58 protein-coding genes (2 of these 58 only partly in view) are annotated in these 54427 nt (G+C 72.1%); 34 read left to right on the top strand and 24 right to left on the bottom strand.

The genetic code is table 11. The features are described 5' to 3' along the window. On the top strand, positions 1-258 hold the end of the coding sequence (locus ACIOD1_RS06025) for a hypothetical protein (protein WP_365620681.1). The gene continues 357 nt to the left of window position 1, outside the view; the window shows 258 of its 615 coding nt (coding positions 358-615); the start codon falls outside the window, past its left edge; it ends in the stop codon at positions 256-258. A gap of 736 nt (positions 259-994) precedes the next feature. Here the strand turns inward: ACIOD1_RS06025 and ACIOD1_RS06020 are convergent. Both ACIOD1_RS06020 and ACIOD1_RS06015 read right to left on the bottom strand, forming a co-directional pair. Continuing rightward, positions 995-1834 (bottom strand): pentapeptide repeat-containing protein, encoded by an 840-nt coding sequence (locus ACIOD1_RS06020; protein ID WP_401900382.1) that lies wholly within the window; start codon positions 1832-1834, stop codon positions 995-997. Positions 1835-1838: 4 nt separating this feature from the next. Next, positions 1839-2372, bottom strand: coding sequence for a GNAT family N-acetyltransferase (locus ACIOD1_RS06015; protein WP_401900379.1), 534 nt, complete (start codon positions 2370-2372; stop codon positions 1839-1841). 64 nt (positions 2373-2436) lie between these two features. Between ACIOD1_RS06015 and ACIOD1_RS06010 the strand changes: the two genes are divergently transcribed. The 4 genes from ACIOD1_RS06010 to ACIOD1_RS05995 all read left to right on the top strand — a co-directional run bounded on the left by ACIOD1_RS06010 (position 2437) and on the right by ACIOD1_RS05995 (position 5989). Further along, positions 2437-3045 carry a LysE family transporter gene (locus tag ACIOD1_RS06010; RefSeq protein ID WP_401900377.1) on the top strand — a complete coding sequence of 203 codons (609 nt, stop codon included), beginning with the start codon at positions 2437-2439 and terminating at the stop codon, positions 3043-3045. Between the two features lie 49 nt (positions 3046-3094). Next, positions 3095-3889, top strand: coding sequence for a thioesterase family protein (locus tag ACIOD1_RS06005; protein ID WP_401900375.1), 795 nt, complete (start codon positions 3095-3097; stop codon positions 3887-3889). A gap of 202 nt (positions 3890-4091) precedes the next feature. Further along, the gene (locus ACIOD1_RS06000) at positions 4092-5096 is read left to right on the top strand and encodes an NlpC/P60 family protein (protein WP_401900499.1); all 1005 of its coding nucleotides are present in this window, start codon (positions 4092-4094) and stop codon (positions 5094-5096) included. 200 nt (positions 5097-5296) lie between these two features. After that, positions 5297-5989: a phosphatase PAP2 family protein gene (locus ACIOD1_RS05995; protein WP_401900374.1), complete on the top strand. Its 693-nt coding sequence runs from the start codon at positions 5297-5299 to the stop codon at positions 5987-5989. A 159-nt stretch (positions 5990-6148) separates the two neighbouring features. On the opposite strand, the gene ACIOD1_RS05990 is transcribed toward ACIOD1_RS05995, so the two are convergent. Together ACIOD1_RS05990 and ACIOD1_RS05985 are read right to left on the bottom strand one after the other, a co-directional pair. Further along, the gene (locus ACIOD1_RS05990) at positions 6149-6430 is read right to left on the bottom strand and encodes a hypothetical protein (protein WP_365620662.1); all 282 of its coding nucleotides are present in this window, start codon (positions 6428-6430) and stop codon (positions 6149-6151) included. A 90-nt stretch (positions 6431-6520) separates the two neighbouring features. Then, positions 6521-6694 (bottom strand): hypothetical protein, encoded by a 174-nt coding sequence (locus ACIOD1_RS05985; RefSeq protein ID WP_365620659.1) that lies wholly within the window; start codon positions 6692-6694, stop codon positions 6521-6523. A 187-nt stretch (positions 6695-6881) separates the two neighbouring features. On the opposite strand from ACIOD1_RS05985, the gene ACIOD1_RS05980 reads away from it, so the two are divergent. Then, positions 6882-7739 (top strand): hypothetical protein, encoded by an 858-nt coding sequence (locus ACIOD1_RS05980; protein WP_401900372.1) that lies wholly within the window; start codon positions 6882-6884, stop codon positions 7737-7739. A gap of 148 nt (positions 7740-7887) precedes the next feature. Next, positions 7888-8046, top strand: coding sequence for a hypothetical protein (locus tag ACIOD1_RS05975; RefSeq protein ID WP_365620734.1), 159 nt, complete (start codon positions 7888-7890; stop codon positions 8044-8046). A 106-nt stretch (positions 8047-8152) separates the two neighbouring features. Here ACIOD1_RS05975 and ACIOD1_RS05970 read toward each other — a convergent pair whose 3' ends face one another. Next, entirely contained in the window at positions 8153-8497 is a 345-nt protein-coding gene (locus ACIOD1_RS05970; protein WP_365620653.1) for a metal-sensitive transcriptional regulator, read from the bottom strand. 194 nt (positions 8498-8691) lie between these two features. Between ACIOD1_RS05970 and ACIOD1_RS05965 the strand changes: the two genes are divergently transcribed. Together ACIOD1_RS05965 and ACIOD1_RS05960 are read left to right on the top strand one after the other, a co-directional pair. Next, positions 8692-9312, top strand: a complete 621-nt coding sequence (locus ACIOD1_RS05965) for a DUF47 family protein (RefSeq protein WP_365620650.1) — start codon at positions 8692-8694, stop codon at positions 9310-9312. A 5-nt stretch (positions 9313-9317) separates the two neighbouring features. Beyond that, entirely contained in the window at positions 9318-10316 is a 999-nt protein-coding gene (locus ACIOD1_RS05960; protein ID WP_365620647.1) for an inorganic phosphate transporter, read from the top strand. A 158-nt stretch (positions 10317-10474) separates the two neighbouring features. On the opposite strand, the gene pstB is transcribed toward ACIOD1_RS05960, so the two are convergent. The 7 genes from pstB to mshD form a co-directional block, all read right to left on the bottom strand. Beyond that, complete coding sequence (gene pstB / locus ACIOD1_RS05955) at positions 10475-11251, bottom strand: phosphate ABC transporter ATP-binding protein PstB (RefSeq protein ID WP_365620644.1); 777 nt, start codon at positions 11249-11251, stop codon at positions 10475-10477. Between the two features lie 29 nt (positions 11252-11280). Next, on the bottom strand, positions 11281-12363 hold the full coding sequence (pstA, locus tag ACIOD1_RS05950) for a phosphate ABC transporter permease PstA (protein WP_365620641.1): 1083 nt from the start codon (positions 12361-12363) through the stop codon (positions 11281-11283). Beyond that, on the bottom strand, positions 12363-13352 hold the full coding sequence (gene pstC / locus ACIOD1_RS05945) for a phosphate ABC transporter permease subunit PstC (protein ID WP_365620638.1): 990 nt from the start codon (positions 13350-13352) through the stop codon (positions 12363-12365). Before pstC ends, pstA begins: the two co-directional genes overlap by 1 nt. Positions 13353-13506: 154 nt before the next feature. Continuing rightward, positions 13507-14652, bottom strand: coding sequence for a phosphate ABC transporter substrate-binding protein PstS (pstS, locus tag ACIOD1_RS05940; protein ID WP_365620635.1), 1146 nt, complete (start codon positions 14650-14652; stop codon positions 13507-13509). 412 nt (positions 14653-15064) lie between these two features. Continuing rightward, positions 15065-16021: a CHAD domain-containing protein gene (locus ACIOD1_RS05935; protein ID WP_401900367.1), complete on the bottom strand. Its 957-nt coding sequence runs from the start codon at positions 16019-16021 to the stop codon at positions 15065-15067. Next, entirely contained in the window at positions 16002-18335 is a 2334-nt protein-coding gene (locus tag ACIOD1_RS05930) for an RNA degradosome polyphosphate kinase (protein ID WP_365620630.1), read from the bottom strand. The genes ACIOD1_RS05935 and ACIOD1_RS05930 overlap by 20 nt, the downstream gene beginning before the upstream one ends. A gap of 1217 nt (positions 18336-19552) precedes the next feature. Further along, positions 19553-20482 (bottom strand): mycothiol synthase, encoded by a 930-nt coding sequence (gene mshD / locus ACIOD1_RS05925; RefSeq protein WP_365620628.1) that lies wholly within the window; start codon positions 20480-20482, stop codon positions 19553-19555. 137 nt (positions 20483-20619) lie between these two features. Here mshD and ACIOD1_RS05920 point away from each other — a divergent pair, with 137 nt between their 5' ends. After that, complete coding sequence (locus ACIOD1_RS05920) at positions 20620-22434, top strand: bifunctional metallophosphatase/5'-nucleotidase (protein WP_401900364.1); 1815 nt, start codon at positions 20620-20622, stop codon at positions 22432-22434. Between the two features lie 97 nt (positions 22435-22531). On the opposite strand, the gene ACIOD1_RS05915 is transcribed toward ACIOD1_RS05920, so the two are convergent. Next, a complete protein-coding gene (locus ACIOD1_RS05915; protein WP_365620622.1) occupies positions 22532-23317 on the bottom strand; it encodes an alpha/beta hydrolase in 786 nt (261 codons plus the stop codon). 132 nt (positions 23318-23449) lie between these two features. Here ACIOD1_RS05915 and ACIOD1_RS05910 point away from each other — a divergent pair, with 132 nt between their 5' ends. Together ACIOD1_RS05910 and ACIOD1_RS05905 are read left to right on the top strand one after the other, a co-directional pair. Further along, positions 23450-24037, top strand: coding sequence for a helix-turn-helix domain-containing protein (locus ACIOD1_RS05910; protein WP_365620619.1), 588 nt, complete (start codon positions 23450-23452; stop codon positions 24035-24037). A gap of 165 nt (positions 24038-24202) precedes the next feature. After that, positions 24203-25075: a phosphatidylinositol-specific phospholipase C gene (locus ACIOD1_RS05905; RefSeq protein WP_401900497.1), complete on the top strand. Its 873-nt coding sequence runs from the start codon at positions 24203-24205 to the stop codon at positions 25073-25075. On the opposite strand, the gene ACIOD1_RS05900 is transcribed toward ACIOD1_RS05905, so the two are convergent. The 5 genes from ACIOD1_RS05900 to ACIOD1_RS05880 form a co-directional block, all read right to left on the bottom strand. After that, entirely contained in the window at positions 25055-26494 is a 1440-nt protein-coding gene (locus ACIOD1_RS05900; protein ID WP_365620614.1) for a HAMP domain-containing sensor histidine kinase, read from the bottom strand. The genes ACIOD1_RS05905 and ACIOD1_RS05900 overlap by 21 nt on opposite strands. Further along, positions 26491-27225 (bottom strand): response regulator transcription factor, encoded by a 735-nt coding sequence (locus ACIOD1_RS05895; RefSeq protein WP_365620611.1) that lies wholly within the window; start codon positions 27223-27225, stop codon positions 26491-26493. Before ACIOD1_RS05895 ends, ACIOD1_RS05900 begins: the two co-directional genes overlap by 4 nt. Positions 27226-27274: 49 nt before the next feature. Further along, positions 27275-28546: a S1C family serine protease gene (locus ACIOD1_RS05890; protein ID WP_401900359.1), complete on the bottom strand. Its 1272-nt coding sequence runs from the start codon at positions 28544-28546 to the stop codon at positions 27275-27277. 136 nt (positions 28547-28682) lie between these two features. Next, positions 28683-29705 carry a LacI family DNA-binding transcriptional regulator gene (locus ACIOD1_RS05885; RefSeq protein ID WP_365620605.1) on the bottom strand — a complete coding sequence of 341 codons (1023 nt, stop codon included), beginning with the start codon at positions 29703-29705 and terminating at the stop codon, positions 28683-28685. Positions 29706-29729: 24 nt separating this feature from the next. After that, positions 29730-30521 carry a response regulator transcription factor gene (locus tag ACIOD1_RS05880; protein ID WP_365620602.1) on the bottom strand — a complete coding sequence of 264 codons (792 nt, stop codon included), beginning with the start codon at positions 30519-30521 and terminating at the stop codon, positions 29730-29732. 473 nt (positions 30522-30994) lie between these two features. Between ACIOD1_RS05880 and ACIOD1_RS05875 the strand changes: the two genes are divergently transcribed. The 13 genes from ACIOD1_RS05875 to ACIOD1_RS05815 all read left to right on the top strand — a co-directional run bounded on the left by ACIOD1_RS05875 (position 30995) and on the right by ACIOD1_RS05815 (position 40862). Further along, the gene (locus tag ACIOD1_RS05875) at positions 30995-31249 is read left to right on the top strand and encodes a MoaD/ThiS family protein (protein ID WP_365620599.1); all 255 of its coding nucleotides are present in this window, start codon (positions 30995-30997) and stop codon (positions 31247-31249) included. Positions 31250-31259: 10 nt separating this feature from the next. Beyond that, positions 31260-32948, top strand: coding sequence for a hypothetical protein (locus ACIOD1_RS05870; RefSeq protein WP_401900356.1), 1689 nt, complete (start codon positions 31260-31262; stop codon positions 32946-32948). 110 nt (positions 32949-33058) lie between these two features. Continuing rightward, complete coding sequence (locus ACIOD1_RS05865; RefSeq protein WP_365620593.1) at positions 33059-33778, top strand: DUF2993 domain-containing protein; 720 nt, start codon at positions 33059-33061, stop codon at positions 33776-33778. Between the two features lie 155 nt (positions 33779-33933). Further along, a complete protein-coding gene (locus ACIOD1_RS05860; RefSeq protein WP_365620591.1) occupies positions 33934-34023 on the top strand; it encodes an Ms5788A family Cys-rich leader peptide in 90 nt (29 codons plus the stop codon). 194 nt (positions 34024-34217) lie between these two features. Beyond that, positions 34218-35063 carry a sulfurtransferase gene (locus ACIOD1_RS05855; RefSeq protein ID WP_365620589.1) on the top strand — a complete coding sequence of 282 codons (846 nt, stop codon included), beginning with the start codon at positions 34218-34220 and terminating at the stop codon, positions 35061-35063. Positions 35064-35141: 78 nt separating this feature from the next. After that, a complete protein-coding gene (locus tag ACIOD1_RS05850) occupies positions 35142-35432 on the top strand; it encodes a DUF1416 domain-containing protein (RefSeq protein WP_365620586.1) in 291 nt (96 codons plus the stop codon). A gap of 131 nt (positions 35433-35563) precedes the next feature. Continuing rightward, positions 35564-35854: a DUF3099 domain-containing protein gene (locus ACIOD1_RS05845; RefSeq protein WP_365620583.1), complete on the top strand. Its 291-nt coding sequence runs from the start codon at positions 35564-35566 to the stop codon at positions 35852-35854. A 101-nt stretch (positions 35855-35955) separates the two neighbouring features. Next, complete coding sequence (locus ACIOD1_RS05840; protein WP_401900353.1) at positions 35956-36801, top strand: hypothetical protein; 846 nt, start codon at positions 35956-35958, stop codon at positions 36799-36801. Further along, positions 36798-37604, top strand: a complete 807-nt coding sequence (locus ACIOD1_RS05835) for a hypothetical protein (RefSeq protein WP_401900350.1) — start codon at positions 36798-36800, stop codon at positions 37602-37604. Before ACIOD1_RS05840 ends, ACIOD1_RS05835 begins: the two co-directional genes overlap by 4 nt. Beyond that, complete coding sequence (locus tag ACIOD1_RS05830) at positions 37601-38464, top strand: hypothetical protein (RefSeq protein WP_401900348.1); 864 nt, start codon at positions 37601-37603, stop codon at positions 38462-38464. The genes ACIOD1_RS05835 and ACIOD1_RS05830 overlap by 4 nt, the downstream gene beginning before the upstream one ends. 275 nt (positions 38465-38739) lie before the next feature. Beyond that, on the top strand, positions 38740-39312 hold the full coding sequence (locus ACIOD1_RS05825) for an FABP family protein (protein ID WP_365620571.1): 573 nt from the start codon (positions 38740-38742) through the stop codon (positions 39310-39312). Positions 39313-39415: 103 nt separating this feature from the next. Beyond that, positions 39416-39841: a Fur family transcriptional regulator gene (locus ACIOD1_RS05820; protein ID WP_365620568.1), complete on the top strand. Its 426-nt coding sequence runs from the start codon at positions 39416-39418 to the stop codon at positions 39839-39841. Between the two features lie 52 nt (positions 39842-39893). Further along, positions 39894-40862, top strand: a complete 969-nt coding sequence (locus tag ACIOD1_RS05815; RefSeq protein ID WP_401900344.1) for a YgfZ/GcvT domain-containing protein — start codon at positions 39894-39896, stop codon at positions 40860-40862. 72 nt (positions 40863-40934) lie between these two features. On the opposite strand, the gene dtd is transcribed toward ACIOD1_RS05815, so the two are convergent. After that, positions 40935-41360, bottom strand: a complete 426-nt coding sequence (gene dtd, locus ACIOD1_RS05810; protein ID WP_136213713.1) for a D-aminoacyl-tRNA deacylase — start codon at positions 41358-41360, stop codon at positions 40935-40937. 132 nt (positions 41361-41492) lie between these two features. Here dtd and ACIOD1_RS05805 point away from each other — a divergent pair, with 132 nt between their 5' ends. The 4 genes from ACIOD1_RS05805 to ACIOD1_RS05790 all read left to right on the top strand — a co-directional run bounded on the left by ACIOD1_RS05805 (position 41493) and on the right by ACIOD1_RS05790 (position 45210). Further along, on the top strand, positions 41493-42089 hold the full coding sequence (locus tag ACIOD1_RS05805; protein WP_401900342.1) for an AmfC protein: 597 nt from the start codon (positions 41493-41495) through the stop codon (positions 42087-42089). A 73-nt stretch (positions 42090-42162) separates the two neighbouring features. Beyond that, entirely contained in the window at positions 42163-43410 is a 1248-nt protein-coding gene (locus ACIOD1_RS05800; RefSeq protein WP_365620559.1) for a GNAT family N-acetyltransferase, read from the top strand. Between the two features lie 54 nt (positions 43411-43464). Further along, positions 43465-44235: a putative protein N(5)-glutamine methyltransferase gene (locus ACIOD1_RS05795; RefSeq protein WP_401900339.1), complete on the top strand. Its 771-nt coding sequence runs from the start codon at positions 43465-43467 to the stop codon at positions 44233-44235. A 54-nt stretch (positions 44236-44289) separates the two neighbouring features. Continuing rightward, entirely contained in the window at positions 44290-45210 is a 921-nt protein-coding gene (locus tag ACIOD1_RS05790) for a sigma-70 family RNA polymerase sigma factor (protein WP_365620553.1), read from the top strand. Positions 45211-45281: 71 nt separating this feature from the next. Here the strand turns inward: ACIOD1_RS05790 and ACIOD1_RS05785 are convergent, their stop codons facing one another. Continuing rightward, positions 45282-45620, bottom strand: a complete 339-nt coding sequence (locus ACIOD1_RS05785) for a DoxX family protein (RefSeq protein ID WP_401900337.1) — start codon at positions 45618-45620, stop codon at positions 45282-45284. A gap of 149 nt (positions 45621-45769) precedes the next feature. On the opposite strand from ACIOD1_RS05785, the gene ACIOD1_RS05780 reads away from it, so the two are divergent. The 3 genes from ACIOD1_RS05780 (at position 45770) to ACIOD1_RS05770 (ending at position 47291) form a co-directional block, all read left to right on the top strand. Next, positions 45770-46168: a helix-turn-helix transcriptional regulator gene (locus ACIOD1_RS05780; RefSeq protein WP_365620548.1), complete on the top strand. Its 399-nt coding sequence runs from the start codon at positions 45770-45772 to the stop codon at positions 46166-46168. A 26-nt stretch (positions 46169-46194) separates the two neighbouring features. After that, a complete protein-coding gene (locus tag ACIOD1_RS05775) occupies positions 46195-46785 on the top strand; it encodes a hypothetical protein (RefSeq protein WP_365620545.1) in 591 nt (196 codons plus the stop codon). 164 nt (positions 46786-46949) lie between these two features. Then, complete coding sequence (locus ACIOD1_RS05770) at positions 46950-47291, top strand: DUF2516 family protein (RefSeq protein WP_365620543.1); 342 nt, start codon at positions 46950-46952, stop codon at positions 47289-47291. Between the two features lie 34 nt (positions 47292-47325). Here ACIOD1_RS05770 and ACIOD1_RS05765 read toward each other — a convergent pair whose 3' ends face one another. The 3 genes from ACIOD1_RS05765 to ACIOD1_RS05755 form a co-directional block, all read right to left on the bottom strand. Continuing rightward, positions 47326-48630 carry a PP2C family protein-serine/threonine phosphatase gene (locus ACIOD1_RS05765; protein WP_401900332.1) on the bottom strand — a complete coding sequence of 435 codons (1305 nt, stop codon included), beginning with the start codon at positions 48628-48630 and terminating at the stop codon, positions 47326-47328. Positions 48631-48840: 210 nt separating this feature from the next. Beyond that, complete coding sequence (locus ACIOD1_RS05760) at positions 48841-49950, bottom strand: NlpC/P60 family protein (RefSeq protein WP_401900330.1); 1110 nt, start codon at positions 49948-49950, stop codon at positions 48841-48843. A gap of 255 nt (positions 49951-50205) precedes the next feature. After that, positions 50206-51018 (bottom strand): class I SAM-dependent methyltransferase, encoded by an 813-nt coding sequence (locus tag ACIOD1_RS05755; RefSeq protein ID WP_365620537.1) that lies wholly within the window; start codon positions 51016-51018, stop codon positions 50206-50208. Between the two features lie 195 nt (positions 51019-51213). Here ACIOD1_RS05755 and mshA point away from each other — a divergent pair, with 195 nt between their 5' ends. Both mshA and ACIOD1_RS05745 read left to right on the top strand, forming a co-directional pair. After that, a complete protein-coding gene (gene mshA / locus ACIOD1_RS05750; protein ID WP_401900327.1) occupies positions 51214-52596 on the top strand; it encodes a D-inositol-3-phosphate glycosyltransferase in 1383 nt (460 codons plus the stop codon). Next, on the top strand, positions 52589-53074 hold the full coding sequence (locus ACIOD1_RS05745) for a YbjN domain-containing protein (RefSeq protein ID WP_365620535.1): 486 nt from the start codon (positions 52589-52591) through the stop codon (positions 53072-53074). Before mshA ends, ACIOD1_RS05745 begins: the two co-directional genes overlap by 8 nt. A 52-nt stretch (positions 53075-53126) precedes the next feature. On the opposite strand, the gene ACIOD1_RS05740 is transcribed toward ACIOD1_RS05745, so the two are convergent. Next, on the bottom strand, positions 53127-54427 hold the 3' portion of the coding sequence (locus ACIOD1_RS05740) for an MDR family MFS transporter (protein WP_401900324.1). It continues 46 nt past the right edge of the window; 1301 of the gene's 1347 nt are visible here — the last part of the coding sequence; its start codon lies beyond the right edge, outside the window; its stop codon occupies positions 53127-53129.

Below are 54427 nucleotides of genomic sequence, written 5' to 3'. Positions count from 1 at the left end.
GAGTTCAGCGGGGCGCTGAGCAAGGGGCGGACGTACGTGGGGGCGCGGGCCACCCCTGCGAGCGCCTACTACTGGGTCGACCTGACCCGGGCCAGGACGCCGGGCTATCCGCGCAACGCCTGCGGGGTGTCGGTCCGCCTGGCGGGCGAGCGGGTGTACGTGAAGGTGCTCACCACGCAGGGTGACATCTACGAGAACTCGTGCACGGTCACGCTGGTCTGCACCCAGGGCTGGACGGCGGTGGTCAAGCCCGGGTGACGGGTTGACCTCGGGTGGGGGTGCGGGTGCGGTTCTGCGTGTGTGGTGGTGTGGTGCGGCCCTGTGACCGGAGAGGGATCTGGTCGCGGGGCCGTGTCGTGGGGGGTGGGGGCGGGGTGGGTCACCGCGCGTGACGGGGTTGGGGGCGTATGGGTGTGTGGAGGGCGTACGGGGGCATGGCTGGGGCGGGGCCCGGTGTCGGGTGCGGGTGGGGTGGCGCTGCGCGGTGCTGGTCCCCGACCCGCCCTTCCTCCGTTCCCCGGGCTGTGCCCGGACCCCGTTGGGTGCGGCGTCGTTGCGGGGGCTCCGCCCCCGGGCCCCCGCGCCTCAAACGCCGGCGGGGCTGGAAGTGGCCGAACGTTGGTGGGGCTGGGAGTGCCCGGACGTTGGCGGGACTGGGAGGGCCCGGACCCGGCGGGGCTGGGAGAGCCAGGGCTGGGAGGGCCCGGACCCGGCGGGGCTGGAAGGTTGCCTCAAGCCCCGGCGGGGCTGGAGGGCCCGGACGTTGGTGGGGCGTGAGGTGCTCAAGCGCCGGTGGGGCTGGAGGGCCCGGACGTTGGTGGGGCGTGAGGTGCTCAAGCGCCGGTGGGGCTGGAGGGCCTGGACGTTGGTGGGGCGTGAGGTGCTCAAGCGCCGGTGGGGCTGGAGGGCCCGGACGTTGGTGGGGCTGGGAGGTCGCCCCGAGCGCCGGTGGGGTTGGGAGGGTGCCTTGTGTGCTGGTGGGTGGGAGGGTGGCTCACGTGGTGGGGGTGGGGGGCCAGTGGGTGGGGTGGGTTCGGGGTGGGGAGAGGCGAGTGGTGGGGGTGCCTTGGGCGGCGTTGAGTTGGGGTTGGGTCAGGAAGAGGGTGTCGCGGAGGTCGGCCCCGCTGAGGTTCGTGTCGCGGAGGTCCGCGCCGATGAGGTCGGCTCCGCGCAGGTCGGCGCCGCTGAGGTCGGCGGCGATCAGGTAGGCGCCGCGGAGGTTGGCGCCGCGCAGGTCGGCTCCCGGGAGGCGGGCGCCCATGAGGTCGGCGCCGCGGTGGTTCTTCTTGCGGCCCGGCAACTTCGCCCGTACCAGCTCGCTCGTCTTGAGGAGCAGCGCGTTGATCTCCTGGCGCAGGGGGCCGACGTCGAGGTCGGCGAGGGTGCGTGCGTCCGCGCGGGTCAGGGCCTCGGTGCGCTCCAGGGCGGTGCGGAGCCGCGGGTGGAGCGGGGCGGCCGGCGGGAGGGTGAGGGCCTCGGAGACGTAGGCGAGCAGCTCGTGCAGGTGCCGCATGACCGGGAAGACCTCGAACATCTCGCCCCGGGTGCCGGGGTGGGTGCGCCAGTCGCGGCCGCCGAAGGTGACCTGGGAGACCTGCTGGCCGGCGCCGAAGCAGTCGAAGACGGTGCAGCCCTGGAAGCCCCGGTCGCGCAAGCCGGTGTGGATGCCGCAGCGGAAGTCCTGTTGGAGGTTCCCGCACGGGGTCCCGGCGGCCTTGTCCACCGCGAAGTCCCGCGACTTCGCGAAGGGGAGCGCGACGCAGCACAGCGCGAAGCAGTTCGCGCAGTCGGCCTGGAGGAGGGGGAGCGGGGCGGGGGCGGGAGGTGTGGGCACGTCCTCATTGTCCCCCGGGGCGGGCGACCGGGGCGGACAGGCGCATCTCCACGGCGGTCCAGGGGGCGCCGGCGACCTCGATGGCGTTCGGGACGGTGCGTTCGACGCGGAAGCCGAGGCGCTCGTAGAGGCGCAGGGCGGCGGTGTTGTGGGCCCAGACGCCGAGGCCGACGGAGGGCAGGCCGAGGGTGTCGAAGGCGTGGTCGAGGGCGAGGGAGACGAGCCGGCCGCCGAGGCCCCGCCCCCGGGCGGCGGGGGAGATCAGGACCCGGCCGAGTCGGCCCGCGTACAGGGAGACGTGGCCGAGGGGATGGCCGTGGGGGCCTTGGGGCCCGTCCGGGGTGAGGGCGGTCCAGGTGGCGCGGTCGGGCTCGGCGGCGTACGCGGTGAGCTGGGTGTCGTCCAGGGGCCAGGTGAAGGCGGTGCCGGCCCAGTTGACGAGTTCGGTCTCGGACGTGATCCAGGAGCGCAGCGGCGCGTGGTCGCGGGGGAGGAAGGGGCGCAGGGCGAGCGCGGGGGCGGGGGTGGGCGTGGGCATGGGGAAAGTATCGGTGGGGCGGAATTCCTTGATCCGGTGGGTGGGGGGAGGCGAGCATCCCTACATGACCGAAGTGATCGCAGTCGCCGTCATCACCGTCCTCGCCGTGATCAGTCCCGGAGCGGACTTCGCGATGGTGGTCAGGAACAGCTACCTCTACGGTCGGCCCACCGGGCTGTTCGCGGCGGCGGGGGTGGCCGGCGGGGTGCTGGTGCACGTCTCCTACACGATGCTCGGGGTCGGTCTCCTTATCGCCTCCTCCACGGCGCTGTTCACGGCGATCAAGCTGGCCGGCGCCGCCTACCTGGTGTGGATCGGGATCCGTACCTTCCGGGCGCGGGCGGACCTGACGGTGGACCTGGAGGCGGGGAAGGGGCTGGGGCCGTGGGGGGCGTTGCGGTCGGGTTTCCTGACCAATGTGCTGAACCCGAAGACGACGCTGTTCGTGGTGTCGACGTTCACGCAGGTGGTGGGGCCCGGTACGGGCGTGTGGCGGCAGGTCGGCTACGGGCTGTTCATGTCGGTGGCGCACCTGGCGTGGTTCGGGGCGGTGGCGCTGTTCTTCTCGAACGCGCGGCTGCGCGACCGGATGTTGAAGGCGCAGAAGGCGCTGAACCGGGCCATCGGCTCGGTGCTGGTGGGGTTGGGCGTGGGGCTCGGCTTCGCCCGCTGAGGCCGGCGGTACTGGTGCCGGAGGTTACCTCTCGGTAGCGTGCGGCGGCATGGACGCTGAGGACGGGTTCTACGAACGGCTCGACGCGGGCCGGTTCCGTGCCACGGAGGCGACGCGGGGGCCGTGGGACCCGGGCGCGCAGCACGCCGGGCCGCCGGCCGCGCTGCTGGGCCGTGCGGTCGAGGAGCGGCCGGGCGGGCGCGGGGACATGCGGATCGCCCGGATCACGTACGAGATCCTGCGGCCGGTGCCGATCGGCGGGCTGGAGCTGACCACGAGCGTGCTCCGGTCCGGCCGCGGTACGGAGCTGGTCGAGGCGGCGTTGACCCCCGAGGGCGGTGACGGGCCGGTGATGCTGGCGCGGGCGCTGCGGATCCGGGTGGCGGCGGAGGCGGTCGCGGCGGTGGTGCCGGCGGTCGAGGTGGAGCCGCCGGGGGAGGCGCGGGTGACGCCGTTCTTCCCCGTGCCGTGGGAGGCGGGGTACCACTCCTCGGTCGAGGCCCGCTTCACGCGGGGGGCGTTCACCGAGCCGGGGCCGGGGACCTGCTGGATGCGGATGAAGGTGCCGCTCGTTGCGGGGGAGGAGGTCCGGCCGCTGGACCGGGTGTTGGTGGCGGCGGACTCGGCCAACGGGATCGGGGCGGTGCTGGACATCCGCCGGTTCGTCTTCGTCAACGGGGACCTGACGGTGCACCTGCACCGGCACCCGGTGGGCGAGTGGGTGTGCGTGCAGGCCCGTACGAGCGTGGACCCGGCCGGCATCGGGCTCGCCGACGCGCGGCTGCACGACGAGAAGGGGCCGATCGGACGGGCCGCGCAGAGCCTGTTCGTGGCCCCTCGCTGATCCGGGGTGTGCCCCGCCGTGCCCCCGTCCGACGGCCGGGGGGACTGGACGCTGGACTTCCGTCACGTCGAGGATGACCCGGAGAAGTGCGCGGGCGTCGACCGCTCGGGCTTCCGACTGGGGTAGTCCGGGCGACAACACGGGCGGTTCGCACGTGAAAGCGACTGGCATGGGGGAGTGTTGACGGATGCGCAGATTCTGGATGGCAGGCGGAATCGGAATCGGGCTCTGTCTGAGCTTCCTCGTGCTCATCGTCGTGGGCACGTACTCGGCTGCGGCGGGGCTCGCGGGAGGTGCGGGCGGCAGGGCCCTGGGGCTCGCGCAGGGGGCCGTACCGGGGAAGTACCAGGCCCTGGTGGAGAAGTGGGGCAACCTGTGTCCCGCCCTCACCCCCGCGCTGCTCGCCGCCCAGTTGTACTCCGAGAGCGGCTGGGACCCCAAGGCCGTCAGCCCGGCCGACGCGCGCGGGATCGCGCAGTTCATCCCGGGCACCTGGGTGGGCCACGGCATAGACGGGGACGGCGACGGGGACCGGGACATCTGGGACCCCAACGACGCGATCCCGTCGGCGGCCTCGTACGACTGCCAGTTGGCCAAGGACGTGGCGGGCGTGCCCGGTGACGCCACGGCCAACATGTTCGCGGCGTACAACGCGGGCGCGTACGCGGTCATCAGGTACGGCGGTGTGCCTCCGTACAAGGAGACGCAGGGGTACGTGAAGTCGATCACCGGCCTGGCGAAGGGCTTCGCCCGGCCCGTCGGGCGGGTGGCGCCGTCGCAGCAGGCCGCCGGGGCCATCTACTTCGCGCAGAAGCAGCTCGGGACACCGTACCTGTGGGGTGGCAACGGGACCGCCGACCAGGACGGGCGCTTCGACTGTTCCGGGTTGACCAAGGCGGCGTACGAGACGGTCGGGATCGAGCTGCCGCGCGTGGCCAACGACCAGTACAACGCCGGTTCGCACCCCGCGCGGGCCGAACTGCTTCCCGGCGACCTGGTGTTCTTCTCCGATGATCTGACGAACTCTCGGGAGATTCGGCACGTCGGCATGTACGTGGGCGGCGGCTACATGATCAACGCCCCCTTCACCGGCGCGGTCATCCGTTTCGACAAGATCGACACGCCCGACTACTTCGGCGCGACCCGGGTCACCAAGGACGGCGCCGAGGCGCTTCCGGAGCGGGCGGCGGCTACTCCGGGGGTGTAGTCGCTCTCCGTGAAGCAGAGGCCTTGAGCTGCGACGACGAGTCACTCTTGGATAACGTTGGAGTGATCATTCGGTGGAGAGTGGAACGTACCTGCCAGAACGGGCGTTCCATGAACACGGGGGTCGATCCACGGGGGTTGAAGGGGCGCACACCGCTGTGCGTCCGCAGGGGACCTAGGCAAGGCAAGGGGCCGTTTCGGATGGCTGGACTCACGACCGGTGGGCCGAATGTCGATGTCAGCCTGCTGTACGGGATCAACGGTCTGGCCCGCCAGACCCCGGACTGGTTCGACCGCGGCGTGAGCCTCCTCGGCGCGTACGGACTGCCCCTCGCCTGCGTGCTGCTCGTGCTGTGGTGCTGGCGCGGGGCCCGGCGGCAGGACGAGACGACCGCCGCGGAATCCTTCGCCGCGCTGGTCTGGGCCCCGCTCGGGGCCGCGGTGGCGCTGCTCGTGAACGTGCCGCTGCGCGAGTTCGTCGCGCGGCCCAGGCCCGCCCTCCAGCACGACGGCCTCCAGGTGCTCCCGGGCGCCGGTGGCGCCGACGGCCTCTCCTTCGTCAGCGGCCACGCCACCTTGACGATGGCGCTCGCCGTCGGGGTGTTCCTGGCCAACCGCCGGCTCGGCCTCGTCGGCATCGGGCTGGCCCTCACCGAGGGGCTGTGCCGGGTCTTCCTCGGGGAGCACTACCCGACCGACGTGATCGGCGGCTTCGCCCTCGGCACCGCCGTCGTGCTGCTCCTCGCCCCCCTGGCGATGGCAGCGCTGGCCCCGCTGGTGCGGGTCGTGGCGCGCTCGCCGCGTGCCGGGCGGCTGGTACGGGCCCGCGGGCGCGTGCTGGCCCGGCCGGTGGAGCTGGAGCGGCGGCCGGCCGAGAGCGACCTCGCGGCCTGAGGCGCGGCGGGCTCGGGCTCGGGCTCGGGCTCGTGTGAGCGCGGCCCGGTCAGCCCGCGTACGAGTTCCACGCGGAGAGCAGGACCGCCGCCAGCAGGCACAGTCCCGCCGCGCCGAAGCACAGCCGGACCGCCGTCGGGCGCCGCCGCGGTCGGGGCCTCACAACTCGCCGTCGCCCTCGCCGCCGTCGCCACCACCTCCGGGGTCCTCGGTTCCGTCGCGGCGGTAGCGGGAGCGCAGCCACAGCCCCGTGGCCACGGCCGCCGCGGTGGTGAGCCCGATGGCCAGGGCCACGTCCCCGGGTCCGTCGGCGGAGCCCACCGGGCGGGCCCAGGCGGCCGCCGCCGGGGAGGAGACGAGCAGCAGGGCCCAGAGGAGGGTCGCGAGCCGGGGTGCGCGCCGGGGCGCGGGACGGCGGGACGTGGTCGCGGGTGCTGGCATGACTCCAGGGGAACCGGGGCGACGCCGCTCGGCCGGCCCGGGCGTCCGAACGGCCGAAGGAACGGCCTCCCCGGCGATCCGGGGCGGTTCCTACCCCGCCGTGTGGCGGGTGGCGTCCCTACGGGCCAGGTCACGGGAGCGGCGGGCGGGACCGGTCCAGCCGCAGGTGCAGACGGCCAGGCAGAACGAGCCGCGCTCCGCGGTGCTCGTCAGGTGGCCGGACGGTGCCCGGGCCGGTTCCACGAGGTGACGGGGAACGGGCACGGCGGTAAACGGAGGGACGAGGGTCGCCTTGCTGTGCGGATCCACGCTTCCACGGTACCCGGCACCGGCCCGGCCGGGTACGCCCCCCGGAACTCGCGGGCCCGTGACGGGAATCCCCGGACCTCGTTAAGCGGAGCGGGTGGGGACCTCGGGCAAACAGCGGGCACGCGTTGGGGGTTGGCAGGCGATGGTGGTGCACCAGTACAGGCGGCGGCGCGGACGTGCGGGTCGAGGCGGGCGGGCCCTGCTCGCTGTGGGGTCGGCCCTGGCCGTGGCCGTGCTGACCGGCTGCGGGGCCGCCAGCGGCGCCGCGACGGCTCCCGGCGACGACCGTCCGCCGGGGGATCCGGGCGCCCTGGTCCGGGGGGCCGCCGACGCGCTGGCCGCCACCGGGAGCGCGCGGGCCCGTACGGCCATGGAGATGGCGACCGGAGGGACCCGGGTCACCATTCGGGGCGAGGGCGGGGTCGACTTCAGGAAGCGGATGGGGCAGCTGCTGGTCATGCTGCCCGCCGACGCCACGGGCAAGGCCGAGCACCGGCCGATCACCGAGCTGCTGGTGCCCGGCGCCCTCTACATGAAGAACCGGGGAGCGGGCGTCCCGGACGACAAGTGGGTCCGGCTGGACACCACCGCCCTCGCCGACGGGAACCTGGTCACGGGAGGGGCCACCGATCCGCTGGCCGCCGCCGAGCTGCTGCGGGGCGCGCAGGACGTCACGTACGTGGGCGAGACCGAGGTGGCGGGGACCAAGGTGCGGCACTACCGGGGGACGACGGACATCGGTCGGGCCGCGCGGAGCGCCTCGCCGGGGATCAGGGGTTCCCTTGAGGCGGCGGCGAAAGGGTTCAGCAAGGACAGCGTGCCGTTCGACGCCTACCTGGACGAGGAGGGAAGGCTGCGGCAGGTCCGTCACCGCTTCACCTACGTCAAGAATGGCGTGATCGATGTCTCCTCGACCACGCTGCTGTACGGGTTCGGGACTCCGGTCAGCGTCGTATTGCCCCCGAGCGGGGACATTTACGCCGGGAAGATCGCCGAGTAGCCGCCCGGGCGGGCCCGGACGGCACGTCCGGGCCATGGCCCCGGTATCCGGAAATGGTCCATCCGTGTCATGCGCGGTACGGCGTGCGCTCCCTACGCTGGGGAGCCGAGCGCCGACGGGCGAGTGGCGGCAGAGAGAGGTGACCCGCGTGACTCCCGCAGGCGGTACGACGGTGCAGGACCACGTGGCGCTCGCCGAGATCGAGCTGTGCGGCGAACTGATCATCGCGGCGTCCGCCGCCGTGGAGGAACGGCTCAGCCAGGACCGGATCGACGAGGTCCTGAGGGGCGTCGGCTTCTGCTTCTAGCCGGACTCCCGGGCGGACCGGGGCCTTGAGATATCGGGCCTCCGGGGTATCGGGCCTCGGGGTATCGGGCCTCGGATGTCGGCTCTCGGGCGTCGGCTCTCGGGTGTCAGGTGCGCAGCAGGCGGGCGATGGCCTTGGTGGCCTCTTCGACCTTGGCGTCGATCTCGTTGCCGCCCTTGACGGCCGCGTCCGCGACGCAGTGGCGCAGGTGCTCCTCCAGGAGCTGGAGCGCGAAGGACTGCAGGGCCTTGGTGCTCGCCGAGACCTGCGTGAGTATGTCGATGCAGTAGACGTCCTCGTCGACGAGCCGCTGGAGCCCCCGGATCTGCCCCTCGATGCGGCGCAGCCGCTTGAGGTGCTCGTCCTTCTGGTGGTGGTAGCCGTGCACGGGGGCGGGGCCGGTTTCGGCCGCGGTTTCGGCTCCGGAGTCTTCCGCCTCGATGGTCGTCATGCCGTCCTCCCGTGGTCCGCGACGGGGGTTGATACCCCGCATGGGTATAGGGTACTTGGCCCCGGACGCCAGGACAGGGGTCCCTGCCGCCCACTGTGCCCGATGGAGGACACTGGGGAACTGCCGGTTAGCCGTGGCCGGGGGATGCGCCTAGCATCAGCCTGACCGAATCCAATGCACCCCGAGGACCTCACGTGCGATTTCGCCTGACCCCCAGGGAGACGAGCTTCTACGACATGTTCGCCGCATCCGCGGACAACATCGTCACGGGCTCCAAGCTCCTGATGGAACTGCTCGGAGCGGACCCCTCCGCCCGGGTCGAGATCGCGGAACGGATGCGGGCGGCGGAACACGCGGGAGACGACGCCACCCACGCGATCTTCCACCAGCTGAATTCGTCCTTCATCACGCCGTTCGACCGCGAGGACATCTACAACCTGGCGTCTTGCCTCGACGACATCATGGACTTCATGGAAGAGGCGGTCGACCTGGTCGTCCTCTACAACGTGGAGGAGCTCCCCAAGGGCGTCGAGCAGCAGATCGAGGTCTTGGCGCGGGCGGCCGAGCTGACCGCCGAGGCCATGCCGCACCTGCGGACCATGGAGAACCTCACCGAGTACTGGATCGAGGTCAACCGTCTGGAGAACCAGGCGGACCAGATCCACCGCAAGCTGCTCGCGCAGCTCTTCAACGGCAAGTACGACGCCATGGAGGTGCTGAAGCTCAAGCAGATCGTCGACGTCCTCGAAGAGGCCGCCGACGCGTTCGAGCACGTCGCGAACACGGTGGAGACCATCGCGGTCAAGGAGTCCTGAACCACGTGGACACCTTTGCGCTGATCGTCACCATCGGTGTCGCGCTCGGCTTTACGTATACGAACGGCTTCCACGACTCGGCGAACGCGATCGCGACCTCGGTCTCGACGCGGGCGCTGACCCCGCGCGCCGCGCTCGCGATGGCCGCGGTGATGAACCTCGCCGGTGCCTTCCTGGGCAGCGGCGTGGCCAAGACGGTCAGCGAGGGCCTGATCGAGACCCCGCACGGCAACCGCGGGATGTGGATCCTCTTCGCGGCTCTGGTCGGCGCGATCGTCTGGAACCTCGTCACCTGGTACTTCGGCCTGCCGTCTTCCTCCTCGCACGCGTTGTTCGGCGGCATGGTCGGCGCCGCGCTGGCGGGTGGCACCGAGGTCATCTGGTCCGGTGTGATCGAGAAGGTCGTCATCCCGATGTTCGTCTCACCGGTGGTGGGTCTGGTCGTCGGTTATCTGGTGATGGTCGCCATCCTGTGGATGTTCCGCCGCTCCAACCCGCACAAGGCCAAGCGCGGATTCCGCATCGCGCAGACCGTCTCGGCGGCCGGCATGGCGCTCGGCCACGGCCTCCAGGACGCGCAGAAGACGATGGGCATCGTGATGATGGCCCTGGTCATCGCCGATGTGCAGGGAGCCGGTGACGCGATCCCGATCTGGGTCAAGATCGTCTGCGCCGTGATGCTGTCGCTGGGCACCTACGCGGGCGGCTGGCGCATCATGCGCACGCTCGGCCGCAAGATCATCGAGCTGGACCCGCCGCAGGGTTTCGCGGCGGAGACCACGGGCGCCTCGATCATGTTCGGCTCGGCGTTCCTCTTCCACGCGCCGATCTCCACCACCCACGTGATCACCTCGGCGATCATGGGCGTGGGGGCGACCAAGCGGATCAACGCGGTCCGCTGGGGTGTCGCCAAGAACATCGTCCTGGGCTGGTTCATCACCATGCCGGCCGCCGCCCTGGTGGCCGCGGTCAGCTTCTGGATCGTGGACCTCGCCTTCGTATAAGGCTCCGCAGGCACCCGCGTACGCACGAAAGAGGGCCGGCTCCCCCCACCCAGGGGGAGCCGGCCCTTTTTCCTTCCGTCGTGCGGTGGCACCGCCATGCAGCACCGCAGGACGTTTCTGGAGCCGCCCGCGGGCGGCTCGGTCCGGGGGGTCCGGGTCTAGCCGAAGCGGCCCGAGATGTAGTCCTCGGTCGCCTGGACGGACGGGTTGGAGAAGATACGGTCGGTGTCGTCGATCTCGACGAGCTTGCCGGGCTGGCCGACGGCCGACAGGTTGAAGAAGGCGGTGCGGTCCGAGACGCGGGCCGCCTGCTGCATGTTGTGCGTCACGATGACGATCGTGAAGCGCTCCTTCAGCTCTCCGATCAGGTCCTCGATGGCGAGGGTGGAGATCGGGTCCAGGGCCGAGCAGGGCTCGTCCATCAGCAGGACCTGGGGCTCGACCGCGATGGCGCGGGCGATGCACAGGCGCTGCTGCTGGCCGCCGGAGAGGCCGGAGCCGGGCTTGTTCAGGCGGTCCTTGACCTCGTTCCAGAGGTTGGCGCCCTGGAGGGACTTCTCCACGATCTCGGCCAGTTCGGCCTTCTTGTAGCTGCCGTTCAGGCGCAGGCCCGCCGCCACGTTGTCGAAGATCGACATGGTGGGGAAGGGGTTCGGACGCTGGAAGACCATGCCGACGGTGCGGCGGACCGCGACCGGGTCCACGCCGGTGCCGTACAGGTTCTCGTCGTCCAGCAGCACCTTGCCCTCGACGCGACCGCCGGGGGTGACCTCGTGCATGCGGTTCAGGGTGCGCAGGAAGGTGGACTTGCCGCAGCCGGAGGGGCCGATGAAGGCCGTCACCGAGCGCGGTTCGACGGTCATCGAGATGTCGTCGATGGCCTTGTGGGTGCCGTAGAAGGCGGACAGGCCGCTGACGTCGATTCGCTTGGCCATGAGGGGTCACTTCGCTTTCATGAGTCGCGTCAGCGACCGGTCTTCGGGGCCTTCCAGCGGGCGATGCCGCGGGCCACCAGATTGAGGATCATGACGAAGGCGATCAGGACGAGCGCTGCGGCCCATGCCCGGTCGTAGGAGGCTTCACTGCCGACCTTGTACTGCTCCCAGATGTAGAGGGGGAGCGAGGACTGGGCGCCTTCGAAGGGGTTCGTGTTGATCAGCTGCGACCCGAAGACCAGCAGCATGATCGGCGCGGTCTCGCCGGCGATGCGGGCGACCGCCAGCATGACGCCGGTGGAGATGCCGCCGATGGCCGTGGGGAGCACGACCTTGAGGATCACGCGCCACTTCGGTACGCCGAGGGCGAGGGCGGCCTCGCGCAGCTCGTTCGGGACGAGCTTGAGCATCTCCTCGGTGGAGCGGACCACGACCGGCATCATCAGGATCGACAGGGCCATCGCGCCGGCGAAGCCGGAGGGGCCGAAGCCGAGCATCAGGTTCCAGGTCGTCAGGATGAACAGGCCCGCGACGATGGAGGGGATGCCCGTCATCACGTCGACGAAGAAGGTCACGGCCTTGGCGAGCCCGCCCCGGCCGTACTCGACCAGGTAGACGGCGGTCAGCAGACCGACGGGGGCCGCGATCAGGGTGGCCAGGGCGACCTGCTCCAGGGTGCCGAGCAGGGCGTGGTAGACACCGCCGCCCTCCTCGAAGCTGGTCACGCCGTTCATCGAGTGGCTCAGGAAGGCTCCGTCGAGGGCCTTCAGGCCGCGGCTGATCGTGGTCCACATCAGCGAGAGCAGCGGGAGCACGGCGAGGACGAAGCAGACCCAGACGACGGAGGTCGCGACGCGGTCCTTGGCCTGGCGGCGGTTCTCGATCACCGCGCTGGCGGTGTACGTGATCGCGACGAAGAGGAGGGCCGCGATCAGGCCCCACTGGACCTTGCTGCTCAGGTCGAAGGCGAGGCCGGCGCCGACCCCGAGGAGGATCGAGAGCGCGGCGATGCCGGCGGGGGCCCAGCGGGGCAGGCCGCCGCGGGTGAGGCCGGCGGGCGCCGCGGACTTGTGCGCGCGGGTCGGACGCTGGTCCTGGATTGCGTGGCTCATCAGGCGTTCGCCCCCGAGAAGTCCTTGCGACGGGCGATGATCAGCCGGGCCGCACCGTTGACGAGCAGGGTGAGCAGGAAGAGCACCAGGCCGGAGGCGATGAGCGCGTCACGGCCGAACTCGTTGGCCTCGTCGAACTTCGCGGCGATGTTCTGCGCGAAGGTGCCGCCGCCCGGGTTCAGGATGTGCCCCGAGATCAGGAAGCTCGGGGAGAGGACCGTGGCCACGGCCATGGTCTCGCCCAGCGCGCGGCCGAGGCCGAGCATCGAGGCGGAGATGACTCCGGACCGACCGAAGGGCAGCACCGAGATCCGGATGACCTCCCAGCGGGTCGCGCCGAGGGCCAGGGCGGCCTCCTCGTTCATGCGCGGGACCTGGAGGAAGACCTCGCGGCTGACGCTGGTCACGATCGGCAGGATCATGATCGCGAGGAGGATGCCGACGGTGAAGAGCGAGCGGGCGACTCCGGCCTGGGTCTGCTCGAAGACGTAGGTCCAGCCGAAGAAGTCGTCCAGCCAACTGTTCAGCCCGTTGAGCTGCGGCACCAGGAAGAGGGCGCCCCAGATGCCGTAGACGATCGACGGCACGGCGGCCAGCAGGTCGACCACGTAGGCGAGGGGCGCGGCCAGCTTGCGCGGCGCGTAGTGCGAGATGAACAGGGCGATGCCGACGGCGATCGGAACCGCGATGGCCATCGCGATGATCGAGCTGACGACGGTGCCGAAGAGGAGGACGGCGATGCCGAAGACGGGGGGAGTGGCCGAGGCGTTCCAGTCGAAGGTGGTGAGGAAGTTCCCCTCGTTCTTCGACAGGGCCATCGCGGCACGGTAGGTGAGGAAGACGGCGATCGACGCCATGATCACCAGGAGCAGGATGCCGGATCCCTTGGAGAGCCCGGCGAAGATCTTGTCACCGGCGCGACCGGTGGACCTTCCGCTCTTGGAGACAGGCGGAGCCGTGTCGATCTGGGTGGGTGTGGTGGAAGCCATGGTCTTTCCGGTCTGTGTGGGGGGCAGGCCCCCTGGCGGCGGTGCACCGGATTCCCCCGGGTGGAGGGGGAGGGTCCCCGGCGCCGGGCCGATCGGACGGGATCGGCCCGGCGGCGCGGGGGTCAGGCGGTGGAGCGGGTGAAGACGTGAGCGGTCAGCTCAGGGACTTGATGACTTCGCGGACCTTGGTGTTGATCTCGGCCGGGATCGGGGCGTAGCCGTTCTCGGTGAGGATCTTCTGGCCGGAGTCGGAGGCGGCGTAGTCCAGGAAGGACTTCACGGTGCCGAGCGTCTCGGGCTTGTTGCCCTTGTCGCAGACGACCTCGTACGTCACCAGGACGATCGGGTAGGCACCCTCGGCCTTGGTGGTGTAGTCGAGCTTCAGCGCCAGGTCGGAGCCGGTGCCGGTGACCTTGGCGGCGGCGATGGCCTTGGAGGCGTTCTCGCCGGTGGCCTTGACCGGGGCGCCGGCGCCGGTGTTCACGTCGACGGTCTTGATGTTCTGGGCCGAGGCGTAGGAGAGCTCGAAGTAGCCGATGGCCCCGTCGACCTGCTTGACCTGGGCGGCGATGCCGGCCGAGCCGGACGCGCCGAGACCGCCGGCCGCGGGCCACTTCTTCGCGGCCTCGTAGTTCCACGCCTCGGGCGCGGCGGCCTTGAGGTACTTGCTGAGGTTCTCGGTGGTGCCCGAGTCCTCGGAGCGGTGGAAGTGCTGGATGGCGGTGCCGGGAAGCGTGACGCCGGGGTTCAGCTTCTTGATCGCCTCGTCGTCCCACTTCTTGATCTTGTCGTTGAAGATGTTGGCGATCGTGGTGGCGTCGAGGTTGAGCTTGTCGACACCCGCGACGTTGAAGCCGAGCGCGATCGGGCCGCCGACCATCGGCAGGTCGATGCCCTGGCCGCCGGTGCAGATCTTCTTCGACTCCTCGACGGCCTCGGGCTTCAGCGCGGAGTCCGAGCCGGCGAAGCCGACGGTGCCCTGGTTGAAGGCCACGATGCCCTCACCGGAGGAGGAGGACTTGTAGTTCACCTCGACGCCGGAACACGCGGCCATGTAGTTCTTCACCCACAGGTCGACCGCGTTCTTCTGGGCGGAGGAGCCGGAGGCGAGCAGCTTGCCCTTGGCGCCGTCGCACTTGATGTCGCCGGGGGCCGGGGCGGAGACCTTCGGCGCGGCGGAGCCGTCGGCCGTGGTCTTCGTGTTGTCGTCGGAGCCGCACGCCGTGAGGACCAGGGCGCCGGACACGACAAGCGCGCCGAGGGCGGAGGCACGAAGCATGTTCTTGCGCTGAAGCTTCACTGTTCGGGTGTTCCTTCCGAGGAGCCGCCGGCCGCTTTCTGTATCGGGGCGGCGTGCGAAGAGGACTACGGGTTCGCGTGGGGCGGCGTCGGGGTTTGGCCGGCGGCTCGCTCCGTGCACTACCGAAATTAGGCAGAACAGGTGAAGCGGTCGACCGTCGTCGGTGAACGGACGGTGAACCGTGGCGGGCGGGCCGGTGCGGATGGGGGGGTTTGTACCCGGACGTAATCGGGCGTTATCCGCCCGTTATCCCGCCGTGACCTTCTGTCGATGCCGGGGGTGGGCCGGCCGAAAATCGACGTCGCCCGGCGCCGACCTGCGGGGCGCCCCGCAACCCCACGGATGCCCGAAGCCCCACGGGCGGGCCGAGGGCCGGGGCCTGTGGGGCTTGTGGGGCTGCGGGGTGGGCGCTTCAGGACGGGGTGGTGGCCGGGACCGGGTGCCAGAGGGTGTGGAAGGTCTGGCGGGCGGCCAGGGCCGCGTGGCGCTGGTCCGCGTGCAGGACGCCGAGGGCGTAGGCCGTCGCCGGGGCGATCCGCGGGGTGCGGGCGGCCGTCGCCGAGGCGGTGGCCGCCTCGGAGGCGTCCCGGTGGCGGTCCAGGGTCAGACCGGCGGCCGTCAGACGGGACACGTCGTCGCCGAGGGCCTCCCGGGCGTAGCGGTGGACCCGCAGGAGCCGGCGCACCTCGTACCAGGCGCTGTCCTCGTGCGCCGAGTACGCGGTGGTGGCGTCCGCGTCGGGCAGCGCCGACACGGCGGTGTCCAGCCGGGTCTCCGTGACCGAGGCGAGCGGGACCAGGACCTCCTCGATCCGGCCCCGGGCCGCGACCCGGTCCAGCGGCACCTCGGAGGCCAGCACCGCGACGGCGTCCGCGACCGCGTGGAAGCGGGACGAGCCGAGGGCCTGCAGGGTCGCGGAGTGCGCCCGGGTGCGCGCCAGCGTGAGCTGGCGCTCCAGCAGGGCGCCGGCCCGCGCCGAGCCCACCGTGAGCGCCCCGGAAGGCTGCGCCGGCCGGGGCGAGGGCACGTCGGGGCTCCCGGAGAGCCGCTGGAGGGCCTCCATCAGGCGCGAGAGGCGGGCCGCGTACACGTGCTCGTCGGCCAGGGTGGACGACAGCCAGACGAGTTCCGTGCGCAACGAGTCGGCCCAGGCCGAGTCCGTCACCACCCGGAACGTGCTCAGCGAGCCGGCGATGCGGCGCGCCGCCCCCCGCAGGCCGCGCGCCGCCTCATTGCTTTCCGTCGCGTCCGACCCGTTCGCGGTGCCGCCCTCGTGCACGCGCAGGGCGCGCAGGAACGCGGTGGCCTGGCCGCGCAGGTAGACGCCGAGGACGTCTCCCGCGGTCGGGTCATGGTTTGGCTGAGCCACGCCGGCGCCTCCGGGCGTCAATGAGCATCTCCTGAACGTGCCGCAGCGGTTGGCCCTCGGCGTCGGTGCTGTGCCGGGTCCATTCGCCGTCCGGTCCCAGGTGCCAGGAGGAGGTGTCGTCGGACATGCCGGTCTCCAGCATCCGGTCCAGGGCCGCGCGGTGGGCGGGGTCGATGACCCTGACCAGTGCCTCGATGCGGCGGTCGAGGTTGCGGTGCATCATGTCGGCGCTGCCGATCCACACCTCGGGTTCGCCGCCGTTGCCGAAGGCGAAGACCCGGGAGTGCTCCAGGAAGCGGCCGAGGATCGAACGGACCCGGATGTTCTCCGACAGTCCCGGGACCCCGGGGCGCACGGCGCAGATGCCGCGCACCCAGATGTCCACGGGGACGCCGGCACGGGCCGCCCGGTAGAGGGAGTCGATGAGGGCCTCGTCGACGATCGAGTTCATCTTGAGGCGGACGTACGCGGGACGGCCGGCCCGGTGGTGGTCGGCTTCCTTGTCTATGCGCGCGATGAGCCCGTCACGCAGTGACTTCGGCGCCGTCAGCAGCCGGCGGTAGGTCTCGCGGCGGGAGTAGCCGGAGAGCCGGTTGAAGAGGTCGGAGAGGTCCGCGCCGACCTGCGAGTCGGCGGTGAGCAGCCCGAGGTCCTCGTAGAGGCGCGCCGTCTTGGGGTGGTAGTTGCCGGTGCCCACGTGGCTGTAGCGGCGCAGCTGGTCGCCCTCCTGGCGGACGACGAGGGACAGCTTGCAGTGGGTCTTGAGGCCGACGAGGCCGTACACCACGTGGCAGCCGGACTCCTCCAGCTTGCGCGCCCACTTGATGTTGGCCTGTTCGTCGAACCGGGCCTTGATCTCGACGAGGACGAGGACCTGCTTGCCGGACTCGGCGGCGTCGATCAGGGCGTCCACGATCGGGGAGTCGCCCGAGGTGCGGTACAGCGTCTGCTTGATCGCGAGGACGTCCGGGTCGGCGGCGGCCTGCTCCAGGAAGGCCTGCACCGAGGTGGAGAAGGAGTCGTACGGGTGGTGCAGCAGGACGTCGCGTTCGCGCAGCGCGGCGAAGATGTCGGGCGCGGAGGCGGACTCGACCTCGGCGAGGTCGCGGTGCGTGCCGGCGACGAACTTCGTGTACTTCAGCTCGGGCCGGTCCAGGGAGGAGATCCCGAACAGGGCCGTCAGGTCGAGGGGGCCGGGCAGCGGGTACACCTCGGCGGCGGAGACCTTCAGCTCCTGCACGAGGAGGTCCAGGACGCCGGGGTCGATGGACTCCTCGACCTCCAGGCGCACCGGCGGACCGAAGCGGCGCCGCATGAGTTCCTTCTCCAGGGCCTGGAGAAGGTTCTCGGCGTCGTCCTCCTCGACTTCCAGGTCCTCGTTGCGGGTCACGCGGAACATGTGGTGCGCGAGCACCTCCATGCCGGGGAACAGCTCCTCCAGGTGCGCGGCGATGACGTCCTCCAGCGGGACGTAGCGCTGCGGGGAGGCCTCCAGGAACCGCGAGAGGAGCGGCGGCACCTTGACCCGGGCGAAGTGGCGGTGGCCGCTGACCGGGTTGCGCACGACGACGGCCAGGTTCAGGGAGAGGCCGGAGATGTACGGGAAGGGGTGCGCGGGGTCCACGGCCAGCGGGGTGAGCACCGGGAAGATCTGGTTGCGGAACAGGGTGAAGAGGCGCGCCTGCTCCTTCTCGGTGAGGTCGGGCCACCGGATGAGGTGGATGCCCTCCTCGGCGAGCTGCGGGGAGATGTCCTGCTGGTAGCAGGCGGCGTGGCGGGCCATGAGCTCGCGCGAACGGGTCCAGATCGAGTCCAGCACCTCACGGGGCTGGAGGCCTGAGGCCGAACGGGTGGCGACGCCCGTCGCGATGCGGCGCTTGAGGCCGGCGACGCGGACCATGAAGAACTCGTCGAGGTTGCTCGCGAAGATCGCGAGGAAGTTCGCGCGCTCCAAGAGCGGCGTCGCCGGGTCCTCGGCGAGCTCCAGCACGCGCTCGTTGAAGGCCAGCCAGCTGCGCTCCCGGTCGAGGAAGCGGTTCGCGGGCAGCTCGCCGGTGTCGTCCTTGTCCTCGTAGACGTCCAGATCCGCGTCGAGGTCCGGATCCAGGTCCACGTGAGGGCGATGGGCGGCTATGGAGCCCAGCCGGGCCCTCGTCCGCGCCCGCTGCGCGGTCGCCTCTGCCTGGACCTGCGCCGGGGTCTGGTCCTGGGGGCGGGTGAGGGCGGAGGCGGGGACGGCGCCCGAGTCGTGGGACGGATGCTGGGCGGGGACCTCGGTGGGGCCCGCGGGGCTCGCGCTCGGCTGGTGGCTCATGACTCCATTCTTCCGCGCACGCGGCAGGACCGGCGCGTCGGAAGTGTTTGCCGTCAGGCGGAGTCGGGGCTGCATGTCCGGAGACTGGCAAGCGCGTCTGAATGCCCGGTTAATGGCGTATGGCTTCCAGGGTCAGGCTGGCGCACGGTTTCTTCGGGGGCGGGGCGGGGCGGGGCGGGGCGGGGTCGGGGGGAACCTCGGCGGGGCCCCTGTGGGGCGGTCTCTCGGATGGTGTGGGGGTTTCCCGCCAGTCCACTGTCCTTCCGTGCCGGTCCGATCCCTCAAGGGCGCTCACTGCGTTCGCGTCGCTACGCGATTTCGCTGCGCTCAACCCTTGACCGACCGGCCCGTCCCGGAATGCCAAAGACTGTCGGGAAGCCCCCAAAAGAACGGGCTGGTCTGAACGAGGGAGGAGCGGGTCCCTCAGGGGCCGTGGGACGGCCGCTTCGGCGACCAGACCGGGCATCCGGGTCCCTCACAGCCCCTTTCAGGACGGTAGAGACGGCCCACGCATCAGATCGTGCCCCCTCCTACTCGGCTTAGCGTCTGCGACCCGCCTGTGGCCGGACATAAGCCGCATGAGGTCTCTCCTGTCCCACTCGTCTCAGCGTCTGCGACCCGGATGGACTCCACGGCCCACTGACCGCACGGAATGACGAAGTCATCAACGGTGAATGTGGAGAAGCGGTCATGGAGTCGGAGAAGGGGCTCATCAGACCTCGCGCCTGCCTCTGACCGTCCGTTTTCGGGTGCGGGCGTGGACCCCAGACGGGCTGCAGACGCTAAGCCGAGTGGGAGATGAGGGGCCTGGTGCGGCTTATGTCCAGCCATAGACGGATGGCAGACGCTAAGCCGAGTAGGAGGGGGCACGACCTGGTGCGTGGGCCGTCTCCACGGCCCTGAAAGGTTCTGCGAGGGACCCGAATGCCCGGCCTGCCGGGCGGAGCGCCCGCCCGATGTCCTATGACGGGGCCGCTCCTCCTCACTTCAGACCAGCCCGTTCTTTTGGGGGCTTCCCGACAGTCTTTGGCATTCCGTGACGGGCCGGTCGGTCAAGGGTGGCCGAAGGCCATCGCGTAGCGACGCGAACGCAGTGAGCGCCCTTGAGGGACCGGACCGGCACGGAAGGACAGTGGACTGGCGGGAAACCCCCACACCATCCGAGAGCCCGCCCGACCGCATACCGCCGAGGTTTCCCCCGCAGCCCCCGCCCCCCCTCAGCTCTCCGTCCGGTACATCAGGTCGACCTCGTGGGTGCTGAACCCGAGGCCCTCGTAGACCGCCAGGGCCGCCGGGTTGTCGGCGTCCACGTAGAGCATCGCCGTCGGGAGGCCGGCCTGTGCCAGGTGGCGCAGGCCGATCGCGGTGAGGGCCTTGCCGAGGCCGCCGCCCTGGGCGCCCGGGCGGACGCCGACCACGTAGACCTCGCCGAGGCGCTCGGTCGCGTGGACCTTCGTCCAGTGGAAGCCGATCAGTTGGCCGTCGCGCTCCGCGAGGAAGAAGCCGTTCGCGTCGAACCACGGCTGCGCGATCCGGTCATCGAGGTCACGCTGCGTCAGCGAGCCCTGCTCCGGGTGGTGGGCGAACGCGGCGGCGTTGGCGGCGAGCCAGGCGGTATCGTCCTTGCCCGGTACGAAGGTGCGTACGCTCACGCCGGCCGGGAGGGTCGCCTCCGGCAGGGCGGGGGCCTCGGGGCCCAGCGGGCGGCGCAGCTGGCGCAGCTCGCGGAAGAGGGTCAGGCCGAGCACCTGGGCGAGGTGGCGCGCGGCGGACTTGCCGCCGTGGGCCCAGACCCGGATCCGCTTGCCGGAGGCGGCCAGCAGGGCGGTTCCCAGGGCCCGGCCGTGGCCGCGTCCGCGCAGTGCGGGGTGGACGACCAGCTCGGCGGCGGGGGCTTCGACCGGGTCGGTGTCCTCCAGTTGCCCGTACGCGGTCAGGCGTCCGTCGGCGGTGACGAGGAAGTGCCGGATGCCCTCGCGCGGGCCGCCGCGCAGCTGGAGGCGGCCCTGTTCGGAGACGGCGGTGGTGCCGTCGGAGCGGGCCGCTTCCGCGATCAGGGCGAGTACGGCGTCGGCCTGTTCCTCCGTCAGTTCGTCGAGGGTCTCAATCTGCCGTCCCGGCTCCACGGCCGCTGCTGCGTCAGTCATGGTCCGAGCCTACGGCGCCGCCGGTGACGCCCGTGCGTAACCAGCTCGCAACCCGTTACCCCCTGTCGTGCTACGCGCGTTGACCTTAGGCTTCGGCGGACCTCCCAAGTTGTCTCGCTGTCCACAAAGGGGAATAAATGTCAGCGAAGCCACAACGGCGCCGCACGGCCCGCCGGTTGACCCTCACCGCCCTCGCCCTCACGGCGGGAGCCGGGGCGATGGTCGCCGCCGCTCTGCCGGCCGGCGCCGCGAGTGGCGGCGGCGCGGCCAAGAGCCGCACCGTCGACGTGCAGCTCCTGTCGTTCAACGACCTCCACGGCACGCTGGAGCCCCCGCAGGGCTCTTCCGGCACGGTGAGCGAACGCCAGGCCGACGGCACCACCAAGGCCATACCCGCGGGCGGGGTCGAGTACCTCGCCAACGGGCTGCGCGACGCCCGCAAGGGCCACGAGTACTCGGTCACCGCCGCGGCGGGCGACATGATCGGCGCCAGCCCGATGCTGTCGGGACTCTTCCACGACGAGCCCACCATCGAGGCGCTGAACAAGCTGAAGCTCGACGTGTCGAGCGTCGGCAACCACGAGTTCGACGAGGGCAAGACCGAGCTGCGCCGCATCGCGTACGGCGGCTGCCACCCGGTCGACGGCTGCTCGGAGTACGGCAAGACGTACAACGGGGCCGAATTCCAGTACCTCGCCGCGAACGTGACGGACGAGAAGACCAAGCGTCCGCTGATGTCGCCCACCTTCATCTGGAAGAAGGGGGACGTGAAGATCGGCTTCATCGGCGTCACCCTGGAGGGCACTCCGGACGTCGTGACCGCCGACGGGGTCAAGGGCCTCAAGTTCGGCGACGAGGTCGAGACGATCAACAAGTACGCCGACGAGCTGAACAAGCAGGGCGTGAAGTCGATCGTCGCGCTGATCCACGAGGGCGGCCTGCCCGCGAGCGGCGCGTACAACTACGACTGCGACGCGCCCGGCGCCGGCGCCGGGATCTCGGGCGCCATCGTCGACATCGCGAAGAACGTGGACGCGAAGGTCGACGCGCTGGTGACGGGTCACACGCACCAGGCGTACGCGTGCAACATCCCCGACCCGGCGGGCAACCCGCGTACGGTCACCTCGGCCGCCTCCTACGGCCGGCTGTTCACCGACACCGCGCTGACCTACGACCGGCAGACGAAGGACATCGTCCGCACGCCGGTCGCCGCGCCGAAGCCGGTGCAGAAGGTCGTGAACCGGGACCAGCCCAAGGCCCCGGACATGACCGAGCTGATCACCCGTTGGAAGACGCTGGCGGACCCGATCGCCAACCGTCCGATGGGCTACATCGCGGCGGACATCCCGGGCCGCGGCTCGGAGGCGTACGAGAAGCCGCTCGGCGACGTGATCGCCGACGCGCAGCTGGAGGCGCTCGCCCCGGCCGACAAGGGCGGCGCGCAGCTGGCCATCATGAACCCGGGCGGCATCCGCGCCGACCTCGCCTACAAGGCGGCGGGCGACGAGGGCGACGGTGTGGTGACGTACGGCGAGTCGTACACGGTGCAGCCGTTCACGAACATGATGAACGTGGTGGACCTGACCGGTGCGCAGTTGATCACCGCGCTCCAGCAGCAGGTCAGCGGTACGGTCAACGGCCCGAGCCCGAAGATCCTCCAGGTCTCGAAGGGCTTCACCTACACCCTGGATACGACCAAGGCGGGCGCGGACCGCATCGTCGTGGACTCGGTGAGGCTGAACGGGGCGGCGATCGACCCGGCGAAGACCTACCGGGTCGCGATGAACGAGTTCCTCGCGGGCGGCGGTGACGGCTTCACCGTCCTGAAGGAGCACAAGAACAAGCTCGTGGGCGCGTCCGACCTGGACGCCTTCAACGCCTACCTGGCGAAGACCTCGGCCCAGGCCCCGCTGGCCGCGCCGGCGGCCGACCGGATCACGGTCGTGAAGTAGCACCCGAGCGGCACCTTCGGATCCGAGGGGGCGGTGGGCCTGGTGGCCCGCCGCCCCTTCGGCGTTCCCGGGGGCGTCGGGCGGTTCCGGGACGGGGTCAGAGCGCGGCGAGGAAGCTCGCGACGGCCCCGTGGAAGCCCTGGGGGTCCTGGAACGGTACGAAGTGGTCGCCGTCGAGGGGGGCGTACGAGGTCCCGGGCCGCCGGACGACCATCGCGTCGGCCGTGTCCTGGGGGAGCGACTGGCTGCGGGTGCCGTGGATCAGTACGGCCGGGCAGGTGCTCGCGCGCCAGGCGTCCCAGTGGTCGCCGCGGCAGGCTTCGGCGGAGTCGATCATGTCCTGCGGGTGGAACGGCAGCCGCCAGCCGCGGCCGGCGGGCAGCGGGCGCAGCCCCCGCTCGACGAACTGGGCGCCCACCGGCCCGGCCGCGGCGAGGAGTTCCTCGCGGGTGGCGGCGGTGTAGCGCATGCCCGAGAGGAAGCCGAAGAGCCCGGCCGCGGTGTCGGGGTCGACCTCCACGGTGGCGTCCGTGTTGAGGAGGGCGGCGATCCGGTCGGGGTGGGCGGCGGCCAGGTGGTAGGCGTTGAACCCGCCGAGGGAGTAGCCGAGGACGGGGAGGGGATCGCGGAGACCGAGGTGGTCGAGGAGGGCGACGGCGTCGCCCACGTACCCGGCGCGGTCGTAGACGGGGGCCCGGTCGGAGTCGCCGTGGCCGCGCTGGTCGGGGGCGATGACCCGCCAGCGGTCGCCGAGGGTCTCGGCGAGGCCGGTGAAGGCGGCCCCTTCGGACATGCCGCCGTGCAGGGCGAGCAGCGGGCGGCCGGGGCCGCCGAAGTCGAGGTAGGACAGGGTGCGGTCGTCGATCTTCAGCTCGTGGCGCATGGCCGTTGCCTCTCCCGTGGGCCCTGGGGGCCGGTGGACCGTTCGTGGTCGAAGCCTGTCAGTTCTTGGGCAAGCGCGCAATACGTTCGTGTAGCGCGCTTGCCCAAATCGGGGCGCGGCTACGATCCCGCCATGGGAAATCGCGAGGACCTGCTGGCCGGAGCGCGGCGCTGCCTGGAGGAGAAGGGCTACGCGCGCACCACCGTGCGCGACATCGCCTCGGCGGCGGGCGTGAGCATGGCCGCGATCGGCTACCACTACGGCTCCCGCGAGGCCCTGCTGAACCAGGCGCTCTTCGTCGCCATGGAGGAGTGGGCCGCAGGCTCGGGCCGGCTCGCGGGAGCGGGTGACACGGCCGAGGAGCGGTACGCCGACACCTGGGACCGCAAGATCCGGGACTTCGCCGACATGCGCTGGCTCTGGATCGCCAACGTCGAGGCCTTCGTCCACGCCCAGAGCTCCCCCGACCTGCTCGCGGCCCTCGCGCGGGGTCAGCGGGCCTCCCGCCGGATGGTGGCCGCGCAGCTGGCCGGGGTGTCCGAGGAGGCGGTCGCGGAGGAGGACGTACGGGGCCTGGGGTCAGTGCACCTCGCGCTGCTGAGCGGGGTGATGGTGCAGGCGCTCACCGACCCGGAACAGGCTCCCGACGGGCGCGCGCTCGCCCAAGGGCTGCGCAGGATGGCCGAGTTGCTCGATGAGCCGGTATCTACCGACGGGTAGTAAAGGCGCGCCCCGCACGCCATAATCCCGTCCCATCACTGGGTCGGCAAAGGGGCGGACATGGGCGTGGGCGCAGCAGGCGTGGGCACGGACGCGGGAACGGACGCGCACACGGGCGGGGGCACGGGCGGGGGCACGGGCGCGGGCCCGCGCGGGCGCGGCGGACTGGACCGGAGGGCGTTCCTGACCGGCGCGGGAGCACTGGCGGCAGCGGCCGTCGTGGGGCTCGGATCGGCGGCGCCCGCCTCGGCGAAGGCCCTCGGCACCCAGGACTGGATGGCCGGCCTGGCCGACTCCACCCCCCTCCAGCGCATGACGATCCCGGGCACCCACGACTCCGGGGCCACCAAGGGCGGCCTCTACGTCGCCTGCCAGAACACCTCGATCGCCGGGCAACTCGATTCCGGCATCCGCTTCCTCGACGTCCGCTGCCGGGTCACGGGCGGCTCCTTCGCCATCCACCACGCCGCCTTCTTCCAGGACCTGATGTTCGGCGACGTCCTGGTGGCCTGCGCGAACTTCCTCGCCGCGCACCCCGCGGAGACGGTGCTGATGCGGGTCAAGCAGGAGTACTCGGAGGAGAGCGACGCCACCTTCCGGGCCGTCTTCGACGACTACCTCGACCACCGGGGCTGGCGCCCGCTGTTCCGCGTCGCCGACGCCCTGCCCGCCTCGCTCGGCCAGGCCCGCGGCAAGGTGGTCCTCCTCGCCGACAACGCGGGCCTGCCCGGCCTGCGCTACGGCGACGGCAACGTCTTCGACATCCAGGACGACTACAACACCGAGCCCTTCGCCAAGCGGGGCCGGATCGAGAACCACTTCCGCAAGGCCGTGCAGCAGCCCGGGAAGCTGTTCGTGAACTACGTCAGCACCGCCGCCTACATGCCCCCGCGCTGGAACTCGGACCGGCTCAACCCGCAGGTCCACTCCTTCGTCGACGGCGGCGAACTGGCCGGCCGCAGCGGCCTCGGCATCGTCCCGTTGGACTTCCCGAACACCCGCTCCGGCCTGGTCGAGTCACTGATCCGGCACAACTGACGCCTCCGAGGGCGGCGGCGTCGGCGCGCCCGGGATGCGGAGCACCGCCTCCGTGCCCGGGCCGCCGTCCCGGGCGGCCCGCAGTTCCGCGGTGCCGCCCGCGCGTTGGACCGTACGGGCCACGATCGACAGGCCCAGCCCGCTGCCGGGCAGGGCGCGCGCCGAGGGGGAGCGCCAGAACCGCTCGAAGACGTACGGGAGGTCCTCGGCCGGGATGCCCGGCCCGTGGTCGCGCACCGTCAGCTCGCCCGCGCGCAGCGAGACCTCGACCGCGCCGCCCGGCGGGCTGAACTTCACCGCGTTGTCCAGGACGTTGACCACCGCCCGCTCCAGCGCGGCCGGCTCGCCCCGTACGTACCAGGGCTCCAGGGCCGAGCCGAAGCGCAGCTCGGGGCCGCGCAGCCGGGCCCGGGACAGCGCGGTCCCGGCGATCTCGTGCAGCGCCACGACCTGGAGCGGGCCGGGTGAGGCGGCGTCCGGGCGGGAGAGTTCCTGGAGGTCCCCGATCAGCGAGGCCAGCTCCGTCATCTGCGCCTTGACCGAGGCCAGCAGCTCCCTGCGGTCCTCCGGCGGGATGGCCCGGCCGGTCTCCTCGCTGCGGGCGAGCAGCTCGATGTTGGTGCGCAGCGAGGTGAGCGGGGTGCGCAGCTCGTGTCCGGCGTCCGCGATCAGCTGCGCCTGGCGCTCCTGGGAGGAGGCGAGGGCGGCCGTCATGGAGTTGAAGGACCGCGACAGGCGGGCGATCTCGTCGTGGCCCTCGTCGGGGATCCGGACGGTGAGGTCCTCGGTGCGGGCGATGTGCTCGACGGCGCCGGTCAGTTCGTCGACGGGCCGCAGACCGGTCCGGGCCACCCACAGCCCGGCCGCGCCCGCGCCGACGATCCCGATGCCGCCGACCAGGACCAGGACCCAGGCCAGGGTGGACAGGGGCTTGTCGATGTCGTCGAGCGGCTTCGCGACCGAGACCCCGAAGACGGGCGCGCCGTCCTGGACCCAGGCGGAGAAGGTGTAGACGCGCATGTCGACGCCGTCGGCGGTGGTCGCGTCGTGGAGCGTGCTTTCGGGCCGGCCGGTCGCCACGTCCTTGTCGGCCTGGGTGACGGGCAGGTCGGTGCGCCCGCTCACCCAGCAGTGGCTGCCGTCGGCGGTGACGACCTGGACGGTCGCGCCCAGGTTCTCGGCGATCTTCTGGCTGCCCGGCGGCGGCCGGGGCACGCAGCCCTCGCGCAGGGTGCGGAGCACCTGGGCGTTGGGGTTGGTGGCCATCAGCGAACGGTTCAGCTGGTCGTTGAGCTGCGTGCGCACCATCACCCAGGACACGGCGGCCACCGCCGCCACGGCGACCGCCACCGCGAACGCGACCAGCAGGGCGAGCCGGGAGCGCAGCGGCAGGCCGCGGAATCTGGCGGCCGGGCTCACTCGGGCCCGCTCTCGCCCGCGCGCAGGACGTAGCCCACCCCGCGGACGGTGTGGACCAGGCGGGGCTCGCCGCCGGCCTCGGTCTTGCGGCGCAGGTACATCACGTACACGTCCAGGGAGTTGGAGCTGGGCTCGAAGTCGAAGCCCCAGACCGTCTTGAGGATCTGCTCGCGGGTCAGGACCTGGCGCGGGTGCGCGAGGAACATCTCCAGCAGGGTGAACTCGGTACGGGTCAGCTCCACCGGGCGTCCGCCCCGGGTGACCTCGCGGGTGGCGAGGTCCATGCGCAGGTCGCCGAAGGTGAGGACGTCGTCCTCCTCGGGCGCCCCGGTGGAGGGGGCCGTGTAGGAGCTGCGGCGGAGCAGGGCGCGGACCCGGGCGAACAGCTCGTCCAGTTCGAAGGGCTTGACCAGGTAGTCGTCGGCCCCGGCGTCGAGGCCGGTGACGCGGTCCCCGACGGTGTCGCGGGCGGTCAGCATGAGGATCGGGGTGACGCTGCCGGCCGCGCGCAGCCGGCGAGCCGCCGTCAGACCGTCCATCCGGGGCATCTGGATGTCCAGGACGATCAGGTCCGGGGCGTACGAGGCCGCCTGGTCGAGCGCGTCGAGCCCGTCCACCGCGGTCTGCGCCGCGTACCCCTCGAAGGCCAGGCTGCGGCGCAGGGCCTCGCGCACGGCCGGTTCGTCGTCGACGACGAGGATGCGCTGCTGGTCGCCTTCGGCGGGATTCATGCGGGGTCCCCCAGGGTGGTGGTCGGTGCGCGCGGCACCCACCAGGATCTCAGAACGAGGTGCCGAAGCCGTTGGTGCCGGTCCCGCCGCCGCTGCCGTTGTCGCCGCTGTCGGTACCGGAGCCGGAGCCCGAGCCGCCGGCGCGCAGGGCGTCGAGGTCGGCCTTGATCGTGTTCACCGGGATGGCGAAGCCGAGGCCGACGCTGCCGGCTCCGGAGCTGTCGCTGGAAGGGGAGTAGATCGCCGAGGGCATCCCGACGATCTCGCCGTTCATGTTGACGAGCGCGCCGCCGGAATTGCCCGGGTTGAGGGAGGCGTCCGTCTGGATGGCCTTGTACGTGGCCTTGTCCTGGCCGGTGTTCCCGTTGAACTGCTGCCCGTCGTACGAGAACGGCCAGCCGCCCTCGCCGCGCTGCGGGGACTGCTGCTGGGGCTCGGACTTGGCCACGCTCACGTCGCGGTTCAGCGCCGAGACGATGCCGCTGGTGACGGTGCCGGTGAGGCGGTCGGGGGAGCCGATGGCCACGACCTCGTCGCCGACGCGGACCTGGTCGGAGTTGCCGAGCTTGGCGGGCTTGAGGCCGGTCGCGCCCTGGAGCTTGATCAGGGCCAGGTCCTTGTCGGGGTCGGTGCCGACGGTCTTGGCCTTGTACTTCTTGCCGTCGCTCATCGTCACCTGGATCTCGGTGGCGCCGCTGACGACGTGGTTGTTGGTGACGATCTCGCCGTCGGCGGTGACCACGATGCCGGAGCCGGTGCCCTGCCCGGAGCCGGTCACGGTGTCGATGCGGACCACGGACGGGCTCACCTGCTCGGCGACCCCGGAGACGGTGCCGTTGCTGGACTGGGAGACGGTCGTGCCGTTGATCCCGCCGGAGCCGGCGGCGCCGTGGTGGGAGAGGAACTGCTGGACGCCCGCGGCCGTCCCGCCGCCGATCACGGCCGCCGCGAGGGCGACCGCCGCGAGCAGCGCCACCGGCCGCTTGGCGCGGGCCCGGTGGCCCTGCGGGGCGGCCTCGGCGGCGGAGCCCCAGGTGTCCCAGCCGCCACCCCCGCCACCGGAGCCGCCGGCGTGGACCGCCGTGACGGTCTCGCCCTGGATCACCGGGGGCCTGTGCGCCTCGTGCCAACCGGGTGCCGGAGCCGCCGGGGGGTAGGCGGGCGGCGGGGGATAGGCCGCCGCCGGTGCGCCGGTGGCCGGCGCCCCGGCGTCCTCGGCCAGCCGGTCACGACCCCGCTGCCAGTCGTCCCCGAAGGGCGCGTCCTGGGCCGGGCGGTGTTCCTGGGGGTACTCGCCTTCGCGGCGGAAGCTCTCGGTCATGTCTACGACTGTGGCCGCGGATCATGAGAGCTTCCTGAGTCCCCGCTGAGAAGCCCGACAGAACCTCGTATGCCCGATATAAGCCCGCGCCCCGGCGTACCCCGCGGGGGTGGCCCCGGCAGCGTGCGCCGGGGTGTCAGCGGCAGCCGCAGGAGCGGCGGATGACCAGGGCCGACGGGAACTGCTTCAGGCGCTCGCGGCGGGAGCCCGCCACGCGCAGGGAGTCGTCCAGGACGAGGTCCACCGCGGCGCGGGCCATCGCGGGGCGGTCCGAGGCGACCGTGGTCAGCGGCGGGTCCGTGAGGGCCGCCTCCTTCACGTCGTCGAAGCCGGCCACCGCGAGCTCCCCGGGCACGTCGATGCGCAGCTCGCGGGCGGCCCGCAGCACACCGATGGCCTGGTCGTCCGTGGCGCAGAAGATCGCCGGGGGGCGGTCGGGGCCCGCCAGGACCTCCAGGGCGACCTTGTACGCGTCGTAGCGGTTGTAGGGGGCCTCGAACAGCCGGCCCTCGACGGAGCGCCCGGCCTCCTGCATCGCCCGGCGCCAGCCCCGGACGTGGTCCGCGACGGGGTCGCCGACCGACGGGGTGTTCTCGACGCCGCCGATGCAGGCCACGTACGCGTGGCCGTGCTCCAGCAGGTGGCGGGTGGCGAGCTGGGCGCCGCCGATGTCGTCGGTGATCACCGCGACGTCGTCGATGGCCTCGGGGCGCTCGTGCAGCAGCACGATCCGCGCGTCCCACGCCTCGATCTCGGAGGCGGCCCGCTCGCTCATGCCCTGGCTGACGAGGATCAACCCGGAGACCCGCATGCCGAGGAAGGCCCGCAGGTAGTGGACCTCGCGCTCGTCGCGGTAGTCGGAGTTCCCGACGAGCACCATCTTCCCGCGCTCGGCCGCGGCCTGTTCGACCGCGTGGGCCATCTCCGCGAAGAACGGCTGCCGGGCGTCCGGGACGATCATGCCTATGAGATCGGTGCGCCGCGAGGCCATGGCCTGCGCGACCCGGTCCGGGCGGTAGCCCAGGTCCTTGATCGCGGCGAGGACACGCTCGCGCGTGGCCGGGGCAACCGGCCTGGGTCCGTTGTTGATGACGTAGCTCACGACGGCGGTAGACGTACCCGCAAGTCGTGCCACGTCATCCCGCGTCACCTTGGCCACGCGCGGAAGTCTACGCGGGGTGACCTACCTCTGGGCAGGCCGTCCGGCCGAGTGGATGCTCACACCCGTTTCCTCCGTCCGGGGGGCCGAGGCGGCCTGCTTGGCGGCGGCCTGTGCGGCCGCCTCGGCGGCGGCCCGCTCGACCTTCTCCGGGGTGACGAAGCGGTAGCCGACATTGCGGACGGTGCCGATCAGCGACTCGTGCTCGGGGCCGAGCTTGGCGCGCAGCCTCCGTACGTGGACGTCGACCGTGCGGGTGCCGCCGAAGTAGTCGTAGCCCCAGACCTCCTGGAGGAGCTGGGCCCGGGTGAAGACCCGGCCCGGGTGCTGCGCGAGGTACTTGATCAGCTCGAACTCCTTGAAGGTCAGGTCCAGGACCCGGCCCTTGAGCTTCGCGCTGTAGGTGGCCTCGTCGACCGACAGGTCGCCGTTGCGGATCTCCATCGGGGAGTCGTCCGAGCCCAGCTGCCGGCGGCCGGTGGCCAGTCGCAGCCGCGCCTCGACCTCCGCCGGGCCGGCCGTGTCGAGGAGGACGTCGTCGATGCCCCAGTCGGCGGTGACGGCCGCGAGGCCGCCCTCGGTGACGACGAGGATCAGCGGACAGCCCGGTCCGGTGGACCGGAGCAGCTGGCACAGCGACCGCACTTGCGGCAGGTCGCGGCGGCCGTCGATCAGGATCACGTCCGCGCCGGGGGTGTCCACCAGGGCGGGGCCCTCGGCGGGTGCGACGCGCACGTTGTGCAGCAGCAGGCCGAGTGCGGGCAGCACCTCGGTCGACGGCTGGAGGGCGTTGGTCAGCAGCAGGAGAGAGCTCATGCCCGACCACCTGCCCGGGTCGGGTGGCCGTGCACCTGTGAGGTGCGGGCGGTTCGCTGGTCCATCACGTCGGTTCCTCCTCGGTCCCGTCGAGGACGTGCGTGGTACTGCTTCGTACGACTGGCCTGGCGTCCGGCCCGGCCCCGCGCCCTGGGGTCGGATGGATACCACTGTTCTCGGTCCGTTCAACGTGCTGAAAGCACAAAAGGACCCGGGGGCTACGTTGCCCGGATCCTCTCGCCGTCAGAATAGCCCACCGCCCCTGGGCGGGCCGAGGCCCGGACGCAGGGCATTCTGTGGTTCACGCCACGCCTTCCTCCTGCGTATGCCCCAGTTTCACCTGTTCGGGGGTACGTCGCGCGCCGCCGTCGGGCCACCCCGGCGCATTCGGGGCGCGCGGAGGCACGCCGGGGCGGACGGCCGGAGGGGCCATCATGGAGGCCGACGGTAGAGAGCCGACGATAGGAGCTGCAGTGGCAACCGGAACCATCCGCTACTGGGCGGCGGCCAAGGCCGCCGCCAAGACGGCGGAGGAGCCGTACGCGGCGCGCACTCTGGCCGAGGCGCTCGACGCCGTGCGGGAGCGCCATCCGGGGGAGCTGACCCGGGTCCTCCTGCGCTGCTCCTTCCTCGTGAACGAAGAGCCCGTGGGCAAGCGCCCGCACGAGAGCGTCCTGCTGACCGAGGGGGGCACCGTCGAGGTGCTCCCGCCGTTCGCGGGCGGGTGAGCGGGTACCGATGAGCACTCCCGAAGAGCAGCAGAGTCAGCGGGCCCGGCAGCAGGCCGAGGAACGCGCCCGGTACGAGCGGCAGCAGCGCGAGCAACAGCAGCCCGAGCGGCCGGACGCCTACGGGGCGCAGACTTGGCAGGGCGAGACCTGGGACACCAGCTACCAGCCGGTGCAGCCGCCGCTGGGCTCGGTGCCCGGCCAGTCGGCCCCGGTGGCTCCGGCCGCTCCGGTCGCGCCCGAGGGCTGGTTCCGCGAAGAGCCGGCGGCGCAGCCGCAGCCGCCGCAGCAGGAACACCAGTACCAGCAGTTTCAGCAGCCCCAGCCGTGGCCGGACGGGTCCGCTGCCGCCGAGCAGACCGCGTACCTGCCGCCGGTGCAGGCGGAGGCGGAGCAGCAACAGCCGCAGCAGCAGGTGTACGGGCAGCAGCAGCCCGCTCCGGTCGCCCCGGAGGGCTGGTTCCGCGAGGAGCCCGCGCAGCCGTACGAGCAGCTCCAGCCCCAGCAGCTCCAGCCCCAGCAGCCCCCGTACGAACAGTCCCCGTACGAGCAGCCGTATGGGCAGGCTCAGGAGCAGCAGCCCCAGGAGCCGTGGGCCGCGCCCGCCGCGCCCTGGCCCGAGGCCGCGCCGGCCGCCGAGCAGACGGCGTACCTCCCCCCGGTGCCGAGCGGGCAGCAGCCCGTGACGCCGGACGGGTGGTTCCGCGAGGAGGCCCCGGCCGCCCCGGCCGCCCCGCAGGAGTGGGCCGTGGAGCGGACGGCGTACCTGCCGCCCCAGGCTCCGGCCGAGGAACCGGCCGTGGAGCGGACGGCGTACATGCCGCCCTACCCCGGGCCGCAGGAGGCCCCGGAGGCGCCCGCCGGCGGTCCCGGGCCGCTCGCGGCGCCCGCCGGGCCCGCGGCCGAGTACTCCCCGCCGACCCTGGGCGGGAACACCCTGCGCGCCGTGGACCCGGCGCAGGCCCGCGCCGAGGGCCGGTCGCCGATCATCGACCCCGGTCCGCAGCCGGCCATACTGACCGCCGCCCTCGGGCTCCTGCTGGCCGCTGCCGCCGCCTTGGGGGACCTGGCGCTCCTGGTGCCCCTGGTGCTGCTGCAGGGCCTCACCGCGGCCGGCTGGTTCCGTCTCAACGGCATGTGGCCCGCCCGCCAGGGCATCGCCCTCGCCTTCGCCGGAGCGGTCGTCGCGGACGCGGCGGTGCTCGCGGTGGACGAGTCGTACGGGCCCGGCGCCATCATCGGCACGCTGGGGGCCTGGGTGCTGCTCACCCTGGTGCTCCAGCTGCGCAGCCACGCGGACCCGGACGAGCGCATGTACGGGTTGATGGCCTCGGTGACCTCCGCGGCCCTCGCCATCATCTGCGCCGGGTACCTGGCGGCGGACGCCGACGCGGTGAGCGTCGGAGCGGCGGCCGTGGCCGTCGCCGTGTTCGCGCGGGCCCTGCCGCTGCCGACCGTCCCCTCCGTGGCCGTCTCACTGGCCGCCGCGGCCGGCGCCGGCATCGCGGTGGGCACCGTCACGGGCATCGGGGCGGGCGGGGCCCTGCTCGGCCTGGCCGCCGGGGTCTGCGCCCTGGTCGGCCTGCGCGTGGCCGCGTACGACTACCCGTCCAAGTTCGTCCACATGACGGCCGGCGTCGCGCTGCCGCTGGCCGCCGCCGCACCTGCCGTCTACCTGATCGGCCGGGTGGTCGGCTGACCTCCGGCCGACCCCGGGCCGGGCGCCGGCCGCGGGGGCCGCTCACGGCGGCCTCACGGCCGGGCATGGTCCACTAGAACGCACGTACCGACAAGTAAGGGGGAGGGCGCGTGCGTTTTCTGCGCTTCGTGGTGATCTTGGGTGTGATTCTGGGGGCCCTGTTCGTGGGCGCCGACCGGTGGGCGGTGAGCTACGCCGAGAACCGGCTGGCCGAGCGGATACAGGCCCGTCAGGGCCTCGCGGGCAGCGCCGAGGTGGACATCAAGGGGTTCCCGTTCCTGACCCAGGCCCTCAGCCACGACCTCCAGCGGGTCGACCTCAAGCTGACCGGCGTCGACGCCACCGCCGACGGCCGCAAGACGCGGCTCTCGCAGCTCGACGCGAGCTTCCACGAGGTGAAGCTGAACGGGGACTACACCGGCGGCACCGCCCGCCGCGCCGAGGGCACGGCGTTGATCAACTACGAGGACCTCACCAAGGCCTCGCAGAACGGAGTGACCCTCACCTACGGCGGGGCGCCGAACAAGGTGAAGGTCACCGCCACGCTGGACTTCCTCGGCCAGAGCCTGACCCGCAGCGTGGTGTCCACCATCACGCTCGCCGACGCCAAGGACGGCGGGGGCGGCGCCAAGACGGTGCGGGTGCGTGCGGACTCCGTACCGGGTGAGGGCATCCCCGGGATCGAGAGCGCGGTCCGCAAGAGGACCGACTTCGACCGTCGCATCGACGGCGGTCTCCCGGACGGCCTCCAGCTGACCGCGCTGACCTCGGACGCGGCCGGCGTCCACCTCTCGCTGAGCGGCGCGAACGTGGTGCTGGCCGGATCGTGAGACGGTGCGGTCCGCTCCGTAGGAGGATGGGCCGCGCGAAGAGCCCCGGAGGCCGTCATATGGCCTGCCGGGGCTTTCTCGTCCCGCCATACGGACGATCCTGTCTCGACATATGACACGGCGGTGACAGAGCGGTCGATTCGTCCCTACGATCCATGGCTATGAAGCATCAGCAGGCGGACCTCACGAAGCGGCGGGCAGTAGACCTGTGTCGCGTCGCCGCCATGCTCTGTCGCTGCATGTGAGGTGTGAGCCTTCCGCTCCACCGGCCGCAGCGACGGCCCTTCGTCCCGTGTGACCGCCCCCGCGAACACCTCCCGACGCCTCCCCGCGCGGGGACCGTGAGCGAGATCCGCGGCGGTTCGCACGCACCGGCACCACTCAGTCCCGCAGCAGGACCAGTACAGCCCCGCCGCACACTGCCCCGGAGGAGAACACCATGAGCCGCAGCGACGTCCTTGTAGACGCCGACTGGGTCGAGGCCCACCTGAACGACGACAACGTCGTGATCGTCGAGGTGGACGAGGACACGTCCGCGTACGACAAGAACCACATCACCAACGCGGTCCGGATCGACTGGAAGCAGGACCTCCAGGACCCGGTCCGCCGCGACTTCGTGGACCAGGAGGGCTTCGAGAAGCTCCTCTCCGCCAAGGGCATCGCCAACGGCGACACCGTGGTCCTCTACGGCGGCAACAACAACTGGTTCGCGTCCTACGCCTACTGGTACTTCAAGCTCTACGGCCACCAGGACGTGAAGCTCCTCGACGGCGGCCGCAAGAAGTGGGAGCTCGACTCCCGCGACCTGGTCGACGGCAAGGACGTCCCGAACCGCCCGGCCACCGCGTACAAGGCCCAGCCGCAGGACAAGTCGATCCGCGCCTTCCGTGACGACGTCACGGCCGCGATCGGCGTCCAGAACCTGGTCGACGTCCGCTCGCCCGACGAGTTCTCCGGCAAGCTGCTCGCCCCGGCCCACCTCCCGCAGGAGCAGTCGCAGCGCCCCGGCCACGTGCCGAGCGCCCGCAACATCCCGTGGTCGAAGAACGCCAACGACGACGGCACCTTCAAGTCGGACGACGAGCTGACCGCCCTCTACCAGGCCGAGCAGGTCGACCTGGCGAAGGACACCATCGCCTACTGCCGCATCGGTGAGCGCTCCGCGCTCACCTGGTTCGTGCTGCACGAGCTGCTGGGCCAGGAGAACGTCAAGAACTACGACGGCTCCTGGACCGAGTACGGCTCGCTGGTCGGCGTGCCGATCGAGCTCGGCGCCAACAAGTAGTCCCGCCGGGGGGTCGGGCACGCGACGCCCGCCCCCCGCCCCGTACCAGCAGTACCTCTCTAGGACAGGACAGAGAACATGTGTGGAGCTCAGATCGGCGGGCCCGACCTCTCGACGCTCAAGCCCGGTGAGACCGCGATCCAGGGTCAGGTGACCAAGGACGGCGAGCCCGTCAGCGGTTACGTGCGCCTGCTGGACTCGACCGGCGAGTTCACCGCCGAGGTCCCGACGTCGGCCACCGGCCAGTTCCGCTTCTACGCGGCGACCGGCTCCTGGACCCTGCGCGCGCTCGTCCCCGGTGCCACCGGCGACCGTGCCGTGGTGGTCGCCGAGGCCGGCGGCGTGACGGACGTGGCCATCGCGGTCTGACCGCTCGCTCGAACGGCCGGAGGGCCGCACCCCAGGGGGTTGGACGCCACTGGACGGGGTGCGGCCCTTCGCGCCGTCCGGAGCCGCGTCGTCCGCCTTGTCTTCGGGGCGCGCGGACCTACGCTGGAGACATGTACGCGCGGCGCCGACGTGCCTATTTCCTGCTCATGGGCGGATGCCTGTTCCTCTTCGTCTCCGCCTGGTCCTTCGTGCGGCTGTTCTCGGTCGAGGCGGCCGTGGCCCTGTGCGTGGTCGCCATGGTCATCCCGCCGATCGCGGCGATGGTCGCGAACCGGCGCGGTCCCGACGACCGCTGGTGGGACGACCCGTCCGGGGACCGGAAATCGGATGAATGGTGGGACGAACTGGACGGAAAGCGGCGCCGTGACGAAGATGATAACGGGCCAAAACCACCGCTATAAAAATGTAATAAGAATCTATACAACTGCCCTTCCCCGGGACTGGTCTTCGGTGTGCGCGGGTAAACGCACCGGCGCCTCCAGCCCTGTGGGGGGAACTTTCCTTGCAAGCAGACCAGAGCATTCCCGAGCCGCGTAGCGGGGCCGAGAATGCGCCGGAATCGGACACTCCGGAGTTTCCGGCGACACCTCCCGAGACTCCGGACGCCACCGGTTCCGAAGCCGTCCCGGCGCGCCCGCGCCGCCGTGGCCGGACCACGCTCCTGATCGCCGCGGCCCTCGTCCTCGGCGCGATCGCCGGCACGGCCACGGGCTACGCGATCCAGTACCACCGCGAGCCCACCCCGCTGGCCCCGCTGGCACAGCAGAGGCTCGTCACCCCCAAGGCCCTCGCGCCGGACGACGCCACGACCAACAAGACGATCAACGCGAACCGTTGGCACAAGACGGACGACGACCTCGCGAAGCTGCTGATCGAGGCGCCGCCGGGAGCGAAGGACGTAGGCGTGGGCTACGACGCCCTCGACGACTTCTCGGCCCCGTACGAGAAGCCCGGCAAGGCCCTCGAAAGCTTCGCCGAGGCCGACTTCCGGCGTTCCGTCACGCGCACCTGGACCGAGGGCGACATCGTGGTCGAGGCCCAGCTGGTGCAGTTCAAGGACCACCACGGCGCCGACAAGGTCCAGCGGGGCCAATCCGACTTCATGTCCGAGAAGAAGTACGCCGGTAACCCCGGCGTGGCCATCCCGGGTTTCCCGGCCGAGCTCGGCCACGTCTGGGTGTACTCGGACACGTTCGAGGAACCGGGGTACTACCCGATCCGCGAGGCCAGGGCCATCGCCCGCCGGGGCGACATCGTCCTGCAGATCTTCTATGTGGACCGGAGCGCCGGGAACATCCCCGAGGCCGACGTCATCGACCTGGCCAAGCGACAGCTGGAGCGACTGTGACCGAGCCGCAGAACCAACCGACGGCCGGCCCCCAGGACGCGCCGCCGCAGGACGCGGCCGTGCGCGCGGGCAGCCGCCGCAAGCCCTTCGCGTACGCCGCGGGGGCCGTGGCCCTCGCGCTGCTCGTCGGGGGCGGCGTCTGGGCCTCCGCCGCGATCGCCGACGCCGACCGGGTGGCGCCCACCGCCTACTGGGCCGCCGCCGGCAAGGAACTCCCGAAGGCCGAGTCGCCCTCTCCGGTGCCCGGCAACGCCCTCTCCTCCAAGCTGCTCCCGGTGCCGAGCGATTTCACGCTCGGTCCGGACCTGGACGACGACGGGAACGACTTCGTCATCAGCGGGGAGAAGGCCGCGGAGGGGATCAAGGAATCCCGCAAGGGACTGTCCTCCTCGGACCGCAAGAAGCGCGACGAGATGCTCGCCGACCTCAAGCTCAAGGGCCTCGCCGGGCGCGGCTACCAGAACGAGGGCCCCGGCATGTTCGCCGTCGAGATCCGACTCATGCAGGCGGACCCGAAGGCGCTGGGGAGCTTCTCGGAGATCGCCAAGAAGTTCCTCGACGCGGTCGGCGACGATCGGGACGCGCCCAAGGTGGACGGTTTCCCGGACGCCAAGTGCTCGCTCATCGAGGTATTCGTCGACAAGGAGAAGGAGATCGACTCCCTCTCCTGCGTGGCCGTCGAGGGTGACGTGCTGGTCAACTTCCGGGCCTACGGCCCCAAGGCCGGCTTCCCGAAGACCGAAGCCGCCGGGTTCTTCAAGAACCAGCTGAACCACCTGAAGTCCCCCGGGGAGTCCGTGTGACCGAGCAGAACACCACCGCCGACCCGGTCGAGGCGCCGCAGGCCGCAGCGCCCGTGGCACCCGCCGCACCCGCGCCGCCGCAGGCCCCCGTCGCTCCCAAGGACCGCCGCAAGCTGCGCGCCGCCGTGCGCTGGACCGCAGCCGTCCTCGTCTTCGGCGCCGCCGGCGCGGGGGCCGCGTTCGGGACGCTCCGGCCCGAGCGCACCGACGTCCCCGGGCTGTCCACCCTGACCGACGGCCGCTGGACCTACCCCGCGCTGAGCAAGCCGACGCTGCCCCCCGGTGCGGCGCTGCCCTTCGCCGACGACAACCCGGACGGCATCCACTACGCCGGTCTCACCCAGCTGCTGCTCCCGGCCCCGGTGGGCTCCACCCCGGATCCCGGGCTGAAGCTGGAGAAGGACTCCGTGGTCGGCGTGGACACCTTCCTGGAGGAGTACGAGAGCACCGCGCGCGAGAAGATGAAGCAGGGGTTCACCGAAGACGGCCTGCGCCAGATCGTCGGCCGTGCGTGGACCACCCCGGACGGCACCCGCACCCGGGTCTACCTGCTGCGTTTCCACTCCTCGCAGTTCGCGGACCTCTTCACGGGCTGCGGCGCCGACATGAACCTGAGCGGCGTCAACCGGATCCTGCCGGACGACGTCTGGGGCAAGGCGCGGGTCGCGAGCAGCACCGTGCCCGCCGGCGACGGCATCAAGGTCATGGAGGAACCCGCCCCCTTCGGCGACGAGCAGACCAGGGTCGGCTGCCTCCAGTCCGGCGACGTCCGGGCCGTGATCCTCCAGAACCACAAGGGCGCGACCGCCACCGTCCCGCTCCACCAAGCGGTGATCCTCCAGAACCAGCTGCTCGGCTGACCGCCCGGGCCGCCCCGCCGGCGGTACGGCCCACCTCGCACGGTGCGCCGGTTCCCGGGCCAGTAGGCTTGGGGACCGGCCCGTACACCGCACCGAATCCTCCGAGGAGCACCCCGTGCTTGAGGCAGTCTTCACCTCCCTGCTGGTCCTGGTCTGCGTCGGCGTGATGGCCTTCACCGGCCTGGCCGTCAAGAAGCTGTACCAGGGTCAGCGCTGAGCATCCGCCCAGCCGACCGCCCCGGAACCCCTCACACAGATCGCCAGAGCTGCCAACCATGATCCAGATCCCGTCCGACCTGAACCCGGGCCTCGTCCCCCTCGCCTTCCTCCTCGGGAACTGGGAGGGAGCCGGCGTCTTCGACTTCCCCGGCGAGGAGAAGTGCAACTTCGGCCAGGAAGTCGTCTTCGCCCACGACGGCCGGGACTTCCTGGAGTACACCTCCCGCACCTGGGTGCTCGACGCCGAGGGCAACAAGGTGCGCCCGCTGGAGTCCGAGTCGGGCTACTGGCGCATCGACGCGGACCGCAAGGTCGAGATCGTCATGGTGCGTGACCAGGGCGTCGTCGAGGTCTGGTACGGCGACCTCGCCGACCAGAAGCCCCAGATCGACGTGGTCACCGACGCCGTGGCCCGCACCGCCGCCTCCGGCCCCTACAGCGGCGGCAAGCGCCTCTACGGGTACGTGAAGGGCGACCTCATGTGGGTCGGCGAGAAGTCCACCCCGGACGTCGAGCTGCGCCCGTACATGTCCGCCCAGCTCAAGAAGGTCGTCACCCCGGAGGAGATCGCCGACATGGCGCGCAACCTCCCGGACCTCCCGGAAGACGGCATCGCCTTCTTCCGCTGAGCGGCTCCGCGCACGCGGACACAAACGGACGCGCGCGCACGCGAAACGAAGAGAGGGGACCGGGGCTCGCCCCCGGTCCCCTTTCCGCGCTTACACTGGCCGGGTGGTGAGCACCGACTGGAAGAGTGACCTGCGGCAGCGCGGATACCGGCTGACACCGCAGCGCCAGCTCGTGCTGGAGGCCGTGGACGCCCTGGAGCACGCGACTCCGGACGAGATCCTCGTACAGGTGCGCAAGACCGCCTCCGGGGTGAACATCTCCACGGTCTACCGGACCCTGGAGCTGCTGGAGGAGCTGGCACTGGTCTCGCACGCCCACCTCGGGCACGGGGCCCCCACCTACCACCTCGCCGACCGGCACCACCACATCCACCTGGTCTGCCGCGAGTGCACCGAGGTGATCGAGGCCGATCTCGACATCGCCGCCGAATTCACCGAGAAGCTGCGCTCCACCTTCGGTTTCCGGACCGACATGAAGCACTTCGCGATCTTCGGCCTCTGCGCCGACTGCGCGGCCAAGAACGCCTAGGCCGTCTCGGACGGCCTAGGGCTCCCGCCTGCGCCGTCGTACGCTGGGGGGCATGACCAGCAGCCCCTTGCTCCATCTTCCCGGCGCCGTACAGGCCGAAGGCCGTGACGAGGGCGTCGCCGCCCACTACGGCGAGCTGTACGGCGAACAGCGCTCCCTCGCCGCCGGCCGCGGCTTCGTCGACCTCTCCCACCGCGGGGTCGTCACCGTCACCGGCCCCGACCGGCTGAGCTGGCTGCACCTGCTGCTCACCCAACACGTCACCGACCTCCCGGTAGGCCAGGCCACCGAGGCGCTGATCCTCTCCTCCAACGGGCACATCGAGCACGCCCTCTACCTCGTCGACGACGGCGAGACGGTCTGGGCGCACGTCGAGCCCGGCACGCAGGGGGAGCTGATCGCCTACCTGGAGGCGATGAAGTTCTTCTACCGGGTCGAAGTCGCCGACAGCACCGACGAGTTCGCCGTCGTCCACCTCCCGGCCGGCTCCATCGCCGAGGTCGCCAAGGAACTCGCCGTCCGCGAGACCCCGTACGGCCGCGACGTGTTCCTGCCGCGCGCCGAGCTGGAGGCCTTCGCCGCCGCCCACGGTCCCGCCGCCGGACTCCTCGCCTACGAGGCCCTGCGCGTCGAGGCCCACCGCCCCCGCCTGGGCGCCGAGACCGACCACCGCACCATCCCGCACGAGCTGGGCTGGATCGGCACCGCCGTCCACCTCCAGAAGGGCTGCTACCGGGGCCAGGAGACCGTCGCCCGCGTCCACAACCTGGGGAAGCCCCCGCGTCGGCTGGTCTTCCTCCACCTGGACGGCTCCGAGGTGCTCCTCCCGGCGCACGGCACTCCCGTACGCCTCGCCGCCGACGGCCAGGAGGGCCGCCAGCTCGGCTTCGTCACCACCGCCGTGCGCCACCACGAGCTGGGCCCGATCGCCCTCGCCCTGGTCAAGCGGAACGTCCCCGTGGACGCCCCGCTGCTGGTCGGGAACACGGCCGCCGCCCAGGAGGTCGTCGTAGCGCCGTAGTGGTAGCGCCGTGGTCGTAGCGCTGTGGTCTTGGCGCCGTGGCCGTAGCGCCCTGGCGGAGCCCGACGCCGCTCAGATGTCGATGACGATGGTGAACGGGCCGTGATTGGTCAGCGAGACCCTCATGTCCGCGCCGAACCGGCCCGTCTCCACCGTCGCCCCCAGCGCCCGCAACTGCGCCACGACCTCATCGACCAGCGGCTCCGCCACCGGACCGGGCGCGGCCGCGTTCCAGGTGGGGCGCCGGCCCTTGCGGGCGTCCCCGTAGAGCGTGAACTGGGAGATCACCAGCAGCGGCGCGTTCACGTCGCTGCACGACTTCTCCGCCTCCAGGATCCGCACCGACCACAGCTTGCGCGCCAACAGCGCCGCCTTCTCCGGGGTGTCGTCGTGGGTCACCCCCACCAGCACGCACAGCCCCTCGCCGACGATCTCGCCGACCGTCTCGCCGGCCACCACGACGCTCGCGCCGTCCACCCTCTGCACCACTGCTCGCATACCACCTGTGTACCAGGCGTGCACCCGTCCGGGGCCGATCGGGTGCACTGGGACTGCATCCGCACCACGGAGAGTGGCACCATGCACGCAGGCGGTGCCCCCAGCACCGGTCGAGGGGACGGACACGAACGCATGAACACCTCTGGTACCTCCGCACCTGCACCTGCACCCGCGCCCGCGTCGTCGCCCGAACAGGGCGCCGCGGGACGGCCGCCCGCCCAGCGCAAGGGCGACACCGGCGCACCGGGGCCGACCACCCCCGCCGCCGCGCTCGGCCTGCCCGAGCTGCGCGCGCTGCGCCGCGACGCCCAGCGCGACGAGGCCGACCTCAGCTACATCCGCAGACTCCTGCACGGCCGCATCGACATCCTGCGCGCCGAACTGGCCCGCCGGACCGACCCCGAGACGCCCGTCGTGGACCGGCTCTCGGAGATCCTCGCGGACGCCCCCTCCACCCGGAGCGCCTCCGCCCGGCACGTCACCCTCGGGACCCCGCACAGCGAGGAGTTCCGCCTGCTCGCGGCGGAGATGCTCACCGACGTGGAGCTGTCGGACCTGGCGGCCCGCACCGACGTCGAACTCCACGAGGCGATGGCCCGGCTGCACCGCTACGAGCGGCAGGTCTCCCACCGTCGCCGACAGCTCCAGCGGACCGCCGACGACTCCAGCACGGAGATCACCCGGCGCTACCGGGAGGGAGAAGCGCAGGTGGACGACCTCCTGGCGTAGGGCACGCGGCCCCGCGGCGCCCCGGTGGAAATTCGGGCGACCCGAGCCGACGAGCCGGTTAGCGTGGCCGATCATGAGTGCTGACGTCCGGCCGATCGCCGCATCCGAGGTCCTTGACTGGCTGACCACCCTCAACACGGGCTTCCTCATCACCACCCCGGTGACGGAGTCCGACGCCGCCCAACAGGTCGAGGACAGCGACCTCACCCGTTTCCAGGGCGCCTTCGACACCGACACCGGGCGCTGCGTCGCGACCTTCCGCTCCTTCACCCAGGAGCTGACCGTGCCCGGCGGGGCCACCGTCCCGGCCGGTGCCATCACCCACGTCGCCGTCCTCCCCACCCACCGCCGGCAGGGCCTGCTGACGCGGATGATGGAGAACGAGCTGGTCGCCGCCCGGGCGCGCGGTGACGTCGTGTGCACACTGACCGCCTCCGAGTACCCGATCTACGGGCGCTACGGCTTCGGCCCCGCGACCTCCTGGCACGAGTGGGAGATCGACGTTCCGCGCACCGGCCTCGACCGTCACCGCCCGGTCCCCGCCCCCGGCGAGGGCCGGATCGATCTGGTCGACGCCGCCGAGGTGCGCCGGGTGGGGCCCGCCCTGCACGAGCGGCTGCGGGCGTCCACGCACGGGGTCATCGACCGCGACGCCCTCTGGTGGGACCGGGCGACCGGGGTGCGCGGGACCTCCTACCGCCCGTACCGGCCGAACACGCACGCCGTCCACCGCGACGCCTCCGGCGAGGTGCGGGGGCTGGCGGTCTACCGGGCCGACGACCTCTGGAGCGACGCGGTGACCCCGCAGCACACCGTGCGGGTGAAGGACCTGATCGCGCTCACCCCGGCGGCGGAGCGGGCCCTGTGGCACTTCCTGTGCTCCGTCGACTGGGTGGTGAAGGTCCGCACCGGGCGCCGCGCCGCCGACGACCTGCTCCCGCAGCTGCTGCCCGACGCGCGCGCGGCCCGGCTGGTCACCGCCGTCGACTTCCTGTGGGTGCGGATCCTGGACGTCGTACGGGCGCTCGGCGCGCGGACGTACGCCGTGCCCGGCACGCTCGTCCTGGAGGTCGAGGACCCCGGGGGCCCGGCGGGCGGGCGCTACCTGCTGGACGCGGGCGCCGGCACCTGTGCCCGTACGGAGGAGCCGGCCGACCTGCGGCTCGGGGTGTCGGAGCTGGGCTCCCTCTACCTCGGCGGGGAGTCGGCGGTGCGGCTGGCCGCGCTGGGCCGGCTCACCGAGGAGCGCCCCGGGGCGGTCGCCCTCGCGGACGTCGTCTTCCGCACCGCGCGCCGCCCCTGGTGCCCCGACAACTTCTGAGCCGCGGGGCGGGCGGATCATGGACTTTCGGCACGAACAGGGAGGGGGCTTCGCATGGTGACGATCGTGGAGCGGCTGCGCGCGGCGGGCTGTGTCTTCGCGGAGGAGGAGGCCGACCTGCTGGTCGCCGCCGCGACCGACGACGGCCACCTCGCGGGCATGGTCGCCCGCCGGGTGGCGGGCGAACCGCTGGAACACGTCGTGGGCTGGGCGGAGTTCTGCGGGCTGCGGATCGAGGTGGGCGCCGGGGCCTTCGTACCGCGCCGGCGCACCGAGTTCCTCGTCCAGGAGGCGCTGGGGCTGGCCCGGCCCGGCGCGGTGGTGCTCGACCTGTGCTGCGGGGTCGGTGCCCTCGGCGCGGCCGTCGCCGCGCAGGTCCCGGGCGGGGTGGAGCTGCACGCCGCCGACATCGACCCGGGCGCGCTGGCGTACGCCCGGCGCAACGTGGCCCCGTACGCGGGCTCCGTGTGGGAGGGCGACCTGTACGGGGCGCTGCCGGCCGGGCTGCGGGGGCGGGTGGACGTGCTGGTGGTGAACGCCCCGTACGTGCCGACCGGCGAGATCGGCCTCATGCCGTCCGAGGCCCGCGACCACGAGCCGTTGGTCTCCCTGGACGGGGGCGCCGACGGCCTCGACGTCCATCGCCGGATCGCGGCGGACGCGGCGCGCTGGCTGGTGCCGGGCGGGCACCTGCTGATCGAGACCAGTGCCCGCCAGTCCCCGGTGACGGCCTCGGCCCTCACGGCGGGCGGCCTCGCGGTCCGGGCGGTCACCTCGGAGGAGCTGTACGCGACGGTGGTCATCGGGCGGGCGTCGGTGGGCTGAGGGCCCGCCGTGACGAGCCGTGCGGTACCCCCCCGTGAGGAAGGAACGCGACAGGTGGACGAGTTCTCGCCGGCGACGACCGTCGGCCGTACGGCCGACGGGTCGACGGAACGCTTCGAGGATCACCGGCCCCGGCTGAAGGCGATGTCCTACCGGATGCTCGGCTCCCTCGCCGAGTCCGAGGACGCGGTCCAGGAGGCGTGGCTGCGGCTGAGCCGGACGGACGGGAGCGAGATCGAGAACCTGGGCGGATGGCTGACCACGGTCACCGCCCGGATCTGCCTCAACCTGCTGCGCTCGCGCGAACAGCGCCGCGAGGACCCCATGGAGCTGCTGGAGACGCGCGTACCCGACCCGGTCGTCAGCCCCGAGCGGGGCGTGGACCCCGAGCAGGAGGTGCTGCTGTCCGACTCGGTGGGGTTGGCGCTGATGGTGGTGATGGAATCGCTGTCCCCGGCGGAGCGGCTGGCCTTCGTCCTGCACGACATGTTCGCCGTGCCCTTCGACGAGATCGCCCCGCTGATCGAGAAGTCCCCGGCCGCGACGAGGCAGTTGGCGAGCCGGGCCCGGCGCAGGGTCCAGGGCCGGGCGCCGGTTCCCGATCCGGACCTCACGCGTCAGCGGGAGGCGGTCGACGCCTTCTTCGCGGCCGCGCGGGACGGCCGGTTCGAGGCCCTGGTCGCCGTGCTCGACCCGGACGTGGTGCTGCGCTCCGACGCCGGCGAGGGGGGCCGCTTCACTGTGGTGCTCACGGGTGCGCGGACGGTGGCGGGCCAGGCGATCACCTTCGGCTCGCTCACGCCGTTCGTACGGGCCGCGCTGGTCAACGGGGCCGCCGGGGTGGTCGTCGTACCGCGGGAGCGGGCGGTGTCGGTGATGGCCTTCACCGTCGTCGGCGGGCTGATCGTGGCGATCGACGTGCTGTCCGACCCGGCCCGGCTGGGCGCGCTCGACCTGGGGGCCTGGGAGGCCTGAGCCCACCGCGGTCCGACCCGGGCCCCCGCTTCGGCGCGGGCCCGGGCCCGGGCCCGGGCCCGGGCTCAGACTCAGGCCAGGAGCAGTGCGGCGGCGGCCGGGGCCGCGTAGATCAACGGGAAGGGGATGTGCGCGTACGAGCGGGCCCGGACGATGGTGATCACGGCCCCGCTGAAGTAGAGCACCAGGCCGATGGCGGCGGCGGCCCCGACGTAGGGGAGGAAGAACCCGGCGATCAGGCCCGCCGCTCCGGCGGTCTTGGCGGCGCCGAGCGGGTTCCACCACGAGCGCGGGACCCCGTACTGGGCGAGCGGCTCGACGACGAACCCGGAGCGGAGGAAGATCGCCGCTCCCGAGAAGGCGGCCATGAAGGCGGCGACCAGGGTGACGACGGTGGCGGTGGTGGTCATCGGATGCTCCTCGGGACGGGCTGCTTCGTGCTCGGCACCCCTATGACCCGTGGCTCGGAGCGGATGTGACAGCCCGCCGAAACTTTCTGGGTGGGAGCTTTTGCAAGCGTCTGCTTGCAAAAGTTAGCAAGCTGGGGGAGGATCGGGGCATGGCATCGCTCAACGTCGGAAACCTCGGCGAGTACCTCCGTGAGCAACGGCGGCAGGCCCAGCTTTCGCTGCGGCAGCTGGCCGACGCGGCGGGGGTGTCGAATCCGTACCTGAGCCAGATCGAGCGCGGGCTGCGCAAGCCGAGCGCGGACATCCTGCAGCAGCTCGCCAAGGCGCTGCGGATCTCCGCGGAGACGCTGTACGTGCAGGCCGGGATCCTCGACGAGCGGGACCGGGACGAGGTGGAGACGCGGGCCGTCATCCTCTCCGACCCGTTGATCAACGAGCGGCAGAAGCAGGTGCTGCTCCAGATCTACGACTCGTTCCGCAAGGAGAACGCGCTGGAGGAGGGGCCGGAGACGGCCGCCGACACCGCGATGCCCCCGACGACGAACTGACGACTGTGATCCGGGAGGACCAGCACATGGCCATCGCCGATGACCTGAAGAAGACCCTCACCGACCCGACCCCCCTCTACTTCGCCGCCGGCACCGCGGACCTCGCCGTCCAGCAGGCCAAGAAGGTGCCCGGCTTCCTCGACCAGCTGCGCGCCGAGGCCCCCGCGCGCATCGAGGCCGTCAAGAACACCGACACCAAGGTCGTGCAGGAGAAGGCCAAGGTGGCGCAGGACGCGGTGGCCGCCAAGGTCGCCGAGGTGTTCGGGGCGATCGACCCGAAGAAGCTGGGCGAGACGGCCCAGGACCTGGCGCTGCGCGGCGTCGGCGTGGCCGCGGAGTACGCGGTCCGCGCCAAGGAGACCTACGACAAGGTCGCCGAGCACGGCGAGCAGGCCGTACGCGCCTGGCGGGGCGAGGTCTCCGAGGACATTCTCGACATCGCCGAGGTCGTCGAGCCCGACGCGCAGCCCGAGCCGAAGGCCGGGGCGGGCGCCAAGGCCGCCTCCGAGCCGCAGCCGGTGCCGGCCCAGGCCGACTCGGAGGAGACGGCCCCGAAGAAGGCGCCGCGGCGCACCGCGGCCAAGAAGGCCGCCGCCGCTTCCGCCGACGAGAGCTGACGCACGGCACCACGGACCGGGCACCCGCGTGGTGTCCGGTCCGTCGGCGTACGGCGAGGCGACCGCGGCGGTAGCGTGGAGCAGGTCGTGCCGATCGACGCGCACGGCCGACGGGCACGGCGGACGTACCCAGTGGCACCGGATGTGAGAGGGCGGGCGAGACGATGCTGATGCAGGGGTTCAACAACGGGGTGCTCCCGTTGTTCGGCTACGCGATGCTGGCGCTCGCCATCGTGGCGTTCGTCCTGGCGGTCCTGCCGAGGGGGGACGCGTACCGGGCGGCCGGCAAGCAGACCAAGACCTTCTGGGCCGTCATCCTGGGCGTCACCGTGCTGGTGGACTTCTTCCTCGGGATGCTTTTCCTGCAGATCGCCGGTCTGGTGGCCAGCATCGTGTTCATGGTCGACGTGCGGCCCGCCCTGAAGCAGGTCTCGGGCGGCGGACGCGGCCGCAGCGGCGGCAGCAGCAGTGACGGCCCGTACGGGCCCTACAACGGCCGACGGTAGCGGCGCCGGGGCTCCGGCCCGCGGGGCTTCGGGTTCAGCCCGCCGAGCGGGAGAGCAGGACGACGGCCACGTCGTCGGTGAGTTCGCCGCCGTTGAGGCGGCGGGCCTCGGTGACGGAGGCTTCGAGGAGGCTCTCGCCGCTCAGCCCGTTGTCCAGGTGCCGGTTGATCATCGCGAGCATGCCGTCCTGTCCGAGGCGCTCGCGACCCTCGCCGATCCGGCCCTCGATGAGGCCGTCGGTGTACATCATCAGGCTCCACCGGCCGCCCAGCTCGACCTGGCGGCGGGGCCAGCGGGCCCGGGGCAGCAGTCCGAGCGCCGGGCCGCTGTTCTCGTAGGGCAGGAGCTGCGCGGGGCGACCCGGCCTGGATATGAGCGGGGCGGGGTGCCCGGCCAGGCACAGGCCGGCGCGTCGGCCGTCCGGGGCGATGTCCACCGTGCACAGGGTCGCGAAGATCTCCTCGCAGGGGCGCTCCACCTCCAGGACCTCCTGGAGGGTGGCCAGCAGGTCGTCCCCGCACAGCCCGGCCAGGGTCAGCGCGCGCCACGCGATCCGCAGCTCGACCCCCAGGGCCGCCTCGTCGGGCCCGTGGCCGCAGACGTCGCCGATCATGGCGTGAACGGTGCCGTCGGGGGTGCGGACGGCGTCGTAGAAGTCCCCGCCCAGCAGGGCCCGGCTGCGACCGGGGCGGTAGCGGGCCGCGAAGCGGAGGTCGGAGCCTTCCAGCAGCGGTGTGGGGAGCAGGCCGCGCTCCAGGCGGGCGTTCTCCTGGGCGCGCAGTTTCGATTCCGCGAGCTTGTACTGGGCGATGTCCGCCCGTTTTCTCTCCACCGCGTAGCGGATGGCGCGGCTGAGCAGCCGGCCGTCGAGCTCGTCGCGGAAGAGGAAGTCCTGGGCGCCCACCCGAACGGCCTCGGCGGCGCGTCCGGCGTCGGCCTCGGCGGTCAGGACGAGCACGGCGTGGCGCGGGGCCATGCGGAGCACCTGGCGCAGGGCTCCGAGACCGTCGCCGTCGTCGGCGCCCGGGGCGTCCGGGCCGGGGAGCGCGAGGTCGAGCAGGACGCAGTGCACGTCAGGTGTGAGCAGCCGCGCGGCCTCGGTGAGGTTGCGGGCGGTGCGCAGCCGGATGCGCTGGCCGTCGGTGTCGAGGATCTCGGGGACGGTGACGCCGCCCGCGGGATCGTCCTCGATCAGCAACAGGGTCAGCGAGGACTGCGGCGCGGGCACGGCGGCGACGGGAACGGCCTGACCGCTCTCCGGGGCCGAGGTCTCCCTCTGCCGCGGTACGGGTACGGGCATCGTTTCCGTTTCCTTGCCTCCCCCCGAGGGTGCGCTCATGCGGCAGACCCTAGCGGGCGGGTACCGGGGAGCGGAATGGCGACCGGGGGGAGGGCCGCCGTCATATGCCGTCATCACGGGGGAAAACCGGGCGGGGGGATGACCAACGTCACCCGACCCCGTCCCACCGTCCCGCCCATCGAGATTCCGCTTCCGGTGCTGTCACGCGGGAGCCACCGGTGGTGACGGCGACCCCCGGTGAGCGCCGGGTCACGCGTCGGGGCGGACGACCGCCTTGATCGGCATCGAGCCGGCTCCCGCCATGGTCACGTTGCGGCCCGGACGCGGGGCGTGCACCATCGCGCCGTCGCCCACGTACATCCCGACGTGGCTCGCGTCGTCGAAGTAGATGATCAGATCGCCCGGTCGCATGTCCTTGAGCGCGACCTTCGGCAGCAGCCGCAGCTGTTCCTGGGAGGTCCTCGGGATGGCCCGCCCGGCGGCCAGCCAGGCCTGCGAGGTCAGCCCGGAGCAGTCGTACGAGTCCGGGCCGACCGCGCCCCACACGTACGGCTTGCCCGTCTGGGCGGTGGCGAACTGCACGGCCCGCTTGCCCGCGTCCGTCGCCGAGCCCTTGACGTCCTTCATCGCGCCCGTGGACAGCCACTGCGTCTGCGCCTTGTACTGGGCTTCCTGCTCCAGCTGGATCAGTCGGGCCTTCTCCTCGGCCCGCAGCCTGTTCTCCAGGGCCTCCGCCGCCTTGATCTTGTCCTCGATCTCCTTCTTGGCGGCTTCCTTCTTGACCCTGTTCTCCTCCATCTTCTGCCAGAGCGCGCCCGCGTCCTTGGCGTAGCGCTCCAAGTCGAACTGGGTCCGGCTCAGTTCGGACAGCAGGTCCGTGGTGGCCTTCTCGCCCTGGCGCAGCCGGCCCGTGCCGTCCAGGAAGTCGGACGGGCTGTCGCTGAGGGCCAGTTGCGCGCCGGGCGGCAGGCCGCCCGAGCGGTACTGGGCGCGGGCCGCGGAGCCGGCGCGCTGCTTGAGGGTGGAGATCCGGTCCTGGCCGGCCACGACCAGGTTGGCGATCTCTACGATCCGCGCGGACTGCGCCTTGGTCTCGCTCTCCGCGAGGTTGTAGGCGTCCGTGGCGGTGCCGGCCTGGCGGTAGAGGCCCTCTATCTCCTGGTGGATGTCCTCCAGGGACTTCGTCCCCGGTTCCGGCTCGGGCGCGGGAGCGGCGGGAGCGGACGGGGCGGCGGGTGCGGCGGGTGCCGCGTGCGCGGTCGTCACCAGCCCCGGAGCCGTCAGTATCGCCATCGCGCACAGCAGTGTGAGAGCCGGAACTCCCCGCACTCGCGACGACGCTCGCTTCGCGGTCCCCATGGCTCCCCCTGGCGCCCCGAGTCAGGCCGGTGTCGGGGTGCCTCACCCGACATCAGATCTGACTATTCGTCAGTAACTTTGCACTGTCTCGGGGATGGTGCCACGACTCGGTGAATTCCAACACCCTCCGTCCACCCGCGACGACCACCCCTGCCGCCTCAACGGGCGGCCCCCGCCCCCGGTTCCCCATCAGGTTCCGCTCCGGAGCCTTCACCCCGCCGGACGCGGTCCTCGGCCCCTCGCAGCCCCCCGCTCTCAGTCCCTCGGGCGCAACGCGTCCCAGCGGACCGTCAGTTCCCCCTGCCGCCACCGGACCGGCCCGTCGGCCAGCGGCCAGTCGCCCGACAGCGCCCGCGCCGTCCGGATCCAGCGCTGGCGCGCCCCGTACGAGGCGTACGGCGCCGCCGCCGCCCAGGCCCGGTCGAAGTCGCGCAGGAACGCGTGCACCGCCTCGCCCGGCACGTTCCGGTGGATCAGCGCCTTCGGCAGCCGCTCCGCCAGGTCCGAGGGCCGCTCCAGCGACCCCAGCCGGGTCGCGAACGTCACCGTGCGCGGCCCCTCCGGGCCCAGCGCCACCCACACGTGCCGCCGCCCGATCTCGTCACAGGTCCCCTCCACCAGCAGCCCGCCCGGAGCCAGCCGCCCGCACAGCCGCTCCCACACCCGGGCGACCTCCGCCTCGTCGTACTGGCGCAGTACGTTCGCCGCGCGGATCAGCGCAGGCCGCTCCCCGCCGTCCAACGGCACCTCGAAGCCGCCGTGGCGGAAGGCGAGCCCCTCGCGCTCGTACGGCTTCGCCCCGGCCACCCGGGCCGGCTCGATCTCGATCCCGACCACGCGCACCTCGGGCGCCGCCTCCCGCAGCCGCGCCAGCAGCTCCACCGCCGTCCAGGGCGCGGCCCCGTACCCGAGGTCGACCGCCACCGGAGCCTGCTCCCGACGCAGCGCCGGCCCGTGCGAGGCGGCGATCCAGCGGTCCATGCGGCGCAGCCGGTTCGGGTTCGTGGTCCCGCGCGTCACGGTGCCGACAGGGCGCTTCGGGGGCGGCGGAGTGCTGCGGGGAGCCATGCGCCGAGCGTAAGCGGAGGGCCCCGGCAGATAAAAAACCGGCAAACCGAGCAGGAAGTGCGCCCTCCCCGGAATGCGGGGGAGGGCCATCCGGGTTGCACTCCTTGCAGGGCGCCCCGCGCGCTCCCGCAGTCACGCGCTCCCGCAGCCATGTCGTCCGAGCGTCCGAGGGTCCGAGCGAGAGGAGCTGCTCCCTTGAGTCAGTACGTGTCACGCCTCGGCGGCAGCCTCAGCGGCCGCCTCGCCGCCGCCCGCGCCGCCCGTCACGACCCGCCCCGACTGCGCCTCCCGGCCGTGGGCCACCACCGCAAGCCGCGCCGCGTGGCCATGCTCAGCGTGCACACCTCACCGCTGCACCAGCCCGGTACGGGCGACGCCGGCGGGATGAACGTCTACATCGTCGAGCTGGCCAAACGCCTGGCCGCGATCAACGTCGAGGTCGAGATCTTCACCCGCGCCACCACCGGCGGCCTGCCGCCCGTGGTCGAGCTCGCGCCCGGAGTGCTCGTACGCCACGTGGACGCCGGCCCCTACGAGGGCCTCGCCAAGGAGGAGCTGCCCGCCCAGCTCTGCGCCTTCACCCACGGGGTCATGCAGGCCTGGGCCGGACACCGACCCGGCTACTACGACCTGGTCCACTCCCACTACTGGCTTTCCGGCCACGTCGGCTGGCTCGCCGCCGAACGCTGGGGCGTCCCGCTCGTCCACGCCATGCACACCATGGCCAAGGTCAAGAACGCCGCCTTGGCCGAGGGCGACACCCCCGAGCCCGCCGCCCGCGTCATCGGCGAGACCCAGATCGTCGTCGCCGCCGACCGCCTCATCGCGAACACCGCCGAGGAGGCCGACGAACTCGTACGGCACTACGAGGCCGAACCCGGCAAGGTCGCCGTCGTCCACCCCGGCGTGAACCTGGACCTCTTCACCCCCGGCGACGGCCGCGCCGCCGCCCGCGCCCGCCTCGGCCTGCCCCAGGACGCCGTGATCCCGCTCTTCGCGGGCCGCATCCAGCCCCTCAAGGCCCCCGACATCCTGCTCCGCGCCGTCGCGGAACTCGTCGACCGGGACCCCTCGCTGCGCCGCCGCCTCTTCGTCCCCGTCGTCGGTGGCCCCAGCGGCAGCGGCCTCGCCAAGCCCGAGGGGCTGCAGAAGCTCGCCGCGAAGCTCGGCGTCACCGACCTCGTCCACTTCCACCCGCCGGTGCGCCAGGACGCGCTCGCCGACTGGTTCCGGGCGGCCTCCGTGCTGGTCATGCCGTCCTACAACGAGTCCTTCGGGCTCGTCGCCATAGAGGCCCAGGCCGCCGGGACCCCGGTGCTCGCCGCCGCTGTCGGAGGGCTGCCCGTGGCCGTCGACGACGGGGTGACGGGCATCCTCGTACCCGGCCACGACCCGGTGGACTACGCCCGCGAGTTGCGGCGCTTCGTCGACGAGCCCGGGCTGACCGACCGCATGGGCGCCCAGGCCGCCCGGCACGCCCAGTCCTTCGGTTGGGACACCGCCGCCGGCGCCACGGCCGACGTCTACGCCGCCGCCGTGCACGATCACCGCCGTCGCGTACGCTCCCACCATGGCTGACACCGCCGAGATCGTCGAGAGCGTCCTGACCGGTGCGGAACTGGGCTGGGAGAGCCCCGAACCGGGCTCGTACGTCGTCCAACTGCCCGGCACCCGCAAGCTGAGCACCACCTGCTCGCTCCGGATCGGCCGGCACTCCCTCTCGGTGAACGCCTTCGTCATCCGCCACCCCGACGAGAACGAGGCCGGTGTCCACCGCTGGCTGCTGGAGCGCAACCTCAAGCTGTACGGGATGGCGTACGCGGTGGACCCCCTCGGAGACATCTACCTGACGGCCCGCCTCCCGCTGTCCGTGATCACCCCGGACGACCTGGACCGGCTGCTCGGCACCGTCCTGGAGGGCGCCGACGGGGCCTTCAACACCCTGCTGGAGCTGGGCTTCGCGAGCTCGATCCGGCGCGAGTACGAATGGCGGGTCTCGCGCGGGGAGCCCACCCACAACCTGGACGCCTTCAAGCACCTGACCCGCCCGGCCTGAGGCGGGGCGGGGCGGGTCGGGCGCGTCGGGGCGTCGGCCGCGCCGGTCCTCGTCAGACGGCGGGTTCCACCTGGGAGGGCTTCTCCACGGTCGGTGGCGCGGTGGCCAGGGGCATGGCCACGGCGACGGGCACGGCCACCGGTACGGCTGCGGCCACCGGCACGGCCGCGGCCACCACGGCCGCGATCGGCTCCGGTTCGGGCAGGTTCCGCATCAGCAGCCAGTACCCGGCCGCCGCCACTGTGCCCAGGACCCCGGTGGCCCCCCACAGCCACCCCGCGCCCAGCCGGTCGATCACGATCCCGGCCATCAGCGGGGCCACCAGCGCGGCGACCGACCAGGACATCGTGTAGACGCCCTGGTAGCGCCCGCGCCCCTGGACCGGCGACAGCCGCACCACGAGGCCCATCTGGATCGGCGAGTTCACGATCTCCGCCAGGGTCCACACGCACACGGTCGCCGCGTACGCCCACAGCGGCCCCGCGAAGGCCGTCATCGCGAACCCGTACCCCGCCAGCAGCGCCGAGAGCACCAGCAGCCTGCGCGGGTCCCGGTGCTCGATGAACCGGGTCACCGGGATCTGCAACAGCACGATCAGCAGCCCGTTCGCCGCGATCACCAGGCCGTAGTCCCCGGGGGAGAAGCCGGCCGCGCCCATGGCCGCCGGCAGCCCCACCGAACCCTGCGTGAAGATCAGCGAGATCAGGAACGACAGCCCGACGACCCCCATGAAGCGACGGTCGCGCAGCACGCTCCCCAGCCCGATCCGCGGCTCGGCCACCGCCGCCGGACCCGTCTCCCGGACCGGGCGCGACTCCGGGAGCTTCACGAACACCAGCACCGCGCAGAGCAGCGTCAGGGCCGCCTCGCCCAGGAAGCCGGCCCGGTAGCTGTACTCCGCCACCAGCCCCGCCACCGTCGCGCTGATCGCGAAGCCCAGGTTGATGGCCCAGTAGTTCAGCGCGAAGGCCCGTACCCGGTCCTCCGGGCGGACGATGTCCGCCATCATCGCCGAGACCGCCGGGCGCGAGGCGTTCGAGGTCATGCCCACGAGGAGGGCCACGGCGGCGATCGCCGCCGGATGCTCCATGAAGCCGAGCAGGGCCACCGAGAACGCCGTCGAGACGTTCGCCGCCAGCATCGTCGGCCGCCGCCCGAGCCGGTCGGTCATCACGCCGGCCACGAGGGAGGACACCACACCGCCGAGGCCGTGGAGCGCCACCACAAGTCCCGCGAAGGAGGCCGAGTAGCCCCGGTCGAGGGTCAGGTACAAGGTCATGAATGTGGCGACGAAGGCCCCGAGCCGGTTCACCAGGGTGCTCGCCCACAGCCACCAGAACGCACGCGGCAGAC

It is taken from the genome of Streptomyces sp. NPDC088097 (assembly GCF_044741845.1).
Lineage (GTDB): Bacteria > Actinomycetota > Actinomycetes > Streptomycetales > Streptomycetaceae > Streptomyces.
The sequence above is the reverse complement of the archived record's forward strand: the minus strand, read 5'-3'. Positions and strand labels throughout refer to the sequence as shown.

What these genes read in the sequence shown, in the direction of transcription:
- ACIOD1_RS05880 (WP_365620602.1), bottom strand. Translation starts at nt 30,521, where the DNA reads ATGAGCTCTCTCCTGCTGCTGACCAACGCCCTCCAGCCGTCGACCGAG.
- ACIOD1_RS05980 (WP_401900372.1), top strand. Translation starts at nt 6,882, where the DNA reads ATGGTGGTGCACCAGTACAGGCGGCGGCGCGGACGTGCGGGTCGAGGC.
- pstC (WP_365620638.1), bottom strand. Translation starts at nt 13,352, where the DNA reads ATGGCTTCCACCACACCCACCCAGATCGACACGGCTCCGCCTGTCTCC.
- ACIOD1_RS05800 (WP_365620559.1), top strand. Translation starts at nt 42,163, where the DNA reads ATGAGTGCTGACGTCCGGCCGATCGCCGCATCCGAGGTCCTTGACTGG.
- ACIOD1_RS05855 (WP_365620589.1), top strand. Translation starts at nt 34,218, where the DNA reads ATGAGCCGCAGCGACGTCCTTGTAGACGCCGACTGGGTCGAGGCCCAC.
- ACIOD1_RS05870 (WP_401900356.1), top strand. Translation starts at nt 31,260, where the DNA reads ATGAGCACTCCCGAAGAGCAGCAGAGTCAGCGGGCCCGGCAGCAGGCC.
- ACIOD1_RS05745 (WP_365620535.1), top strand. Translation starts at nt 52,589, where the DNA reads ATGGCTGACACCGCCGAGATCGTCGAGAGCGTCCTGACCGGTGCGGAA.
- ACIOD1_RS05850 (WP_365620586.1), top strand. Translation starts at nt 35,142, where the DNA reads ATGTGTGGAGCTCAGATCGGCGGGCCCGACCTCTCGACGCTCAAGCCC.
- ACIOD1_RS05765 (WP_401900332.1), bottom strand. Translation starts at nt 48,630, where the DNA reads ATGAGCGCACCCTCGGGGGGAGGCAAGGAAACGGAAACGATGCCCGTA.
- ACIOD1_RS05860 (WP_365620591.1), top strand. Translation starts at nt 33,934, where the DNA reads ATGGCTATGAAGCATCAGCAGGCGGACCTCACGAAGCGGCGGGCAGTA.
- ACIOD1_RS06000 (WP_401900499.1), top strand. Translation starts at nt 4,092, where the DNA reads ATGGCAGGCGGAATCGGAATCGGGCTCTGTCTGAGCTTCCTCGTGCTC.
- mshD (WP_365620628.1), bottom strand. Translation starts at nt 20,482, where the DNA reads ATGACTGACGCAGCAGCGGCCGTGGAGCCGGGACGGCAGATTGAGACC.
- ACIOD1_RS05815 (WP_401900344.1), top strand. Translation starts at nt 39,894, where the DNA reads ATGACCAGCAGCCCCTTGCTCCATCTTCCCGGCGCCGTACAGGCCGAA.
- pstA (WP_365620641.1), bottom strand. Translation starts at nt 12,363, where the DNA reads ATGAGCCACGCAATCCAGGACCAGCGTCCGACCCGCGCGCACAAGTCC.
- ACIOD1_RS05780 (WP_365620548.1), top strand. Translation starts at nt 45,770, where the DNA reads ATGGCATCGCTCAACGTCGGAAACCTCGGCGAGTACCTCCGTGAGCAA.
- ACIOD1_RS05770 (WP_365620543.1), top strand. Translation starts at nt 46,950, where the DNA reads ATGCTGATGCAGGGGTTCAACAACGGGGTGCTCCCGTTGTTCGGCTAC.
- ACIOD1_RS05990 (WP_365620662.1), bottom strand. Translation starts at nt 6,430, where the DNA reads ATGCCAGCACCCGCGACCACGTCCCGCCGTCCCGCGCCCCGGCGCGCA.
- ACIOD1_RS05760 (WP_401900330.1), bottom strand. Translation starts at nt 49,950, where the DNA reads ATGGGGACCGCGAAGCGAGCGTCGTCGCGAGTGCGGGGAGTTCCGGCT.
- ACIOD1_RS05845 (WP_365620583.1), top strand. Translation starts at nt 35,564, where the DNA reads ATGTACGCGCGGCGCCGACGTGCCTATTTCCTGCTCATGGGCGGATGC.
- ACIOD1_RS05785 (WP_401900337.1), bottom strand. Translation starts at nt 45,620, where the DNA reads ATGACCACCACCGCCACCGTCGTCACCCTGGTCGCCGCCTTCATGGCC.
- pstB (WP_365620644.1), bottom strand. Translation starts at nt 11,251, where the DNA reads ATGGCCAAGCGAATCGACGTCAGCGGCCTGTCCGCCTTCTACGGCACC.
- ACIOD1_RS05915 (WP_365620622.1), bottom strand. Translation starts at nt 23,317, where the DNA reads ATGCGCCACGAGCTGAAGATCGACGACCGCACCCTGTCCTACCTCGAC.
- ACIOD1_RS05910 (WP_365620619.1), top strand. Translation starts at nt 23,450, where the DNA reads ATGGGAAATCGCGAGGACCTGCTGGCCGGAGCGCGGCGCTGCCTGGAG.
- ACIOD1_RS05920 (WP_401900364.1), top strand. Translation starts at nt 20,620, where the DNA reads ATGTCAGCGAAGCCACAACGGCGCCGCACGGCCCGCCGGTTGACCCTC.
- ACIOD1_RS05995 (WP_401900374.1), top strand. Translation starts at nt 5,297, where the DNA reads ATGGCTGGACTCACGACCGGTGGGCCGAATGTCGATGTCAGCCTGCTG.
- ACIOD1_RS05890 (WP_401900359.1), bottom strand. Translation starts at nt 28,546, where the DNA reads ATGACCGAGAGCTTCCGCCGCGAAGGCGAGTACCCCCAGGAACACCGC.
- ACIOD1_RS05775 (WP_365620545.1), top strand. Translation starts at nt 46,195, where the DNA reads ATGGCCATCGCCGATGACCTGAAGAAGACCCTCACCGACCCGACCCCC.
- ACIOD1_RS05795 (WP_401900339.1), top strand. Translation starts at nt 43,465, where the DNA reads ATGGTGACGATCGTGGAGCGGCTGCGCGCGGCGGGCTGTGTCTTCGCG.
- ACIOD1_RS05930 (WP_365620630.1), bottom strand. Translation starts at nt 18,335, where the DNA reads ATGAGCCACCAGCCGAGCGCGAGCCCCGCGGGCCCCACCGAGGTCCCC.
- ACIOD1_RS05805 (WP_401900342.1), top strand. Translation starts at nt 41,493, where the DNA reads ATGAACACCTCTGGTACCTCCGCACCTGCACCTGCACCCGCGCCCGCG.
- dtd (WP_136213713.1), bottom strand. Translation starts at nt 41,360, where the DNA reads ATGCGAGCAGTGGTGCAGAGGGTGGACGGCGCGAGCGTCGTGGTGGCC.
- ACIOD1_RS05895 (WP_365620611.1), bottom strand. Translation starts at nt 27,225, where the DNA reads ATGAATCCCGCCGAAGGCGACCAGCAGCGCATCCTCGTCGTCGACGAC.
- ACIOD1_RS05970 (WP_365620653.1), bottom strand. Translation starts at nt 8,497, where the DNA reads ATGACGACCATCGAGGCGGAAGACTCCGGAGCCGAAACCGCGGCCGAA.
- ACIOD1_RS06010 (WP_401900377.1), top strand. Translation starts at nt 2,437, where the DNA reads ATGACCGAAGTGATCGCAGTCGCCGTCATCACCGTCCTCGCCGTGATC.
- ACIOD1_RS06005 (WP_401900375.1), top strand. Translation starts at nt 3,095, where the DNA reads ATGGACGCTGAGGACGGGTTCTACGAACGGCTCGACGCGGGCCGGTTC.
- ACIOD1_RS05825 (WP_365620571.1), top strand. Translation starts at nt 38,740, where the DNA reads ATGATCCAGATCCCGTCCGACCTGAACCCGGGCCTCGTCCCCCTCGCC.
- ACIOD1_RS06015 (WP_401900379.1), bottom strand. Translation starts at nt 2,372, where the DNA reads ATGCCCACGCCCACCCCCGCCCCCGCGCTCGCCCTGCGCCCCTTCCTC.
- ACIOD1_RS05755 (WP_365620537.1), bottom strand. Translation starts at nt 51,018, where the DNA reads ATGGCTCCCCGCAGCACTCCGCCGCCCCCGAAGCGCCCTGTCGGCACC.